49 protein-coding genes and 1 other RNA gene (1 of these 50 cut by a window edge) are annotated in these 53531 nt (G+C 41.1%); 36 read left to right on the top strand and 14 right to left on the bottom strand.

The features are described 5' to 3' along the window. The first annotated feature begins 331 nt into the window (after positions 1–331). From Q0064_RS10210 to Q0064_RS10065, 30 genes are all read left to right on the top strand, one after another. Entirely contained in the window at positions 332–1177 is an 846-nt protein-coding gene (locus tag Q0064_RS10210; RefSeq protein WP_298148039.1) for an ABC transporter permease, read from the top strand. After that, positions 1174–2481: an ABC transporter ATP-binding protein gene (locus tag Q0064_RS10205; RefSeq protein ID WP_298148037.1), complete on the top strand. Its 1308-nt coding sequence runs from the start codon at positions 1174–1176 to the stop codon at positions 2479–2481. Before Q0064_RS10210 ends, Q0064_RS10205 begins: the two co-directional genes overlap by 4 nt. 2 nt (positions 2482–2483) lie before the next feature. Next, on the top strand, positions 2484–3335 hold the full coding sequence (locus tag Q0064_RS10200; protein ID WP_298148035.1) for an FkbM family methyltransferase: 852 nt from the start codon (positions 2484–2486) through the stop codon (positions 3333–3335). Then, positions 3335–4246, top strand: coding sequence for a hypothetical protein (locus tag Q0064_RS10195; protein ID WP_298148033.1), 912 nt, complete (start codon positions 3335–3337; stop codon positions 4244–4246). The genes Q0064_RS10200 and Q0064_RS10195 overlap by 1 nt, the downstream gene beginning before the upstream one ends. Beyond that, positions 4243–5031 (top strand): glycosyltransferase family 2 protein, encoded by a 789-nt coding sequence (locus Q0064_RS10190; protein ID WP_298148031.1) that lies wholly within the window; start codon positions 4243–4245, stop codon positions 5029–5031. Before Q0064_RS10195 ends, Q0064_RS10190 begins: the two co-directional genes overlap by 4 nt. 53 nt (positions 5032–5084) lie before the next feature. Then, positions 5085–6176 carry a GDP-mannose 4,6-dehydratase gene (gene gmd, locus Q0064_RS10185; RefSeq protein ID WP_298148029.1) on the top strand — a complete coding sequence of 364 codons (1092 nt, stop codon included), beginning with the start codon at positions 5085–5087 and terminating at the stop codon, positions 6174–6176. Continuing rightward, complete coding sequence (locus Q0064_RS10180; protein ID WP_298148027.1) at positions 6173–7093, top strand: GDP-L-fucose synthase; 921 nt, start codon at positions 6173–6175, stop codon at positions 7091–7093. The genes gmd and Q0064_RS10180 overlap by 4 nt, the downstream gene beginning before the upstream one ends. After that, entirely contained in the window at positions 7090–7863 is a 774-nt protein-coding gene (locus tag Q0064_RS10175) for a glycosyltransferase family 2 protein (RefSeq protein WP_298148025.1), read from the top strand. Before Q0064_RS10180 ends, Q0064_RS10175 begins: the two co-directional genes overlap by 4 nt. Continuing rightward, positions 7860–9119: a UDP-glycosyltransferase gene (locus Q0064_RS10170; RefSeq protein WP_298148022.1), complete on the top strand. Its 1260-nt coding sequence runs from the start codon at positions 7860–7862 to the stop codon at positions 9117–9119. Before Q0064_RS10175 ends, Q0064_RS10170 begins: the two co-directional genes overlap by 4 nt. Next, positions 9101–10006 carry a glycosyltransferase gene (locus tag Q0064_RS10165; protein ID WP_298148019.1) on the top strand — a complete coding sequence of 302 codons (906 nt, stop codon included), beginning with the start codon at positions 9101–9103 and terminating at the stop codon, positions 10004–10006. The genes Q0064_RS10170 and Q0064_RS10165 overlap by 19 nt, the downstream gene beginning before the upstream one ends. Positions 10007–10815: 809 nt before the next feature. Beyond that, positions 10816–11835: an N-acetylneuraminate synthase family protein gene (locus tag Q0064_RS10160; protein ID WP_298148016.1), complete on the top strand. Its 1020-nt coding sequence runs from the start codon at positions 10816–10818 to the stop codon at positions 11833–11835. Continuing rightward, positions 11832–12986, top strand: coding sequence for a UDP-N-acetylglucosamine 2-epimerase (gene neuC / locus Q0064_RS10155; RefSeq protein ID WP_298148013.1), 1155 nt, complete (start codon positions 11832–11834; stop codon positions 12984–12986). Before Q0064_RS10160 ends, neuC begins: the two co-directional genes overlap by 4 nt. Next, positions 12986–13672 (top strand): acylneuraminate cytidylyltransferase family protein, encoded by a 687-nt coding sequence (locus tag Q0064_RS10150; protein WP_298148010.1) that lies wholly within the window; start codon positions 12986–12988, stop codon positions 13670–13672. The genes neuC and Q0064_RS10150 overlap by 1 nt, the downstream gene beginning before the upstream one ends. Then, positions 13673–15370: an asparagine synthase (glutamine-hydrolyzing) gene (gene asnB, locus Q0064_RS10145; protein ID WP_298148007.1), complete on the top strand. Its 1698-nt coding sequence runs from the start codon at positions 13673–13675 to the stop codon at positions 15368–15370. After that, positions 15370–16233, top strand: a complete 864-nt coding sequence (locus tag Q0064_RS10140) for an FkbM family methyltransferase (RefSeq protein ID WP_298148005.1) — start codon at positions 15370–15372, stop codon at positions 16231–16233. The genes asnB and Q0064_RS10140 overlap by 1 nt, the downstream gene beginning before the upstream one ends. Further along, positions 16230–17093: a class I SAM-dependent methyltransferase gene (locus tag Q0064_RS10135; protein ID WP_298148002.1), complete on the top strand. Its 864-nt coding sequence runs from the start codon at positions 16230–16232 to the stop codon at positions 17091–17093. Before Q0064_RS10140 ends, Q0064_RS10135 begins: the two co-directional genes overlap by 4 nt. Positions 17094–17095: 2 nt before the next feature. Next, positions 17096–18073 (top strand): glycosyltransferase family 10, encoded by a 978-nt coding sequence (locus Q0064_RS10130; RefSeq protein WP_298147999.1) that lies wholly within the window; start codon positions 17096–17098, stop codon positions 18071–18073. Continuing rightward, entirely contained in the window at positions 18070–18774 is a 705-nt protein-coding gene (locus Q0064_RS10125; RefSeq protein ID WP_298147996.1) for an FkbM family methyltransferase, read from the top strand. Before Q0064_RS10130 ends, Q0064_RS10125 begins: the two co-directional genes overlap by 4 nt. Before the next feature lie 234 nt (positions 18775–19008). Then, the gene (locus Q0064_RS10120) at positions 19009–20403 is read left to right on the top strand and encodes a hypothetical protein (RefSeq protein WP_298147993.1); all 1395 of its coding nucleotides are present in this window, start codon (positions 19009–19011) and stop codon (positions 20401–20403) included. 49 nt (positions 20404–20452) lie between these two features. Next, entirely contained in the window at positions 20453–21862 is a 1410-nt protein-coding gene (locus tag Q0064_RS10115; RefSeq protein ID WP_298147990.1) for a hypothetical protein, read from the top strand. After that, positions 21859–22923 carry a glycosyltransferase family 4 protein gene (locus tag Q0064_RS10110; protein ID WP_298147987.1) on the top strand — a complete coding sequence of 355 codons (1065 nt, stop codon included), beginning with the start codon at positions 21859–21861 and terminating at the stop codon, positions 22921–22923. The genes Q0064_RS10115 and Q0064_RS10110 overlap by 4 nt, the downstream gene beginning before the upstream one ends. A gap of 335 nt (positions 22924–23258) precedes the next feature. Continuing rightward, positions 23259–24239, top strand: a complete 981-nt coding sequence (locus Q0064_RS10105) for a class I SAM-dependent methyltransferase (protein ID WP_298147985.1) — start codon at positions 23259–23261, stop codon at positions 24237–24239. After that, positions 24221–25387 (top strand): glycosyltransferase family 4 protein, encoded by a 1167-nt coding sequence (locus Q0064_RS10100; RefSeq protein WP_298147983.1) that lies wholly within the window; start codon positions 24221–24223, stop codon positions 25385–25387. Before Q0064_RS10105 ends, Q0064_RS10100 begins: the two co-directional genes overlap by 19 nt. Further along, complete coding sequence (locus tag Q0064_RS10095) at positions 25368–26903, top strand: glycosyltransferase (RefSeq protein ID WP_298147980.1); 1536 nt, start codon at positions 25368–25370, stop codon at positions 26901–26903. The genes Q0064_RS10100 and Q0064_RS10095 overlap by 20 nt, the downstream gene beginning before the upstream one ends. A gap of 35 nt (positions 26904–26938) precedes the next feature. Then, positions 26939–28174 carry a hypothetical protein gene (locus Q0064_RS10090; protein WP_298147977.1) on the top strand — a complete coding sequence of 412 codons (1236 nt, stop codon included), beginning with the start codon at positions 26939–26941 and terminating at the stop codon, positions 28172–28174. A 26-nt stretch (positions 28175–28200) separates the two neighbouring features. Continuing rightward, positions 28201–29253, top strand: coding sequence for a glycosyltransferase family 2 protein (locus tag Q0064_RS10085; protein WP_298147975.1), 1053 nt, complete (start codon positions 28201–28203; stop codon positions 29251–29253). 5 nt (positions 29254–29258) lie between these two features. Next, on the top strand, positions 29259–30389 hold the full coding sequence (locus Q0064_RS10080; RefSeq protein ID WP_298147972.1) for a glycosyltransferase family 4 protein: 1131 nt from the start codon (positions 29259–29261) through the stop codon (positions 30387–30389). Next, a complete protein-coding gene (locus Q0064_RS10075) occupies positions 30367–31434 on the top strand; it encodes a glycosyltransferase (RefSeq protein ID WP_298147969.1) in 1068 nt (355 codons plus the stop codon). The genes Q0064_RS10080 and Q0064_RS10075 overlap by 23 nt, the downstream gene beginning before the upstream one ends. Next, on the top strand, positions 31424–32761 hold the full coding sequence (locus Q0064_RS10070) for an O-antigen ligase family protein (RefSeq protein WP_298147967.1): 1338 nt from the start codon (positions 31424–31426) through the stop codon (positions 32759–32761). Before Q0064_RS10075 ends, Q0064_RS10070 begins: the two co-directional genes overlap by 11 nt. Before the next feature lie 64 nt (positions 32762–32825). After that, positions 32826–34220 (top strand): exopolysaccharide biosynthesis polyprenyl glycosylphosphotransferase, encoded by a 1395-nt coding sequence (locus tag Q0064_RS10065; RefSeq protein ID WP_298147965.1) that lies wholly within the window; start codon positions 32826–32828, stop codon positions 34218–34220. Here Q0064_RS10065 and Q0064_RS10060 read toward each other — a convergent pair. Both Q0064_RS10060 and Q0064_RS10055 read right to left on the bottom strand, forming a co-directional pair. Beyond that, the gene (locus Q0064_RS10060) at positions 34167–35291 is read right to left on the bottom strand and encodes a DUF4105 domain-containing protein (RefSeq protein WP_298147962.1); all 1125 of its coding nucleotides are present in this window, start codon (positions 35289–35291) and stop codon (positions 34167–34169) included. The genes Q0064_RS10065 and Q0064_RS10060 overlap by 54 nt on opposite strands. Next, on the bottom strand, positions 35288–36274 hold the full coding sequence (locus tag Q0064_RS10055; RefSeq protein WP_298147959.1) for a PorV/PorQ family protein: 987 nt from the start codon (positions 36272–36274) through the stop codon (positions 35288–35290). Before Q0064_RS10055 ends, Q0064_RS10060 begins: the two co-directional genes overlap by 4 nt. Before the next feature lie 251 nt (positions 36275–36525). Between Q0064_RS10055 and Q0064_RS10050 the strand changes: the two genes are divergently transcribed. Together Q0064_RS10050 and Q0064_RS10045 are read left to right on the top strand one after the other, a co-directional pair. Further along, complete coding sequence (locus Q0064_RS10050; RefSeq protein WP_298147956.1) at positions 36526–37245, top strand: CDP-alcohol phosphatidyltransferase family protein; 720 nt, start codon at positions 36526–36528, stop codon at positions 37243–37245. Positions 37246–37291: 46 nt separating this feature from the next. After that, positions 37292–38056, top strand: coding sequence for a GH25 family lysozyme (locus Q0064_RS10045; protein WP_298147954.1), 765 nt, complete (start codon positions 37292–37294; stop codon positions 38054–38056). Here the strand turns inward: Q0064_RS10045 and lptB are convergent. Genes lptB through Q0064_RS10025 form a run of 4 tightly spaced genes read right to left on the bottom strand, consistent with a single transcriptional unit; the run spans position 38043 to position 40918 of the window. Next, positions 38043–38792 (bottom strand): LPS export ABC transporter ATP-binding protein, encoded by a 750-nt coding sequence (gene lptB / locus Q0064_RS10040; RefSeq protein ID WP_298147951.1) that lies wholly within the window; start codon positions 38790–38792, stop codon positions 38043–38045. The two genes, Q0064_RS10045 and lptB, sit on opposite strands and share 14 nt — an antisense overlap. A 2-nt stretch (positions 38793–38794) precedes the next feature. Further along, a complete protein-coding gene (locus Q0064_RS10035; RefSeq protein WP_094486238.1) occupies positions 38795–39148 on the bottom strand; it encodes a carboxymuconolactone decarboxylase family protein in 354 nt (117 codons plus the stop codon). Further along, entirely contained in the window at positions 39123–39956 is an 834-nt protein-coding gene (tatC, locus tag Q0064_RS10030) for a twin-arginine translocase subunit TatC (RefSeq protein ID WP_298147946.1), read from the bottom strand. The genes Q0064_RS10035 and tatC overlap by 26 nt, the downstream gene beginning before the upstream one ends. Further along, positions 39956–40918 (bottom strand): KpsF/GutQ family sugar-phosphate isomerase, encoded by a 963-nt coding sequence (locus tag Q0064_RS10025; protein ID WP_298147943.1) that lies wholly within the window; start codon positions 40916–40918, stop codon positions 39956–39958. Before Q0064_RS10025 ends, tatC begins: the two co-directional genes overlap by 1 nt. 89 nt (positions 40919–41007) lie before the next feature. Here Q0064_RS10025 and recQ point away from each other — a divergent pair, with 89 nt between their 5' ends. Further along, positions 41008–43203 carry a DNA helicase RecQ gene (gene recQ, locus Q0064_RS10020; RefSeq protein ID WP_298147940.1) on the top strand — a complete coding sequence of 732 codons (2196 nt, stop codon included), beginning with the start codon at positions 41008–41010 and terminating at the stop codon, positions 43201–43203. A 1-nt stretch (position 43204) separates the two neighbouring features. Here recQ and Q0064_RS10015 read toward each other — a convergent pair whose 3' ends face one another. The 5 genes from Q0064_RS10015 to Q0064_RS09995 form a co-directional block, all read right to left on the bottom strand. Next, a complete protein-coding gene (locus tag Q0064_RS10015; protein WP_298147937.1) occupies positions 43205–43438 on the bottom strand; it encodes a hypothetical protein in 234 nt (77 codons plus the stop codon). Between the two features lie 499 nt (positions 43439–43937). Further along, entirely contained in the window at positions 43938–45497 is a 1560-nt protein-coding gene (gene rny / locus Q0064_RS10010; protein ID WP_298147934.1) for a ribonuclease Y, read from the bottom strand. A gap of 44 nt (positions 45498–45541) precedes the next feature. Continuing rightward, positions 45542–45649, bottom strand: a non-coding RNA gene (ssrS, locus tag Q0064_RS10005) — 6S RNA. Between the two features lie 48 nt (positions 45650–45697). Then, the gene (locus Q0064_RS10000) at positions 45698–45991 is read right to left on the bottom strand and encodes a cell division protein ZapA (protein ID WP_094486232.1); all 294 of its coding nucleotides are present in this window, start codon (positions 45989–45991) and stop codon (positions 45698–45700) included. After that, the gene (locus Q0064_RS09995) at positions 45992–46282 is read right to left on the bottom strand and encodes a hypothetical protein (protein ID WP_298147928.1); all 291 of its coding nucleotides are present in this window, start codon (positions 46280–46282) and stop codon (positions 45992–45994) included. It lies immediately after the preceding gene. Positions 46283–46431: 149 nt separating this feature from the next. On the opposite strand from Q0064_RS09995, the gene Q0064_RS09990 reads away from it, so the two are divergent. The 3 genes from Q0064_RS09990 to Q0064_RS09980 are packed head-to-tail and all read left to right on the top strand — an operon-like array spanning position 46432 to position 51404. Beyond that, positions 46432–48132, top strand: coding sequence for a M23 family metallopeptidase (locus tag Q0064_RS09990; RefSeq protein WP_298147925.1), 1701 nt, complete (start codon positions 46432–46434; stop codon positions 48130–48132). A 10-nt stretch (positions 48133–48142) separates the two neighbouring features. Continuing rightward, positions 48143–50632 carry a carboxypeptidase-like regulatory domain-containing protein gene (locus Q0064_RS09985; RefSeq protein ID WP_298147922.1) on the top strand — a complete coding sequence of 830 codons (2490 nt, stop codon included), beginning with the start codon at positions 48143–48145 and terminating at the stop codon, positions 50630–50632. Between the two features lie 43 nt (positions 50633–50675). Continuing rightward, complete coding sequence (locus Q0064_RS09980) at positions 50676–51404, top strand: hypothetical protein (protein WP_298147920.1); 729 nt, start codon at positions 50676–50678, stop codon at positions 51402–51404. A gap of 1 nt (position 51405) precedes the next feature. Here Q0064_RS09980 and Q0064_RS09975 read toward each other — a convergent pair whose 3' ends face one another. The 3 genes from Q0064_RS09975 to Q0064_RS09965 all read right to left on the bottom strand — a co-directional run. Beyond that, the gene (locus Q0064_RS09975; RefSeq protein ID WP_298147918.1) at positions 51406–52173 is read right to left on the bottom strand and encodes a DUF3667 domain-containing protein; all 768 of its coding nucleotides are present in this window, start codon (positions 52171–52173) and stop codon (positions 51406–51408) included. Positions 52174–52248: 75 nt separating this feature from the next. Next, positions 52249–52950, bottom strand: a complete 702-nt coding sequence (locus Q0064_RS09970) for a hypothetical protein (protein ID WP_298147915.1) — start codon at positions 52948–52950, stop codon at positions 52249–52251. A 34-nt stretch (positions 52951–52984) separates the two neighbouring features. Continuing rightward, positions 52985–53531, bottom strand: the 3' end of a protein-coding gene (locus Q0064_RS09965; protein WP_298147913.1) for an ABC transporter ATP-binding protein. The gene runs 1283 nt beyond the window's last position; the window shows 547 of its 1830 coding nt (coding positions 1284–1830); the start codon falls outside the window, past its right edge — the gene reads right to left on this strand; its stop codon occupies positions 52985–52987.

Below are 53531 nucleotides of genomic sequence, written 5' to 3'. Positions count from 1 at the left end.
GGTTACTAAGACAAGGTTCTGATAAAGCAAAGAAGCGCGGTCGAAAGGCCGCGCTTTTTTTATGCACGTTTTTCTGGAAAAGTTTTTAGATGACGTTGAAATGCGGGAACGATTTTCTGTGTGAGCGGGCGCAATGACATCCTTTTTGCCTTACGGAATTTCCAAGACTGTTTTGGCAAAAAGATACAGTGGAGCACGCGACGGCGCCACAACACTTCGGCGAAGCCACCACAGCGCCGGCACACCCAAATAAAAGCAAGAATCTATTTTTTAGTAGGGCAATCGCTCGATTCTTTTATCTTTGGTTCGAAAATAAGCACAGAAAAATTTAATGCGATTTGAGAATCAGATAGGGCCACAGAGCAAGCTACTGTATTTTCCGTTAGCCGAAATATGGCGCTATCGGGATTTGTTAGTTTTGTTGGTACGCAGAGATGTGGTAACTGTTTATAAACAAACCATTTTGGGTCCGCTGTGGTATTTCATACAGCCCTTGTTTACGTCGCTAATATTCACTTTGTTGTTCAATAATTTAGCGGGAATTGAAACGGGTTCGGTGCCTCCATTTTTATTTAACCTGGCAAGCATTACCGTTTGGAACTACTTTTCCACTTGTTTAACAACTACTTCGGATGTTTTCAAGACGAATGCCTCATTGTTTGGCAAAGTTTATTTTCCGAGAATCATAATGCCGTTGTCGATTGTGGTATCGAACTTATTTAAGTTCTTGCTTCAATTCGCAATTTTTGTAGGGTTTTACCTGTATTACATCGCGCAAGGAAGTTCAGTAAGTGTTAGTGTTTACGCGATTCTTTTACCTATAGTTTTGTTGAACATGGCCTTGCTTTCGCTCGGATTGGGAATGTTTATTTCGGCTCTTGTTACCAAATACCGCGATTTAAGTTTTTTAATCAGTTTTGGTGTTCAGCTTTTAATGTATGTTTCCGCCGTTACCTTCCCGCTGGCGATGATACGCGAAAAACTCCCTAATTATGCGTGGATTGTTGATTACAATCCGCTGGCGTATATCATCGAGCACGCTCGTTATATGTTGCTGAGTACCGGAACTTTTTCTTGGATTAGCTTTTTAGGATGTACACTTTGTTCTTTGCTGGTTTTTATCTTCGGAAGTATAATTTTTAATGCTACAGAACGCAGCTTTATTGATACGGTATGATAGCAAGCGAAGTAATTTTGAAAGTAGAAAACCTATCCAAGCAATATCGTTTGGGTGAAGTAGGAACGGGGACGTTAAGTCACGATTTAAATCGCTGGTGGCATCGAGTTCGAGGTTTACCCGATCCGTACTTAAAAGTAGGCGAAGCTAACGACCGCAGTGCTAAAGGTAACAGTGCTTACGTTTGGGCCTTAAAAGACATAAATTTTGAAGTGCAACGAGGCGAAGTTGTAGGAATTATTGGTAAGAACGGCGCAGGGAAATCGACTTTGCTTAAAATTTTATCTAAAGTTACCGCACCTACCGCTGGAACAGTAAAGTATACTGGCAGAATCGCCTCTTTATTAGAAGTGGGAACCGGATTTCATCCCGAGTTGACCGGACGTGAAAACATATTTCTCAACGGCGCAATTCTGGGTATGACAAAAAAAGAAATCGCCTCTAAGCTCAACGATATCATCTCGTTTTCGGGCTGCGAGCGCTATATTGATACACCCGTTAAGCGGTACAGTTCAGGGATGACTGTGCGTTTAGCCTTTGCCGTAGCAGCTTTTTTGGAACCCGATATTCTGATTGTTGATGAAGTCTTAGCTGTTGGCGATGCCGAGTTCCAAAAGAAAGCACTGGGAAAAATGCAAGATATATCTCGTGGCGAAGGAAGAACTGTACTCTTTGTGAGCCACAATTTAACCGCGGTGCAAACCTTGTGTTCGCGTTCATTCTTACTAAAAAATGGCGAATTAATATACAGTGGAGCGACCGCCGATGTTATCAGCAAGTATTTGAGTGCCGATGCTGAGCAACTGGAAAGCATTAATCTACAGGATCGCCTGGCTTCATTAAACGACGAAACAGTTTCCATCAATCAAATACTAGTGCAAGTTTCCGAACAAGGAAATTTAGCTTTTGATACTATTGAACAGGTGGAAATTTTATTTGATGTGACCGTTAAACAAGCGTGTTCCGGATTGCGAATTGGTTTCGATTTGTTAGAGGAAAAGTCGGCTACCGTTTTATTTCGAGGTTTTCACGACGACGACGCCACCGAACTATCGTACTTTCCAGAAGGCAATTACCGTTTCTCAGCTCGAATTCCCGAGAAGTTGCTAGCGCCAGGTGCGTACAAAATTCAGCCCGCTATCGGAATTCATAACAATCGTTGGGTACTTCACGACGACGATTTAGCCATACCAATTGAAATCATTAACATAAACGGTTTGAATCGCGCTTACGCAGATACACGTCCGGGAAGTATCATGCCGCGTCTTTTGTGGAATTCCATTCGCTCTAATTCTAATTCCTGAAGATGATAACAACACTACTTTTTTGGGTACGGAAGTTTAAAGCCGTTTTCCAAGTGGCCGAAGCTAAGTTGGTTGCCATTCAAAAAAAGAATCAAATAAAGGAATGGAACAGACTTTTTGAATCGACCGACTCGGTTATTTTCCCCTTATCGCCTACAATAAAGATCAAACTGTTTAAACAGTCGGCTATCTCAGAACTCATTTACAGAGGTTTTGAAGAGTCGGAAATTCAATTTTTGAAAGAAACGCTCACAGAAGGCGACTATTTCTTAGACATCGGAGCCAATATCGGGCTCTTTAGTTTATTCGCCGCCGAGAAAGTTGGGTCAAGTGGAAAAGTTATTGCCTTTGAGCCTGCGCCAGATACATTCCAAAAACTTACTGAGAATATACAAATCAACAACTTTACAAATGTAGAGTTACACAACTTAGGGGTATCCGATCAAGTTGCAAAAATTCCCTTTTTTGTCTCGCAAAATGGGTATGATGCCTGGAATAGCTTCGGAAAACTCACCAATAAAAGCCAAACCATATCAACTGAGGTTGAAGTAAAGCCGCTCGACAGTCTTTTGCAAGAAACCGATATTTCGAAAATTAAGTTGGTGAAAATCGATGTCGAGGGCTGGGAAAAATTTGTGCTACAAGGAGGCGCGCATTTTTTTAAAACGCAGCAACCTATTGTAATGATGGAGTTTACCGAATCAACCTGCTTTGAAGTAGGTTATATGGTTCAGGAGTTGTATGATATTATGGAAACCTATGGTTACCGTTGGTACGAACTTAAAAATCAGCAGTTAATTCCACATAAAAAGCAGTTGTATTATCCTTATAATAACCTGATTGCCAAGAAATAATGTCGAAAAAATTCCTATATCTGGTTCAAGGCAGGAAGGTAAATGTACTTAAATATCATTCCTTGCAAAATGAGGAAAGCGATTTAGTGGTTGCAACGTTCGACGAAGAAGTTTCAATGGACGAAATGGCCTTGTTTAAGTCGTTTTTTATTCCAAAAACTACTTGGGCTGAAGGAAGAAATATCCAATACGAGTTTGCAAAGTCTATTTCAAATTCCTACGAGTATTATATTTTTTTGGATGATGATGTGGTTTTCGAATCGGGTTCTTTTCCTGAATTTCAAAAATTATTGTTGAAGTACAAACCTACTGTAGGTTTTCCGCTGATGGATGTAGCCTACAATAGAGGTTTGTACGATACGCAGTCGGAAGTTCAACATATTCAAGTGATCGATCAGCAATTTCAAGCCTATAGCGCATCGGCATTTAGTAATTCAATTACAATGCCTTTAGTAACTGATTTTGATTCCGAAAGCTGGTGGTACGCTTGTGAAATCAATTCGTACCTGCTTTTTATGGAAAATGTTGGACACTTGGCGCAATTCAATCAAATGCGAGTCGCAAATGTCGGTCATGTTTGGAATGCAGAAGCTGCCGAAACATACGAGTCCGACAGTATTTATCGTGGAGGCGTTACAGAACATGGGCTGGAAAAAGTACGCAAGTATATTCGTGCTAGGCATAAAAATATACAAGCATTCAAATATTCGCTGTTTCACCTAAAAGGAAAACCAAAAATTAGTAAGCAGCAGCTTGCCGCGAACAATTTCGGAACCCTTGTAAAATACCTGTTTTCCTTTCAGTTAAAAAAAGCGTGGAAAGCCCTAAATTTGCAGTTACGAGCGAGAATCTGTCGCTATCCCAGTCACTTAATTGTCCGAAAAACTGCTTTTAAAGCAAAAAAGCTGTGAAGAAACTGCCTATTTCTGCAATTATTGCCTCACGAAACGAAGGACATCTTTTAGAAGAATGTCTGAACTCCATACAGTTTTGCTCGGAAATTATCATAATAGATTTGAATTCGACAGATCATACGCAAGAAATTGCCCAAAGTTTGGGTGCCCGAGTAATACGCGAAACAAATCCCGCTTTGGTGGAGGAACTTCACGTTAAATATTGCACAGCAGCTTCTAACGATTGGCTTCTTACCTACGATCCCGACGAAGTTGTTTCCGAAGCATTAGCTGCTGAGATTTGCGAACTTTTTGAAAGTGAAATCGCCGATTCCAAAAGTCATGTCATGGCTCCAATTCGTTACTACTTTAAAAACCGAATGTTAAAAGGTACTTCTTGGGGTGGTTTAAAATATCGGACCTTTTTGGTCAATCGAAATAGGTACACTTTTTCAGGGAAAGTGCATTTAGGAGGTGCTGCTCTAGGCGATTGGATCGCATTGTATATTCCATACCGAGGCAATAATCACATTCACCATTACTGGATGCAGTCGTGGAACCAACTGCTGGAAAAGCATTGTCGATATCTCGAAAAGGAAGGTGAAGCGAGATTCAGCGCTGGAGAAAGAACTACTTTTTTAAAAATCGTAAAAACACCTTTTACAACTTTTTTCAAATCATTTGTAAAAGCCCGGGGTGTCAAAGACGGTGTAACCGGTTTTTTATTATCACTTTTTCGTGCATGGTATTTTACTACTGCGCAAATACGACTTCTTAAATACCAAAACAATCGCAGAAAATAAATCGCTTGAGCATTTTAGGTATTAACTTATCTTTGAGACATTAGCAGTATAAAATGAAAACAGCCCTAATTACTGGAATTACAGGTCAAGATGGCGCCTACTTAGCCGAATTTTTGTTAGCGAAAGGCTACAAAGTTCATGGCTTGAAACGACGATCATCTCTGTTCAATACCCAACGTATAGATCACATCTACGAAGATCCACATATTGAAAATCAAAACTTTATTCTTCATTACGGCGATTTAACCGACGCCACCAATCTCATTCGAATTATTCAGCAAGTGCAACCCGATGAGATTTACAACCTCGGCGCCATGAGTCACGTACGAGTGAGTTTCGATATACCTGAATATACCGCAAATACCGATGCTTTAGGATCACTTCGACTGCTCGAGGCCGTTCGTTTACTTAATCTAACGCACAAAACCAAGGTCTATCAAGCGTCTACATCCGAACTCTACGGCTTGGTGCAAGAAGTTCCACAATCCGAAAAAACGCCTTTCTATCCAAGATCGCCCTACGGAGTAGCCAAATTATACGGCTACTGGATTACCGTAAATTACCGCGAAGCCTACAATATGTTTGCCTGCAACGGTATATTGTTCAATCACGAAAGTCCGTTACGAGGCGAGACCTTTGTCACTCGAAAAATTACACGAGCCGTGTCGCAAATGGCACATAACTTAGAATCGTGTTTGTATTTAGGAAACCTCGATGCACAACGAGATTGGGGACACGCAAAAGACTACGTCGAAGCCATGTGGCTCATGTTGCAACACGACGAGCCAACCGATTTTGTCATCGCAACCGGCGTAACCACTCGAATAAGAACCTTTGTCGAAAAATGTTTCCAAAAAGTAGGTGTTACACTTACGTGGAAGGGAAGCGGAGTCGATGAAATCGGAATCGTTAGTCAGTACAACGGAACGAGTCCGAAACTGCAAGAAGGTTCCGTGGTGGTTCGTATCGATCCGGAGTATTTCCGCCCTACGGAAGTCGACTTACTCATAGGCGATGCCACCAAAGCGAGAACACTACTCGGCTGGAAACCCAAATACGATCTCGACGCATTAATCGACGAAATGATGAATGCTGATTTGGAGTTAATGCGAAAGCAAGCGCAAATGAATCAACTGGATAAATGAATAAAGACGCCAAAATATTTGTAGCAGGCCATCGCGGAATGGTAGGAAGTGCCATTTTGGAAAATTTGCGGCATAAAGGTTATACCAATTTTGTGCTGCGAACCTCTTCCGAACTCGATTTGCGTGATCAGTTGGCGGTGGCACACTTTTTTGAAACCGAAAAACCGGAATATGTTTTTCTGGCCGCAGCTAAAGTAGGAGGTATCGTTGCGAACAATACGTATCGCGCCGATTTCCTCTACGAAAACCTAATGATTCAAAACAACGTCATTCACCAAAGTCATTTACATGGAGTGAAAAAACTGTTGTTTTTAGGTTCAACGTGCATCTATCCCAAATTCGCACCACAACCGCTGGTCGAAGATGCTTTGTTAACAGGCACTTTAGAGCCCACAAACGAACCCTACGCCATCGCAAAAATCGCCGGAATTAAAATGTGCGACGCCTATCGCGCGCAATACGGCAGGAACTTTATCTCGGCCATGCCCACCAATTTGTACGGCCTAAACGATAATTACGACCTGCAAAACTCGCATGTATTGCCAGCGCTATTGCGAAAAATGCACGAAGCAAAGCAAAATCAAACCGCAAGTGTCGAAATTTGGGGCACAGGAACGCCGCTTCGAGAGTTTATGCACGCAACCGATATGGCCGATGCCTGCGTATTCCTAATGGAAAATTACAACGAAGGCGGATTTGTAAACATCGGAACCGGCAGCGAAATTTCTATCAAAGAACTCGCCGAACTCATAAAAAAGATTGTTGGATATTCCGGCGAACTCATTTTCGACGCTTCTAAACCCGACGGAACTCCGCGAAAACTTACCGATACCTCAAAATTGAATGGTTTAGGTTGGTTTCCTAAAATTGAGCTAGAAGAAGGAATTCGAAACGTGTATCAATCTAAATTCCTATGAAGCTCCTCTCGGTCATTACAATCAATTACAACAATCTGTCGGGTTTGAAAAAAACCGTGCCATCTGTTGTAAATCAGAAAAATATTCGCTTTGAGTATATTGTAATCGACGGAGGTTCAACCGACGGTAGTGCCGAATTCATTTCCGAAAACGCCAGTCTCTTTCACTATACTTGTTCAGAAAAAGACCGCGGAATTTACAACGCAATGAACAAGGGAATTGCACAGGCTACAGGCGATTATCTCTTGTTTATGAATAGTGGAGACGAACTAATCGACGATCCATTCATTCTCGAAAAATGCCTACCATACCTGCAACAAGACGTTGTATCGTTTTCGTGCCAATTAAGAAAAAACGGAAGTTTGCAAGGTATTCGAACACATGCAGCAAGTCCGAGCTTATTTCAGTTATGGATGAGTGGACTCAAACACCAAAGCACGTTTATTAAACGAAGTTTGTTCGAAAAATACGGTAATTACGACGAATCCTTTCGAATTGCAGGCGATTACGAATTCTGGATTCGAATTGGCATTCATCCACATGTGCGTTTTCAAGGCGTAAACCAAGTAATAGCTATTTTTGAACTCGACGGCGTTTCGCAACAAGCAACTTGGGGCGAGGAGCACGAACGCATCGAACAAATATGGTTGCCACATCTAATTGCCGATTTTAAAAGGCTTCGCGAACTAAACTTCTTCGATAAGCCCAAGGTTTTAGCCGTTGGAAAAGCAATCGCAAAAAGTGTTAAACGCTTACGTAGAAGAAAATGAGTGCGCCGAGAATTCTTATCGCTGTAGATTCTATCAACGTTAACGACAGCAGCGGATCGCGAGCCAATGTGGCCATCATTCAAAATTTACGAGATACCGGATTTCAGCTTACGGTAATTCATAGCAGTTACCGAGAATTCGAAATCCCTGGCGTCGAAACCCGAAATATCGGAGAACTAAAATCAGATATAAACTATTGGCTTAGTCGAGCGCAACGTGTAGCACAACGGTGGTCTAACTGGCCTTTACACCGATATCAAGAAGGGCGATTTGGTTTTTCGTTCACTTTTTTCAATGATGTAAATCGATTTAGAAATGAACTGAAAAACTATGATCCAGCGAAATTCGATTTGATTATTACGCTCAGTAAAGGCGGTAGTTTTCGTCCACACGGAGCCGTTTTACACAGTCAAGTTTGGCATAATAAGTGGTTGGCGTACATACACGATCCCTATCCTTCGCATTTGTATCCCGAACCTTACACCTGGACCGAAAGCGGCCACCTATTAAAGGAAGCTTTTATGAGGCGTATCATCCATAAAGCAACATTTGTTGGTTTTCCTTCGCAACTGCTGCTCGAACATATGTCTGCGTTTTTTCCTGAAGTCAAAGAAAAATCGGTTGTTATTCCACATCAAAACGAAAGCGCACAAAATTCGTTAAACGACGTTCCCAATTATTTCGATGCCCGTTTATTCAACCTGGTACACGCCGGCAATTTGATGAAACAACGCGATCCCGCAGGTTTAATTCAGGGATTTAAAGATTTTTTAAACGAAAATCCGCAGGTCCAAAACAACGCTCGCTTGTATCTAATCGGACCTGCATCCTACCATCAAAAAGCAATCGAAGCCGCAATCGCAAACGTTCCTCAAATCGTATTCTTACCCCAAGGCGAGCCGTATTATACCGTTATGGGTATTCAAAATAATGCATCGGTAAATATCATTCTCGAAGCCGATGCACCCGATAGTCCGTTTCTTCCCGCTAAAATGGTGAATTGCACGGCTGCAGAAAAGCCGATCGTGCATTTGGGGCCAGCTCGTTCAGAAACCATGCGTCTTCTCGGAGCAGATTATCCGTGGCATGCAACGATTTCCGATTCAAAAACCATTACCAACGTGCTTACACAGCTCTTTAAGCGCCATCAGGAGCAAACCTTGAAAGCCGATTATCCCGTGAGCGAACTTAAAACCTATTTCGAAGCGACACATCTCAAACAGCTAATCGTTGAAAAATGTCTGAATCGCAGTTAGAAATACATATCACTACCAAAAATCGCTGGCAAGAATTGCAGTTTACTCTTACGCAACTGCGCCTGCAAGAAGGTTACGAACACGCACGAATAGTGGTTTTCGACGACGGTTCTACCGACAATACCTCAAATTTGTTAGCAGTGCATTTTCCGGAAGTCGAGCGCCTTCGCAATGAAAAGTCACGCGGACTCATACACTGCCGAAATTACATGCTTAACAACTGTCGCGCGGAGTTTGCTATTTCCTTAGACGACGATGCACATTTTGTCGACAAGAGTGTCTTTAAATACATTCAAAAATCGTTTGAAAACGAGCAAGTTGGCGTTTTGGCATTTCGCATCTTTTGGGGTAAACAACTACCGGAAAATACAGCGCATGCGCAATCGTCTGAACGCGTGCAGAGCTTTGTAGGTTGTGGGCATGCGTGGCGTTTATCGGTGTGGCGTCAGATTGAAAATTACCCGGCGTGGTGGAAATTTTACGGCGAAGAAGATTTTGCTGCTTACCAGTTGTATAAACGAAATATTTACATACTGTATCAGCCAAATGTATTTGTGCAGCACCGCGTAGAGGTGAAATCTCGTAAAAACGACAGCGATTATCAGCAGCGCCTCCGAAGAGCTTGGCGCGCTGGCTGGTTCTTAATGTTATTGTTTTATCCGCTAAACGTATTTTTTCGCAGTTTTGCTTATTCTGTTTTCACGCAGTTTAAAAATCGCATTTTTAAGTCAGAACCACAAGCAATCAAGCCCATGCTTCTGGCAATAATCGATTTCCTGCTCGCAATTCCGCGATTGCTCAAAAATCGAAAATCACTCACTAAAAAAGAGTTTTACGAGTTTCAACGTTTACCGAGCGCAAAAATCTACTGGACGCCTAATTCCTAATTATTTAATTTAATCGAATTCATTTTTTTTGGGCGCGCCGGCAAACGAGTCGTCGCTGCGCAAAAATTGTTCAGGCCGTCACGTGTTCCGCTGTATCTTTTGGGCAAAACTGTAGTGGAAATTCGTAACGCCCAAAAGTATGCCGCTGCACCCGTTCGCGCGGAAAAGCTACGAAAGGGAAAAAGCTAAAAAAGGGAAAGAATGTAAAGAATGGAAAAATAGAAAAAAGGGGGAAAGCGAAAATTGAAAAAAACATTTGCTATTAGCTCCCCTAATTGCTCTAGAACCAACTAATTTTGGGTTAGTATAGGGAAGATGATACGTAAAATGGTGAACGTTGCGATCCCGATAGCTATCGGGACTAACTTCTAAAAAAGCCTTCGACAAGCTCAGGCAGCGACTTTCGGCAAGTTCAGGTATCAAAGGAGCACATTGTTTCTCAAAGTTTTTCGCAATGTACACCACGCCGCTCTCGACACGCTCAAGCAATCAGTTTATAGGTAACGATTTTCGCAGCCCGGATAGAGGCGATATCCTTTTTATGAAGCAAGGCGGAATAAAAAGATACAGCCGAAAGCCGGAAATGCTGCCCAGATAAAACCAATCAGAAAGCCAACTTTAACGCGCGCCAACTCTCGCAATACGAATTCTTGCCCATTTTTTTCCATAAAATCACCTAACAACGGCAGCAAATAAGTACCATTTTTGCGGCATAAAATCCCAGTCTTTTACATTTGTGCAGAATTACATCTAATTGCCCTCAAATTACCGCTAGTTTTTGTGAGGTATTTTAAATTTACGCTACTTTTATGCAGATGTTTTTGAGACAATTTCCTTACTATATCGCCGAGATTGCGCAAGCGCACGAAGGCAGCCTCGGAATTTTACATTCCTATATCGATGCCGTTGCAAAAACGGGCGCGCATGCCATCAAATTTCAGCTGCATATCGCTGAAGCTGAAAGTAGCGAAGCCGAAACTTTTCGCACGAAGTTCTCCTACGAAGATGCTACACGTTTCGATTACTGGAAACGCATGGAGTTTACTTTCGAGCAATGGCAAGGCATTAAAGCTCATGTGGAGGGCGTCGGACTCGATTTTATCGTGTCGCCTTTTAGTGTCGCCGCCGTAAAAATGCTCGAAAAACTAGGACTTACAGCCTATAAAATTGGTTCCGGAGAATTGAGCAATTTGTTGATGCTCGAAGCCATTGCAAAAACCGGAACGCCCGTAATTCTATCTTCTGGGATGAGCGATTTTACCGAGCTCGACACCGCAGTTTCGTTGTTTAAAAGTCGCAATACACCGCTGGCTATGCTGCAATGTACCACAGCGTATCCGACGAAACCAATCGAATACGGCTTCAATGTGCTTGCCGAAATGAAGTCGCGGTACCAAATCCCGATTGGCTTTTCCGATCATTCTGCAAAATCGAGTACCGGTATCGCTGCCGTTGCTCTTGGTGCCGAGATACTCGAATTTCATGTGGTTTTCGACAAAGAACTTTTCGGACCAGATGCTAAAGCTTCGTTAACTTTTCCAGAAGTAAAGCAGCTAATAGACGGCGCGAATGATGTGTACGAAGCTTTGCAAAATCCGGTAGTCAAGAACCATACGGCTGATTTCAATAGTTTAAAAACACTCTTTGGCAAAAGCTTGGCGGTAAATCGCGATTTAGAACAAGGAGCTGTGATACAAGAATCCGATTTAGAAAGTAAAAAACCAGCAAATTGCGGTATTCCCGCCGCCGATTATAAACAGGTTATTGGCAAAAAACTGCTTCGCCCGTTAAAACAATGGGATTTTCTAACTGAGAATGATATTGCATGAAACGTAAAATAGCTGTTGTTATCACCGCACGGCCATCCTATAGTCGGGTAAAAACCGTACTTACGGCTCTTAAAAACGCACCCGATGTTGAGCTGCAGCTTATCGTAGCTGCATCGGCTTTACTCGATCGCTACGGAAATGCCGTTGAACGTATCGAAGCCGACGGTTTTCAGGTTACAGCTCGTGTTTTCAATGTGTTGGAAGGCGAAAATCTTACTGCAGCAGCAAAAACTACAGGAATCGGAATTTTAGAATTAAGTACAGTTTTCGATAATCTGAAACCCGATATCGTTGTCTCGATCGCCGATCGTTTCGAGACAATCGCTACAGCTATTTCTGCTTCCTATATGAATATTCCTTTGGCGCATATACAAGGAGGCGAAGTTACAGGAAACATCGACGAGAAAGTGCGTCACGCAATCACTAAATTAGCTGATTATCATTTTGTTGCGTCGGAAGGCGCAAAGGAACGTGTGATTAAATTGGGCGAAAATCCGGATTTTGTATTTAATACGGGCTGTCCGTCGATCGATATTGCCGCTAAAGTCTTGGAGAATCCACAACTCGATTTTGATCCATACCAAAAATACGGTGGAGTAGGAGCTAAACCCGATTTGTTAAACGGCTATTTGGTGGTTATGCAACATCCTGTAACAACCGAATATAAAGAGTCGCGCCGACACGTAGAACAAACCTTGTTGGCAATTAAACAAATCAATAAGCCAACGCTCTGGTTTTGGCCAAATATAGATGCTGGTGCCGACGGTACGTCGACCGGTATTCGTGCATTCCGGGAGCATCATACACTCGAAAACGTGCACTTTTTTAAGAACATGGACGGAACCGACTTCCTCCGTCTGCTCGCCAATGCACAAGTACTCATCGGAAATTCAAGCGTAGGTATTCGCGAAGCTTCGTTTTTAGGCGTGCCCGTGGTAAATATTGGAACCCGTCAGAACCGTCGTGATCGCGCAGCAAACGTTCTCGATATCGATTACCAAGAAGAAGAAATCGTTCGAGCCATCAATCAACAAATAGCAAATAAGTCGCTCGAGTCATCGCATTTATACGGCGACGGAAATGCGGGAATACAAATTGCAAATTTATTGCGAACAGTAGATTTGCGTTTCCATAAAACAATAACCTATTAATGGAAATCCTTGCACTAATACCGGCACGCGGTGGTTCGAAAGGAATTCCACGCAAGAACGTAAAGTTGCTTCAAGGCAAGCCATTAATAGCCTACAGCATTGAAGCAGCCTTACAAGCCAATTGCTTTTCAGAAGTTATGGTAAGCACGGAAGACGAATCGATTGCCGAAGTTGCAAAGAAATACGGCGCACAGATTCCATTTTTACGTCCGGCGGCACAAGCAACAGATTCGGCGTGTTCCATAGCCGTTGTGCAACATGTGCTGGAAGCTTACGCCGAACAAAATCGTTTTTTTGACGCCGTGTGTTTGCTGCAGCCCACAGCTCCGTTGCGCTCCGTTGGATTGATTCAAGCCGCAGTCGCCAAATTTAAAGAAGTTGGTTGTGATACGCTACTTTCTGTAAGAAGTGTACCACACGAATTTCATCCCGATTGGGTTTTGTTTCCAACCGAAAACGGTGCAAAAATAGCCACTGGAATTTCCGAATTTCCGAAACAGCGACAGCTACTTCGTCCGGCGTTTCACCGCGATGGAGCGATATATCTTACCAAAACCGCAGTTTTAAAATCGGGTACTTTTTACGGCGATAAGATTGAACTCGTAGCGACCGATGGTTTACCGCACGTTAATCTCGATACTCCTGCCGATTGGGAACTGGCCGAACAACTACTTAAATCGCTTTAAATGTGCGGAATAGCTGGCATATTCGGATCGGCGGCGCAACAACCTACCTTAGAACGGATGTTGGAAGCACAAAAACACCGCGGACCAGATTTTACCGCCGTAAAGCAGGTTGCTGAAAACGGATTTCTCGGTCACAATCGGCTGAGCATTCTCGATTTGTCCGATGCAGCCAATCAGCCGTTTGAAAGTTCGTGCGGTAGATATACGCTCGTTTTTAACGGAGAGATTTACAACTATGTTGAGCTTAAACAGCAATTGGCGCACGAGTTTTCGTTTCGAACGCAGAGCGATACCGAAGTGCTACTTGCCGCTTACCAAAAATTTGGCACTGAAGTAACCGAACACCTCAATGGCATGTTCGCTTTTGCTATTTACGATCGAGAAACGAAAAGTCTTTTTGCTGCGCGCGATCGATTCGGAGTAAAACCATTTTATTATTTTTTGGCTGCTGATTTGTTTCTTTTTGCTTCGGAAATAAAACCGATTTTTGAAGCGGGTGTTCCAAAACAAGCCAATAATTCCGTTTGGAGTGCTTACTTGATGTACGGCTCTTACGGTGCGCCCGACGAAACTTTTTGGGCGGATATCAGGCAATTACCGGCTGGCAGTAGGTTACTATATCAAAATCAGAAGCTAGAAGTTACGCGCTGGTATGATTTTACCGCTCGAATTTCAGAGATAAAACTTAAGGCTGAAGCTGAGGTCAGCGAAATTGTGGAACAACTTTTACTGGATGCCACGCGTTTGCGATTTCGAGCCGATGTGGCTGTTGGTTTTAATTTAAGCGGAGGCGTTGATTCGAGCACATTACTCGGATTAATCAAAGCGCAGGATTTTAACCAGAGTCAGATAAATGCTTTTACGTTTATCTGCAACGATACACGTTACGATGAGTTGCAGTGGGTTAGGGCTATGTTGGCAAAAACCGATTTTCCACTGCATGTCGTCCCGATTACGCATCAAGAAGTTCCGGATTTATTTGAGAAGATTTCTGCACATCAGTTAGAACCTTTTGGCGGATTGCCAACCTTAGCTTACGCCAAAATTTTCGATTACGCCCGTTCGCTTGATGTGAAAGTACTGCTCGATGGGCAAGGAGCCGACGAAGCTTGGGCGGGATATGATTATTACTTAAAGTCGGAGAATTCGGTAGTTCAGGGAACAACAGTCAATCCGTTTAAAAAGCGAGCACTAAATGCCGAATTTAGTAAGTTAGGAATTGAATCCGAGCTGGAATTGAAATTTGAATCGCGACTAAAAAACGTGCAGTATCGCGATCTGTTTTCGACAAAATTGCCACGCGCGCTGCGCTTCAACGATCGAGTTTCGATGTTATACGGCACTGAACTGCGTGAACCTTTTTTGGATTACCGACTCGTTGAGTACGTGTTTGCGCAACCCGATAATTTTAAAATTAAAGACGGAACACAAAAGTGGTTACTCCGACAAATTGCTACAAAATACTTGAATAGCGAGATCGTGTCTGCACCAAAAAGACCGTTACAAACGCCACAGCGCGAATGGCTTAGCGGAGAATTGAAATCGTGGGTTTTGGATAAAACTGCGGTTTTGAAAAAGCATGATTTTTTTGAATCCAAAGCGCTTGAAACCGAGCTCGAACTTTTTTTCAAAGGCCAAAATCAAAGTAGTTTTCATATTTGGCAGTATATTAGCTCGGCAGAATTGTTATTCCCCTAATGAAGAGATTTTCAAATTTTATTTTTCTCCCGTTTACATTCCAGTTTGAGATTTGTAATTATTTCGTTCGACGACTTTTTGGTGCAGCGATAACTAAAAGTCAGAAGCAGCTTTATACGTTATTTTGTGATTTAGAACGCTATTCGGGTAAGGTTTTAAGATATGATTCTGAAGCAATTACCATTCAATTTCAATCGAAGAACGCCGTTGTTAGCTTACGACATTTTCCGTCGAGCGATTACAAAGTTTTCACTCAAGTATTTAAAGACGAGCAATATAAGTCGACGTTAGAGGCTTATCGTAAGAATTTTAATCAAGAGCCGGAATGCTTCCTCGATTGCGGGGGAAATATTGGATTAACATCGATTTTTTTTAAGGCGGCTGTTCCCAATGTAAAAATCTGTATCGTTGAGCCGGATACTGAAAATTTTAAGTTTATTGAACAGAATTTTTGCGAAAATAATCTGACCGACGCACATTTGTTTAAGAGCGGCATTTGGAGTAGCGATACTTTTTTAGAGGTAAATAGTTCTTACGGCGATGGAAATCATTGGGCTAAGAGTGTTCAGGAAACTACCACCGATACAGGTTTGCATGGTATCAGCATTTCGGATCTTCAAAACCGATTGAAGTGGCCAATAATCGATATCCTTAAAATTGATATTGAAGGTGCAGAAGCAGAGGTGTTTAATACACAGAAATCAGATCTCACCTTTCTTGCAAAAACTAAAGTACTCGCTATCGAAATACATGAAGATGTGATCGAAAAACAAACTATTCTCGATGTTTTAGATCAATACAATTTCGGATATTTCAGCGACGGCGAGTTAACCATTGCCTACAACCAGCAGCTTATTTTATGAAATCGGAAGATTCGACCAACAGCGAGAAAACGCTAGAGAAAAATAAATCGCAATACGATGCGCTGTACAGCAGTACATCGGGCGCAAAAATGGTAAAAGTACTTCAGCGATTTGAAGCATTTTTAGACGATACTACCCAAACCGACACGAGTTGGAAAGGTTTCTATCTCAACGATTTTAGAAAACAATTGAAAGGAAAACGCGTGCTTGAAATGGGTTGTGGCGATTGTTTAAACGCTGCAATTATGACCATGCTTGGCGCTGAAGTAGTTGCAAACGATATTTCCGATGAACCGGGGCGCATTATTGCCGAACTCAATGCATCGGGAGTGCTTCCAAAACCTATAACTTACGTTTTTGGCGATTTTTTACAATACGACACAAAAGAAGAAGCTTCGTTTGATTTTGTAGTCGGAAAGGCGTTTTTGCACCATTTGACCTTAGATTTAGAACGACAATTTCTCGAAAAAACGGCTCAGTTGTTAAAACCAGGTGGACAAGCGCGCTTTTTCGAGCCGGCCATTAATAGTTTGTGGCTCGATAAGTTACGTTTTATGATACCTGTTTCCGGACGGCCGTCGAGTTTACAGCGAAAAGCCTTCAAAGCATGGGAGGAAGCCGATCCGCATCCTGAGCGTCCAAACTCCTCGGAACATTACCGCAATGTAGGCTTGCAGTATTTTTCAAAAGTTGATATTTATTGTATTGGAGCCATTCAGAAATTTCACAGGCTCTTGCCTTCCGGTTCGTTTGATCGAAAATTCAGACGTTTCGCATTTCGCTTAGAACGGTATTTATCAAAGTACTTAAATGATACTTTTGCGAGAAGTCAGCTTATTGTACTTACTAAAGCTTCTTAAAGATGTTGGTTCGGATTTCGAGATATTTCACCTACCCAGACATTAAGAGACAAACGCCCAATGAAGCATTTTGTTGGGGCAGGTTTATCTTTACAGAAGACGAGGTAAACCCCTGCGATTTTTTAGTAATTCTCGATCAGCCCAATACACCTATTAGCACCGATGTGCCGCCCAATCGGATAATTCATATATCTCAGGAACCACCAAATGAAATAGCCGGATATCGACAATTCGGAAACAAAAAAGTTGCGCATAGGTTCGGACAAATTAAGCATTCGCAAATTACGTTTTCGCACGGTGCTTTGCCTTGGCACATTGATGTCAATTACGATACCTTACAGAAAACTAAACCCGAAGATTTGCACAAGACAAACGAGGTGGTTTGGGTAACGAGCAGCTTAAACTTGTCGAGTGGTCATTATTTGCGCATGAAAGTCGTGGCACAATTGCAAAACAGTTTTGTGAAGATTTACGGAAGGGGAATTCAACCTATAGACGATAAGTACACGGTGTTTAAGTCGGCTAAATACGTGATTGCTTTTGAAAATTACGCACATAGCGGCTACTGGACCGAGAAAATTGCCGATGCTTTTTTGAGTTACTGTTTACCTATTTACTTTGGCGCAACTGATATAGATGCCTATTTTCATCCGTTATCGTATGTGCGTTTGGATCCGCGATCTAAAACGTTATTGTCGGATTTGCAATCGATTGTTGATGATCATACCTGGGAAAAGCGATTGCCGTACATTATCGAGGCGCGGACTGATGTTTTAAACAAGCACCAACTATTTCCGTTTTTAGTAGATAAAATGGAAGCTATTTTGGCGTCAGAAAAGCAGCCGAATGTTCCGCAGCGTGTAGAAATTCCCGGCGGCTCGGCGTATTTCGACAATATTCCGCTGAGCATCAGGTTGCAGAAAATTTGGGTACGCATGCAGTACAAATGGTATGCAATAACTAAAAGTAGAAAGTTATGACCTATCATTCTCAATTTGAGCAAGATCGGTTTCTAGATGAGGTTGTTTTTGCCAAACAGAAAGGCGGTTTTTTCGTTGATGTAGGAGCTCACGACGGTTTAACCTACAGCAATAGCGCTTTTTTTGAGTTTTACAGGAGTTGGGACGGTATTTGCGTGGAACCGAATCCGCAGGTGTTCGACAAGTTGAAGACGGCACGACAAGTTCGCTGCGAAAATTGCGGTTTAGGTGCTGTCGAGGGTATTTTGCGTTTTACCGCCATATCGGGATATGCAGAAATGTTAAGTGGTTTCACCGATTTTTATGCGGCAAAGCACAAAGAACGAATTGCGCGCGAATTAGAGAAACGCGGCGGGTCGGCTATCGAACTAGAAATTGCAATAAAGCCACTTTCTAGTTTAGTAGACAGTCATAAAACTGTCGATTTTATGAGCATTGATACGGAAGGAAACGAACTTGAAGTACTAAAAGGAATTGCTTTTGAGAAACAGCATATTCGTGTTTTAGTGATTGAGAACAACTACCAAGATAATCGGGTTTTGGAGTTTTTGAAAGAATATAATTATCTGAAAGTATTTACTTTAGATACCGACAACGTTTATGTTTTGCAGTCCGAGTGGAATGCAGCTATGAAGTTTCGTTTGTTCAAATGGAAGTTTCGTATGAAAAAAGCTTCGATTTTGAGACGACTTTTTGGGTAACGATTTTTTGCGTTAAGGACAGTAGCGACATCCTTTTGCCGGAGGTACGAAGGCAAAAGATACAGCGGATGGCCTGACGGTGCCCAGAAGATTTTTCAATGAAGAACGATTGTTTGGCACCGGAACGCCCAAAAACAAAACAGCATATTTATCGATTTAAATCCGTTTAAATTTCGAGCCTAGGCATACAGCGCGGCAGATTTTGCATTTTCTTTGCGGTGAAAACACTTTACGATGCGCGAGCGACTTGGAATTGTGATTACCGACGGTGTTGGCTTTCGAAATTTTATCATTAACGATTTTATTTCGGAAGCTGTTGCCTCTTTTAAAGAAATTGTGATTTTTAGTTTCCTCCCTGCTGAGGTGTATCCGAAATTTCCTGCTAATGTTCGTGTCGTTCCCCTAGATATCATGCCCGAGCGCACCATTTCTTGGTTTTTTAGAAAGTTTAAGGAAGTGGCTCATATGCAGAAATTTGCAGCGGGAAACTTTGGTATAAACGACAATTTACAACTGATGCGCGCTTTGGAGTGGAATGTGCAAGGCTTGCTAAATCCGCTGATTTATCATCTCACGCGTTTTTTGCATAGCGAGCGGATTATTCTACTGGCCGAGCGTTTGCAATACGCTACTTTTTACGGGCAGTCGGCTATGGCGTTTTACCGCAAGTTGTTGCTAGATAATCCGGTTGATGTATTGTTTTTCACACACCAGCGTCCGCCGTTTATTGCTCCGATAATAAAATGTGCTAAAGATCTGAACATCATAACATCAACGTTTATTTTTTCGTGGGATAATTTGGCGTCTAAGGGTCGAATGGCGGGTAGTTTTGATCGGTATTTAGTTTGGAGTAATTTGATGAAATCCGATTTGTTGGAATTTTACGATTCGGTTTCAAATGCGCATGTGCACGTGGTTGGAACGCCGCAGTTTGTTCCTTTTGTGACCGATTCGTTTGATCAGGAACGGGCAGATTTTTATAAGAAATTCGATTTGAATCCGGATTTGCCTTTGGTCGTTTTTACGTGTAACGATTCGAGTAGCCGCAACGATCCGCATTACTTGGATGTTTTGGCACAGTTTATTGAGAATAAGCAATTAACGCAAGAAGTTTCGGTTTTAGTTCGCACCTCGCCGGCTGAAGATCCGTTGCGTTTTGCGGCGATACGGGAAAAATATCCGTTTTTAAAATGGAACGATCCGAAATGGATAGTAGCTTCAAATTCGGGCACTGAAACCTGGGCACAGCGCACACCCACGCAAGAAGATATATCCGATTTGAAGTCGATGTTGCAGTATGCGGCATTTACGATCAATGTACTTTCGACTATCACCATCGATTCGTTTATTTTTGATAAGCCCGTTATAAATCCGGTTTTTGGAACGGGAAGTAATGGTTTGTGGAATGATCAGAAGTTCTTAAGGTTTAGACATTTAGAAGTTCTCGAACGTGCAAATGCGAGTTTGATTGTTAAAGATGCCAACCAATACTTAACGGCTATCAATTTTTTACTTTCTGGCGGCGATGATAAGGCGGCAGCGCGAAAGTCTTTTGTAGACTTACAGATAAGCGTACCGTTAAGCGCTGTCAATAAAACGATTGTAAAGACTTTGCACGAATTGGAATAAGTTCAAATCGTTTTGCATTTACAACGAAAATGAACGTATATTCGTTTTGATGCAAAACTACTACAACCGCACTCTTGGATTAGTAATTACTGATGGCGTAGGCTTCCGCAATTTCATTATTAATGATTTTGTCTCCGAAGCATTACAGGTATTTGACCGCGTGGTGATTTTAAGTTTTTTGCCCCTCGAGGTTTATCCCACAGTTCCGGATCGAGTTGAAATTGTTCCTTTGCGCCCATCGGACGAGCGGTTTCTAACGTGGATGTTTCGCAAGTTTAAGGAAGTAGCGCACATGCAGCGGCACGCCAAACACAATTTTGGTATTCGCAACAGTTTGCAGCGCACACGATCAACGGCTTGGAGTCCGAAAGGAATCGTTAATCGTTGTATTTATGTGATTTCTAAGATTTTTCATAGTGAAGGAGTTGTGTTGGGTGCCGAGCGTTTGCAGTACAATAGTTTTATTGGGCAGCCTATCTTGGAGGAATATCGCGAGATTTTACTGCGCACCCGCCCGGATGTTTTATTTTTTACGCATCAGCGACCGCCGATCATTGCACCTTTATTAAAAGTTGCGGAATCACTTGGTTTGCCCACTGCAACTTTTGTTTTTTCGTGGGATAACTTGGCGTCAAAAGGCAGGATGGCTGGCTCGTTCTCGCATTATCTGGTTTGGAGTTCGTTGATGAAGGCCGAATTATTGGAATTTTATCCTCGAATTACCGAGCAGCAAATTTCTATTGTGGGAACGCCGCAATTTGTTCCTTTTATAGACAGTCGATTTACGAACGAGCGAGAGGCGTTATTTCGAAAGTTCGATTTAAATCCGGATTTACCACTAATTGTGTATACCTGTAACGACTCGACCATCAAAAACGATCCGGTTTACCTAGATTTTCTGGGTTCGTTTATTGAAGCAGCTAAGCTTGTTCGAGCAGTAAATGTTTTGGTGCGTACTTCTCCGGCAGAAGTTCCGGGACGTTTTGCAGCGGTTGCCGAGAAATATCCGTTCTTTAAGTGGAACTATCCCGACTGGAAAGTGGCAAAAACGCCTTTCACTGAAAGTTGGTCGCAGCGCGTGCCGAGTTTTCAAGATTTGTGTGATTTAAAATCGATTTTAACCCACGCAGCGTTCACGATAAATGTTTTATCAACCATTACTATTGATTCGTTTTTGTTTGACAAGCCGGTTATAAATCCGGTTTTTGGGAATGGAACCAACGGCTATTGGGACGATCAAAAATATTTGAAGTTTCGACATTTGATTCCATTGGTCGAGTTGAAAGCGAGTCATATTGTCACCGATGAAAAGCAGTTCTTAGAAGCAATTAATCGGCTGTTGTTGCATGGAGACGACAAGTCGGCGCAGCGGAAATCGTTTGTTGATATGCAAATAGGAGTCAGTTTAAAAAAAGTTAATCAGGAAATCAACGCTAGTTTAATACGATTAAAGAAATGAAAAGCAAAAAATTAGCGATTCTCTGTGCGTACCGTTTGCTCCCCGATCGGGTGGGGGGGATGGACTATTTTTTTTGGAAGTTCGACTATGAAGCGAAGAAATTAGGCTGGAATCCGGTGTGGTTCTTTCCGAACAACAGCGAGCACGGACAATACGGTGACTTGCATATTGTTTCGAGCGAAGGCTTATCGGTTGAAGACAGCTTTTTGAGCTACAACCAACAGTTTGATTACGTTTTTACACACTTTCTCGAGTTATGTACGCCTTTTTTTAAGATGGCGCGACCACTGGTTAGAAAGAATTTCATTGCCGTAGATCACAATCCGAGACCGCTTGGTGGTTATCCGTTTAAAAAGCGAATTGAAAAGCGTGTAAAAGGCTTGTTGTATGGTCGTTATATAGATCGATTCGTTGGAGTTTCTAACTATACAGTTAAAGAACTGATTGCCGATTTTGGCTGTGTGATACGAGATCGTACAAGCTGTATCTATAACGGAATCATCGCAGCAGATATTCAGGTTAGAACAGAGCGCAATACCGTAAAACCTAAATTTGTTGTGGTTTCGCACTTGCGTGAAACAAAGGGCATTCAAGATCTTATTGCCGCAGTTTCATTATTGGAAGAGGAAATAAAAAAAGAACTTCAAATTGATGTTTTTGGATCCGGACCGTACGAAGAAGTGCTGTTTCAACTTTGCGATCGATTTGAAGTAAGACAAAATTTCAATTTTCGAGGTAATTCTCCAACCATCAAACAACAATTAGCGAATTACGATTACTTGCTTCAACCTACTCACATGGAGTGTTTTAGCTTGAGTATATTAGAAAGTTTAGCCGCGAATGTACCCGTTATTACAACGCCGGTTGGAGGTAATAAAGAAGCGGTACATCACGGAAAAAACGGATTAATTCTTCCCGCGAAGAACGTCAATGCTTGGGTAATTGCTTTGCAGAAGTTATGGCGCGGATCTGTTGTTTTAGATTCGAATGTAAGCGATACGATTCGCAAGCATTTTTCTTTAGAAAATATGGTTCAAAATTATTTGAAGTTATTGCAATAAGTGGTCGCGAGCTTGGTCCGCATAAATAAATTTATTGTGGCCATGTAATTGCTCGTCTCATAATTGGCTTGCACATTCATTTTTATGATCAATTCGAAAAAAATGCTTTTTCTTTTGTAGAACTTTAGACAACTAACATTTCCCATAAAAATTATCTCGATGATAGAGACGTAACAATGCTGCAACACTTATGAACACCGCAGTAGATTTTTCGGCTGAACCAAATCCATAGAAAAAAACACAAATTCATCGGATTTGCTCCTTCATAAAGTTTTACTTTAGCAGTTCAAAAGTTTATAAGCAAAATTCAAAGATTTTTTATATGTGTGAACGATATGGATGAACTTAATCCAATTTTACCAATTTATAAGAAAGTACAGAGTCTTCTGAGTCTACAAGAATTCCACAAAAGAGTTAATGTTATTTTTCATGATCACGAAGCAGTTCATTATGATGAATTGCATGCGGATATGCTAGAGAGTTTGCAAGAACAATTTGATTTTTTAGCAAGCGATACCGAGCTTAAAATGAGAGACAATAAGATTGTATCGCTGCTCGATTTTGGCTGCGGAACTGCGCTGGCTACGCAAATGTTTTTAAAAACAAGCCTATCACAAAACTGCCAAGAAATTACGTTGTTCGATACTTCTGCGCAAATGCTAGAGAGAGCCAAAGCGAAAAGTAAAAATTGGTCGCAGCAAGTTCAAATAATCCACGAGCAACTGCCCGATTTTACCGGAAAGTTTGATGCTGTCATGCTTTCGAGCGTTCTGCACCATATTCCTAATCTTCATACTTTTTTGAAGAATATTGAATCGCTGCTGCGACCTGGAGGTATTTTTATTCATTTACAAGACCCAAACAAAGATAGCGACAGCGACCCGGAGCGAATCGAGCGTGAGCTATTACTCAAATCTCGAATGCAGCAACAAGCGGTGCACTCAAGTTCCATAAAACACTTTCTACCCAAAAAATGGCGGAACCAATTGAATAGACTGCTGGGTAGAAAAACGTACATTGATCGAATTAACGATGATTTATTGAGAGAAAAGGTAATTAGAAAACGACTAACCGCCGATGATTTATGGAAGGTTACCGACATACAAATATCAGAAAGTGGTTATGGTGGCATTTCTATGAAGGAATTGAAGACCGTGTTAACAAACTTTCAACTCATTACACATCGAAGCTATGCTTTTTACGGTGTATTAAAACATGATTTGCCGGCAGATTTAATTCCAATGGAAGACGAATGGGCCGCTAAAGGAAGTCTCAATGGTCGAAATGTAGCTGCGATATGGCAGAAAATCAAGTAAAAGTTGCGTTTTTAACTCCAGAGTTTCCGTTGCCAGAATTCGGAAAATGCGGCGGCTTAGGGAGCAGTATTAAAAACCTAGGTTTGGCTTTAAAAGAGCAAGGCATTGCAGTTACAGTAGTAATTTACGGCCAGTATGAAGATTCTGAGCGCGATTATTTAGGAATGCGACTAGTGGTTGTAAAGCATTTACGGCTGCCGGGACTTTCTTATTTTTTCCGACAAATAAAATTACAACGGGTTCTGCAACGATTAATTTCTTCAAATGAAATCAATATAATTGAAGCTCCAGATTGGACAGGCCCGTCGGCGTTTTTACCTGTTTCCTGTCCAGTTGTGGTAAAAATTCACGGTTCTGATACGTACTTTTGCGCACTTGATAAAAGAAAACCTAAAGTGTTCAACACTTACCGCGAAAAAAGAGCGCTGCTTTCGGCAAACAGTATCGTAGCGGTAAGTCGATTTTGTGGAGAATTCACACAAAAGGTGTTTCATTGTTCTTTTACCTTTACCAGAATTTTTAACGGCGCTGTTCCTTTGCAAGTTAGTCGAAGCAATCCGCAGCGATCGGTAGTTTTTTACTTCGGATCTCTGATTAGAAAAAAGGGAGTTTTAGAACTGCCACAGATTTTCAAACAGGTTCAAAGTCGGATACCTAATGCCGAACTTTGGTTGGCAGGAAACGATAGCATTGATGTTTTTGAAGGAATTTCTACCAAATCAATACTCCAGTCTGCTTTTGAACGGGAAGCCGTTCCGAATGTGGTTTTTCGAGGAACTTTAAATCCAAATGAAATTACCGAGGCACTTGCGCAATCGAGCGTTTGCGTTTTCCCTTCTTTTGCCGAAGCACTTCCCATGGCTTGGATGGAAGCAATGTTTCAAGAAAAAGCAATTGTCGCCTCGAATATCGGTTGGGCTGCTGAAATGATTAGTGATGGAGTGGAAGGCTACTTAGTACATCCAAAAAATCACTCCGAATTTGCCAATCGAATTTGTGATTTACTTGAAAATCCAGACCTTCGGACGCGTTTTGGTACCGCGGCACGAGCAGCAGCTCTTAAAAAATTTGACATTCAAGATATTGCCAAACAAAATTTAGATCATTATCGGATTGTTATTCAAAACTATGCAGCTAAAACTAAATGAGTATATCACGGTGAACGGCGAAGTGCTGTTGTATTGCGGACAGCCCGATTTGTCGCGTTTCGAAGATTTATCCAAATCGGAAGGCGATTTATGGCACAGCGGACTTCAGCAAGGTTTGCGTAATGCATTCCCAGAAGTTATCTATCAATCTTCAGTACAGTTTTGGTATATCAAAGATTTTGATAATCTTTCAGATTGCATTTCTTGGCGCTGTAATCCCGAGGCATTTCTCGTGCGCAAAGCCGTATGGGAACAATTAGGTGGCTTCGATTCTGAATACACTAATCCGTTGGTTGCAGCATTCGATTTTTCCTATCGTTTATTGCGCTATTTGGGCGGAATACCTAAGCATATAGACGATCTGTTTCCTGCGAATTTGTACCGCCAACCAACCCTTTCAGCCTACGATCGGTACCAATTTTTTAAAAAGAATTTTAAAACATCGCACAGTGTTTTTATGCTTTTTCGTTGCGGTTTTTGGAATCCAAAAGAGGTTTATGCTTTTTGGAAAACACGTAACTTCAAGGTGAAGTCAATCAGGCAAGGAATTCCAGCGCGACCTTTAGCAAAGCTTAACGAGTATCCATCGGTTAGTTATATCATTCCGACGATGATGCGACAAGATTTTACGCGGAATTTACTCGACGATTTAAGCAAGCAAAGCGTGTTGCCAACCGAAGTGATCGTGATTGATGCTACCCCAAATCTAGATGTGGCTGTGGCTTATCCCCAAGAAAATTATCCGTTTAAGCTGATTGCAAAACAGCAGCAATCAAAAGGAAGTTGTAGGGCTCGCAACGAAGCTATTGATTTGTGTACCGGCGAGTATATCATTTTTGGCGACGATGATATTCGCATTCCGAACACTTTCATAGAATCTCATTTGCGCTTTCTTAAAACGTATGGCGCCGAAGCCTGCAATGGTTTAGATATCAGAGCCGATCACCAGCAGCAGGATTTACATGATCTAGAGCAGAAATTACAGAAGTACGAGCAAGAAAATGGAGTGCGCGCCGGGGCCACATCGTGTTTTAGTAATGCTAATTCATGTGTATTGCGAGCGGTAGTAAATCGATTGGGTGGAAACGACGTGAACTTTGATGGCGGTTACGGCGAAGACAGCGATTTTGGTTTTTCGATAACCAAGTTGGGAATTTCGGTTTTACATAATCCGTTTGCTGTAAATTTACACTTAAAACCCCCTCAAGGCGGTTATCGCTATTGGGGATTGCAAGCAAAAAAATCCGGAAAAGCACGAAAAGCTCAACCTTGGGAATTAGGAAAACCTGTGGGCAGAATAAAACCAGTGCCAAGTCCGACAATAATGTACGGTATCGTCAAACAATTTTCGGCTGCCGAATTGCGGGAATATAAGATCAAGTATATGGTACATTATCTCATTTCTGGCAATAAACTAAAATTTCCCCTACGGATATTAAATTTGCCGTATAAATTCCTTCAGTTTAATGAGTCGTTGTACTATGCAAACCGATTGGCAGAAAGAAAAACAAACTGAGTCACTTTCATAATTTTCTACTCAAACTCCTTTCTATGGTCAATTCAGCAGAGCACATACTAAAAAACAAGTGGTTTAAATGTGCAGTTGCTGCTACAGTCGCTAGCTATGCGTTATTTCGACTCTATTACTACAGTCAACTGCCACTACAATCTGGAGATTCTGGACTTTTCGCACAGAATGCCGAACAACTTTTGAACGGCGAAATTACACTAACACAAAACAACGGATTTAGCGTCTTTTATCATATTCTTAGTTTACCCTTCGCTTATCTTTTCGGAACCTTTGAAGGTAATCGCGTTTTTAATGCCGTATTAGCAGTAGTATTTATTGCCTATGTTTTTGCAAATTACCGATCGTTTTACAGCCGCGTTTTTTGGTTGCTCCCTTTCTTTACAGCTGCAACACTCGACGTGGGTACCAACGACTTACTATTTCAGTTTTTCTTATTTATCGGATTACACCGGCTGTACATGGCCATCGATAGCAAACAGAAACTCTCGGGTTTTGGTTTAACTGCATTGGCGACAGCAATTTGTATTCGACCACTTTTTGTCATGTATCTACCTGTACTCGCAGTTTTATTCGGTTTTTTCTTTTGGAATCGCTTAAAATTTTCGAGGAACGACGTTTTTGCAGCTACAGGTTTACTTTTAATTTTTTTGACATTGAATGCTGTTAGTATTTTCAATAATGGGAAAGTACTTTACGATAATAAAGAGCCTGATCCAAAATTGGGCGTAAATTGGATTGAACGTCAGTATTTGAGTCAGTTAGCAGTAAATTCAGGTAAAATTCCGAACTATACTCATGTTAGTTGGGAGGAAGTAACTGCCTACAAAGCGAAAAACGGCGAAAATTCATTACCAAAAACTTTGATTCAAGCGGTAACGTTCGATTTTAAATTAACGCTGATCGAAGCGGTTAAAGATTTTCTGTATATCGTGAAAGATGGTACGCGTCAGACTGGTTTGACATTGCTACTGGTACTTGTGCTGCCCATTTTTTCATTTCGTAAATCCAGTTATTTACAGACGAATGCACTCTCAATAACTGTTTTTATAGGAGTGCTAACATTTGCTGTTGTAATTATCAGTTTTGTTGAAATGCGTTGGCTAGTGCCTCTGATGCTATTAGCTGCGTTACATATAGAGTCGGTTTTTCGAAAACAATTTCACAAACAAGCTGCGGTGCTTATTTTATCGAATGTACTTTTCAATGTACTTATAGCTTTATACGGAAATTGGAATATCATAAGACAATTTTTATAGGCTTTATTTTTTAGGACTTGCGAATAATGAAGCACATTGAGCCTTTCATCGGAATAGAAAATCAAAAGGAAAGCGATTCGGTTCCGTTTAGCCTGATTGTTTGCACTTATATGCGAAGCAAGGCTTTGAAAACGCTGTTACAGTCTGTAGAAAAACAAACGCGCTTACCTTCTGAAATATTGATCATAGACGGATCTACCAATACAGAAACGACCAAGATGATCAATAATTTCTCACTTAAAACGCGCTATTTTTTAGTCGACCAGAATAATCGCGGTTTAACGAAGCAGCGAAATTTTGGAATAGAAAGAGTTGCGGCAAATAGTGAAATTGTATGCTTCTTAGACGACGATACTGTTTTAGCACCAACCTATTTCGAATCACTTTTAAACACATATGCGCAGTTTCCTGAGGCATTGGGAGTTGGCGGTTTTATTACCAACGAAATCTCATGTTGGCCTGCCGAAAATAAATCGTATTCCAAAACAAATTATTTTGAGTACGGCGGTTATGTACGTTCGGAAAGTTTACGCTTTAAAGCCAGAAAGTGGCTAGGGCTCGACAGCAATTTACCGCCTGGCTTTATGCCCGAGTTTGGTCACGGGCGTTCTATATCGTTTTTACCTCCCGACGGTAAAATTTATGAAGTCACTTTTTTTATGGGAGGTGTAGCTTCTTATCGAAAAGAGATTTTTAAAAAACTGCAATTTTCACAGTATTTTGAAGGCTACGGACTTTACGAAGACGCACATTTTTGCCTTCAATTATCAAATTTGGGAAAGCTGTTTGTCAATACTGCAGCCCAATTAGAGCATCATCACGACGTACAAGGCCGACCAAATCAGTATAAATACGGCAAAATGGTAGTGCGAAACGGCTGGTTTGTTTGGCGAACCAAGTACCCGGATCCATCGTTCAAAAACAGATTCAAATGGCATGTTATCACACTGTTATTGATGTATATCCGATTAACAAACGTGATCAATACCAAACAACGCACAGCAGCATTCACTGAATTTTTAGGGCGTAAAATTTCTTGGATTAACTTACTTTTGGGGAACAAACCCAAGTTAGAGTAGCTCGCATGAGATTCACGGTTTTTACGCATGTGGCACATGTGAAACACAACGATAAACTATATGCCTATCGACCGTACGTAACCGAAATGAATATTTGGTTTAAGTATTTCGATGAAATTCGTGTTGTTGCTCCGCTTTCAAAGGCTCATTTTACAGCTATCGAAGCACCATACGAACACACCAAAATCACTTTCGTAGAATTAAAAGCGTTTGATTTTACTTCATGGACAAATTTGTTAGCAGCACTCTTTTTTCTGCCGTTTAATTTGTTCATCATTGCACGCGAATTTCAAAAAAAAGCGCATTTTCATTTGCGTTGCCCGGGAAATATCGGCTTTCTGGCATGTATCGTACAAGTTTTCTTTCCGCGAAAGCAAAAAACTGCTAAATATGCCGGAAATTGGGATCCAAACAGCAACCAACCCAAGAGTTACCAATGGCAACGGGCTATCTTAAACAGTACATTTTGGTCGAAGAATATGTGTGTTTTGGTATATGGCGATTGGCCAGATAATTCCACCAACATTCAACCATTTTTTACAGCTACATACAGTGAACAAGAGCTGTTCGAAACCACCACAAATCGAGAAGATTCTCCGATTCAATTTTCGTTTGTAGGAGGTATCACGGCAGGTAAAAATCCGTTTTATGCTTTAGAATTAATCGAAAACGTGCAGCAACAAGGACTCGCTTGTCGACTGAATTTCTTCGGATCTGGAGATTTAGAAAATGCGTTGAAACAGCGAATTTCAGAAAAGCAACTGTCTTTTTGTAAACTTTTCGGCGCCGTTTCGAAGCAGGATTTAAAAGTAGCTTACCAAAAGTCGCATTTTATGATTCTGCCTTCGCTGAGTGAGGGCTGGCCAAAAGCCGCTGCCGAGGCAATGTTTTGGGGTTGTATTCCTGTTATAACCTCCGTTTCTTGCGTGCCACAAATGCTCGACTTCGGAAAGCGAGGAATTTTATTAACCGGCGATGTAATCCGAGATACTGAGCAATTGCTTACTTTGTTGCAATCGGGCGAAATGGCTGCCATCAGCAAAGCAGCTCAGCAGTGGTCGATTTCCTATACTTTAGAGTCGTTTGAAAATGCTATTAAAGCCGTCATACACCATGCGAATACTACAAATAATTGATTCTTTGGATATTGGTGGTGCTGAGAAAATGGCTGTTTTATACGCCAACGAATTAGCGCAGCTTATAGATAAATCGGTTTTAGTTAGTACACGAAAAGAAGGTGGTTTAAAGAAAAGTATCGCTCCAAATGTAAGCTACCACTTTTTAAACCGTCAGGGTGTTTTCGATTTTAACGCCTTAAAACGCTTGGTTCAGATATGTAAAAAAGAGCAAGTTACCCACATCCATGCACACGGAACCTCGATTTTTTTCGGAAGTCTTGCTAAAATGTTCCTTCCAAAGGTACAACTCATTTTTCACGATCATTTTGGTTCTTTGCAAAAGCGACAAGTCTGGAAATATCGACTAACCACTTTTAAAGCGAACTTCTGTATCGCGGTAAATGAGGATATTGCATCATGGAATCAAAAAAACTTGAAATTACTATCGTTTTACCTTCCCAACTTTTCTATCGTTACAAATTCGGTTCGTTCCGATGAGCAGGAATCAAATTTCTCTTTCAAAATCTTAGCTCTGGCAAATTTTAGGAAAGAGAAAGGTCACGAATTTCTATTTCAGATTGCCCAAGAGTTGAAACTTCGCGGCATTGATGTAGTTTGGCAATTGTACGGACGAGTTTCGGATCTCGAATACTATCAGCATTTAAGAGCTTTACGTGAACAGCTTGAATTAACCGAGGTAGTTGAGTTTTTTGAAAATGAGTCGGATGTCACGCGGGCATTACAACAAGCCGATGTGGCAGTTTTAACTTCGTCGTTTGAAGGTTTGCCCTTAGCAGTAATTGAGTATGGATTAGCGGGAAAAGCGGTTGTGCTTACCAAAGTAGGCGCTTGCGAAACCCTAGTGCAGTCGGAGGTGAACGGGTTTGTAGTGCCTTACGGAGATGCGAAGGAATTCGCGGATAAAATTGAATATTTGTATCGTAATCCAGATAAAAGAGGCATTTTTGGAGAACGATTGCACGATGAGGTAAGTCGAACATTCTCTGCGAAAGCAGTCATGTCTTCTTATCTACAGCTATTGGAAAAAATGAATGACAGATAACAGATATTATAGCTTAATCGGAATTCACATCGCTATGGCTTTTGCTATTTGGCTCTTTTTACCATTAGCAAAGTTGGCGGCGCTCGCGGTCTTACTGGGAAGCGCATATTACGTTATCAAACACCAAAATCGGAACAACGAAGCCTTACTCGCAGCGGCCTATATCACCGGGATAGAGGTTTTTTTGAGAGCTACGGAAGGTGTACCTATTTATGAGTTTGGAAAGTATGGTGTTATTGGCGTGATTCTGATTGGAATGTTCTATCGAGGCTTTTCTAAAAGTGCTTTTCCGATGTGGATTTACTTACTCGCATTGCTGCCGTCACTAATTCTCGCATTTGTTGTATTAAATCCAGATACAGAACAACGAAAAATCATTTCCTTTGTAATAAGTGGTCCCATTTGTTTAGGTCTGTGCGGATTGTATACTTACCAAAGAAAAGTAAGTTATGAGCAATTTCAAAACATTTTACTTGCCTTATTGTTGCCAATTATCAGCCTCACTACCTACGTAATTCTATTCAATCCGAGTGTGCGCGACATCGTTTCAGGAACCGATTCCGACGGCCGACTCAGTGGAGGTTTCGGACCCAACCAAGTTTCTACCGTATTTGGCTTAGGAACTTTTATTCTCATTAATCGCGCCCTGTTGAAATCACCGAGTTTACAAGTAATGCTGGTAAATATCGGTCTAGCAGCAATTGTCATTTTTAGAGCCATCGTAACATTTTCGCGAGGAGGAGTTTTTACTGCCATTGCCATGATTTTAGCAGTAATGCTTATCCTATTTATACGTTTGAATGTTAATGCACGAGTAAAGATAAGCAGGCTATTGTTTTGGATGATTATTGGAAGTATTGGAATTTGGGGTTATTCGTTGCTGCAAACAAAGGGTTTGATTGGGAATCGTTACGCCAACAAAGATGCTCTTGGCCGAGTTAAAGAAAGTAAATTCACTGGACGTGAAGAATTGGCGCAGTCGGAATTAAAAGCATTTTATGAAAATCCGATATTAGGCGTTGGTGTTGGGAAATCTATCGAAATTCGAAAGGAAGAAACCGGAAACGACGCAGCCTCGCACAATGAAATAACACGCTTATTGGCAGAACATGGTTCCCTTGGTATTCTCATTCTAATTCTACTAGCAGTAACTCCAATTGTACTTCATCTGGGAAATAGGCAGAATTTTTTCATGGTTCCGCTGCTCTTGTTTTGGGCACTAACCATTAATCACGCAGCAATGCGTATCGCCGCACCCGCTTTTGTTTATTCGCTAGCCTTACTTTATGTCGATATTCCGTTCATCAGGAAGAAAAACGTGTCGTAAAAAAACTACATTAACCTAAAGTTTACCTGTTGTTTTGTAATTTCGACGACCCTAAGACAACAGAATGAAAATTGACACCCGAATACACTTTGAAGTAAGTGAACGCAAGATTTTGCTTCGCTTATTCGATACGGTATTTGTCATTTTGGCGCTATTTCTGTTGGATAGTTTTGTTGATTTTCAATATATCGATGTGTCGCTAGACAATCTTTGGTGGATTGTGATCTTAGGTTTATACGTAAATGTCATTGGAACTATTTTCGAAATGTACAATTTACAAGTCGCTAGTAACCAATTTCAGGTAGTTCGAAGTATACTGCTTACCGCTTCTACTACAGTTTTATTCTATCTACTTACTCCTTTTTTGACGCCTTTTTTACCGAGTAACCGACTTCAAATCATCTACTTTTTTGGCGCAATTTTCATCGGATTGCTGATTTGGCGTATTTTTTATCAGGCTTTTCTAGCTTCTCACAGATTCGAGAAAAAAGCAGTTTTGATTTGTGATAAAGAAGAAATTGTAGAGTTGGTTGGCGATTTACAAGCGGCTGATCCGCATTACCGCGTTATTGGTTACATCGATACTGGAAAATCAGAAAGCTATGTTTTTAATTACGGCGGAGTAGATGCCGTTCAGACGGAAAACTTAGTACAGTTTATTCAGGAACAAACAGTTTCTGAGCTCGTTATTGCAGGAGCAAAAGCCGATATCATCACCGTACCGCTATACAACGAATTATTGCGATTGCTGGAGTTTGGGTTCCCGATTAAAGAATATACGCAAGTTTACGAAACGCTCACACAGCGCATTCCTATTCATTACTTAGATCGCGATTTTTATCGATACTTTCCCTTCAGTCGAAGCAATCAAAACAAATTGTATTTGATTTTTGTTCGGGCCGTAGAGATTATTCTTGCCATTGTGGGTTTGCTTGCCGGATGTGTAATTTTACCGCTGATTTTGTTGGGAAACCTACTCGGAAATCGCGGACCGTTATTCTACAAACAAATTCGCGTTGGCAAGTTCGGAAAGCCTTTTAAAATCTACAAATTTAGAACCATGGTGAAGAATGCTGAAGCAGGTTCCGCTGTTTTCGCTACATCTAATGACGTACGTGTAACCACTTTCGGAAAATTTTTACGAAAAACTCGCCTGGACGAAATTCCGCAGTTTATCAATATCTTAATTGGCAATATGGGTTTTATCGGTCCGCGACCCGAACGCCCCGAGTTTGTGCAAGAATTATCCGAGATTATGCCTTTCTACGAAACAAGACATATTATAAAACCGGGATTAACGGGCTGGGCACAAGTAAATTACTCCTACGGACAAAGCTTTGAAGACAGCTTAATTAAATTGCAGTACGATTTGTACTACATTAAACACCGCAGTATCTTCCTCGATTTAAATATTGTGATTAAGACCTTTAGTACGATTCTGTTTTATCGCGGTCAATAGGTTAGAATCAAGTAAAAGCAATAAAAATACGGCTGCATAGATAGGCGCAAAAAGTAAAAGCTGAGGTTTGTTTAGCACATAAATCAGGTGAACCAAAACAGAAACTACTGCCAATACTTGAAACGTTTTTCTGCGAACGGATTTCTTTTCCGCGAAAGCGAAATACAGAAATAAAGGATTGAATAATAAAATGTTATAGTTCCAGAGCACTTCAACATGGTCGCTATACAAGCCTGCTGCCGCGAGAAAAATTCCGAGAAAACCTAAAACTACAAATAAGAATCGGCGCGTAAATTCATGTACGAAAACCAATGTCAGTAAGATAGCAAATAATGTGAAAACGGAGTTCCACCAAGGCACATCAAGTACGAGCGAAGTTTTGTTTAATACATTTGTTTTGGAAACAACTTCCTGACCTTGAATTTCATACGCGGTAAAAAGCTGTTCCGGTAAGAATACAGCATCTGCCTTGCTGTCGGTGTAGTAGCCAAACATGATGTTGATTCCCAAATTCTCGAAGTATAATGGCGACTGGTATTCGCTAACAATTTCTCGAAAGCTCTTTTCTTTTATCTCGTTTATAACCGCTGGCGTGATCGAACTGTGCTTTGCGATAAGATCGGCAACCATCGTTGTGCAATTTCGATGGAAAAATTTGTAAGTGTAAAATTTCCCGTCTGAATTTACGATAGTGGCCAAATCATTTATAATCAATTGAATTTCAGCTGATTTTAAATTTAAAACCTGCTCTTTGATACCTCGTTGTTCAAAAACGTAATTGGCGTAAAAATCTTCGTAACGATCGATTCCTACAAAGTACTTCAAATCGCCTTTCACGAATTTTAAATAGAAATTCGGTGTCGAAAAATCGAAGTATCCAAAATTCACTACAAAGTCAAAACCTTGCTGCTTGTCGTAAAATCGGAGTCCGGTGTGGCCGTACAACGAATACAATTGGCTTCCTGCACTAACGGTTAATAAACTGCACTTAGTATTCGCAGAAGCTGTAGGAATTTGGGCTTTCGCCGAAAAGAAGCAAAACGAAAAAACAATAAGTAAATAACGAATCATCGTCTAAATATATCAAGATCAACTTTTACAGAGAAAACATTGCTGTACAAGGCGGCACTTTGGTCGCCTAAATCGGTTAATGCATAGTCGATTTGAATGCCGCGGTATTTGAATCCTAGTCCAATATTTGGCTGAAACCCCAGTCGTTTAGAACCGTCAATTTCTTCAATGTTCTGAAAATTTCCAACGCCTGCTCGAACAAAAATTAAATCGGTGTAGCCGTATTCAAAACCAAGTGCCGGATCAATGGAGTAGACGCTGCCCGAAATTAAATCGTTAGTTTGTTCAAAACGCATGTTTAGATTGGTACTAGCTAAAAGACTGGTTTCGTTGTGAAATTCAAATAATTTTGCTAAACCAAATTGCAGTTTCGGCAAAGTAATCTCGGTACTTTCTGGTAATTCGGCATTTTGTCCTGGTACAGCTTCCGAGATGGTTTTAAATTCTTCTTCATCAATCGTCCAAATGTTGTACGTTGTGGTAATGTCACGAGCCATTAAACCTAATTTCCAGCCGGAACGCTCGAACTGAAATCCTAAGTCGAAACCAACGCCCCACGATGAGGCAAAATCGCCAATTACCCGACGGATAATCTTCGCTGAAATACCGTATTGAAATCCAGGTACTTGCAAACTTCGAGCATAGGAAAAGGTAAGTCCGTAATCGGCGGTTGAGAAAAGAGAAATGCGGTTATAATCGATATTTCCTTCGGAATCAATAAGTTGTGTGGTATTCAAGATGTCGTCAACGCCAAATCGAATTAACGAAAATCCAAAAGCACTTCGATCGTCGATGTTTTTTGCATAGCCAATGTAGTCGTATTGCGCAATATTCGCAAAATAATTAGCATGCATTAAGGCAACCTGATCGCGTTCAACGCCAAGTAATCCAGCCGGATTCCAATAGCCTGCCGTAACGTCGGAAACATGTGCGGTCACGGCATTCGACATTCCCAGCGCACGTGAGTCGACACCGATGTTCATAAATTCGTTTGAGTATTTACGCACTGCCTGCGCGCTAGCAAATAGCGAGAAAACAAGGCTTAACAGAACGAAGTTATATTTTTTTTGATTCACAATTTTTTTCGGCAATCAGCTCGCAAAAGTATCGATTTCACAGTAAAGCATCGGACTATTTCGCAATTAAAATGCGCCGAAATCACCGAAATCTTCTTCAACAAAACGAATTTCGGTTCAGCTTATTGCCTTACATTTGCTTGCTTACATTTTATAGCATGACAAAGCATATTCCGAATACTATTACGATACTGAACTTGTTTTGCGGTTGCGTAGCCGTAATCCAACTGTTCGAAAAACACTACGATTGGGCCTTTTTCTTTGTCGCACTCGGCATTTTCTTCGATTTTTTCGACGGTATGGCGGCACGAATTTTTAACGCTGCTAGTCCACTTGGCTTACAACTCGACAGTTTGGCCGATATGGTGACCAGTGGAGTAACGCCGGGCTTGACTTTGTTTTTTATGCTACAAAATTCAAGCGGAATGCCGGCCGACTCCTTAATTCCGTATCTCGGATTTCTTCCCACTTTAGGTTCTTGCTACCGCTTAGCAAACTTTAACATCGATACGCGTCAGACCGATTCTTTTATCGGCATGCCAACGCCGGGCAATGCGCTTTTTATCGTGAGTTTACCCGTAGTTTTAGCTTCAACTACAAGCTTAATTGCCATTGAGTTACTTACAAATCACTTTTTTTTAATTGTGCTTGCTGCCTTGAGTGCGTTTTTATTGAATGCACCAATTCCGTTGTTTTCACTGAAATTTAAGTCGTTTCGTTTGTCTAAAATGAAGTTCCAACTGGTTTTAGTGTTATTTTCGGTAATAAGTTTGGTCGTTCTTCAAGTTGCGGCTGTACCTCTGATTATTTTTCTGTACGTAGTTTTGTCAATGCTAAAAAATGCCACGGAACGTAAATCCCAGAAAACGAGCGCCTAGGCGAAAATCGAATCCGAAAAATCAGCTTCGCAATCGAATTTTTCTCATGCTATTCTTGTGTGGAACTGTTGCACTTTTGATAGTGTTGAATAAAGCCACATTGTTGCGGTATTTAGGCTTTGTAACAGATCGTTACGAACAACGAGCCAGCAACGCAACAAACACCAACCAGCGTACCAAAGAAGTTTTTACGAGTTTTCCGAAGAGCACATTCGGTATCGATGTCTCCGAATATCAAGGTCGGATTCGTTGGCAGGAAGTTGACTCTGCATACGGAAAGCCGATTGAGTTTGTGGTATTGCGCGCCACAGCTGGAACGAATTATGTCGATAAACAATTTAAAAGCAACTGGAAAGCCATTCGTAAATTAGCGGTTATTCGAGGCGCATATCATTACTTTCGTCCGGACGAGAATTCTTCTGCGCAAGCGGAAAACTTCATAAAAACAGTGCAGTTAAAGCCCGGCGATTTACCTCCAATATTAGATATCGAGCGCGTTTCTTCAGTACAAAGCTTGCATAATCTGCGTAAAGGTTTGCGCAATTGGCTGAGCCTTGTGGAAGCGCATTACGGCGTTAAACCAATTATTTATTCGGGAAAGAAATTTAAAGAAGCGTTTTTAGAAGAAGAATTCTCTGGATATCGTTTTTGGATTGCGGCGTATACGGTTACGCAAAGGGAGTTTCCTGCGCAGCAACTTTTTTGGCAATTTTCTGAATCTGGATCAATTCCTGGCATTCGCGGATCGGTAGATTTGAATATTTACCGAGGAAATAGCGCGGCGTTAAACCGATTAACTATTGGGCGGTAAAGTCTAATTTCTTTTTACGCAATTCGAAATTCTGACCGAGATATACGCGGCGAACAACTTCGTCTTGAACCAATTCTTCGGGAACACCTGCTTTCAAGATGCCGCCTTCAAACATCAGATAGGTTTTATCGGTAATGGCAAGCGTTTCCTGAACATTGTGATCGGTAATTAAAATTCCGATGTTTTTGTTTTTGAGTTGCGCTACGATTCGTTGAATATCTTCAACAGCAACAGGATCAACACCAGCGAAAGGTTCGTCTAGAAGAATAAATTTCGGATCGGTAGCCAAACAACGCGCAATTTCAGTACGTCGACGTTCACCTCCGGAGAGTAAATCGCCGCGATTGGTACGGATGTGTTGCAGTGAAAATTCGTCTAAAAGCGACTCCATTTTCGCAACTTGCTGTTCTTTACTAAGATTCGTAAGTTGTAAAACGCTTAAAATATTGTCTTCAATACTCAGTTTGCGAAAAACCGATGCTTCTTGCGCTAAATAGCCAATACCTTGCTGCGCCCGTTTGTACATCGGGTAGTCGGTAATTTCTAAATCGTCGAGATAGATGTTGCCTGCGTTGGGCTTCACCAATCCAACAATCATGTAAAATGAAGTTGTTTTCCCAGCACCATTCGGGCCGAGCAATCCTACGATTTCACCCTGATTTACTTCCACCGAAACGCCTTTTACGACACTTCTTCCTTTATAGGTTTTAACTAAATTATCTGCGCGTAAAATCATTATTATTGGTTTGATTGTTCTTCTAAAGCTTCCCAAAACTCGTATGCCCGACGCAAATGCGGAATAACTATGGTTCCGCCAACCAGCGTAGCAATTCCCATGGCTTCCATCATTTCTTCTTTGGTTACGCCGTGTTTGTAGCTGGTTTCTAAGTGGTATTTAACGCAATCGTCGCAACGCAAAACAGTCGACGCTACCAAGCCCAAAAGCTCTTTTGTTTTCACGTCGAGTGCACCTTCTTGATAGGCATTGGTATCTAGATTGAAAATGCGTTTCACAACCTTGTTCGGGTCGGAAAGCAGTTTTTCATTCATTTTAGAACGGTATTCGTTAAATTCGGTTACTAGATTGCTCATTTTTCAAACGATTATTTACTACTACTTTAGCGATAAAAATACTGCATTCATACAGCACCAGTATCGGAATACTTACCAATAATTGCGAGGTTACATCGGGTGGCGTAACAATTGCTGCGATAATTAATATGATTACGATGGCAAATCTTCGATATTTTCTTAGAAATTCGGCCGTTACCAGACCAAGTTTGGCTAAGAAATAGATAATTACCGGCAATTCAAAAACCAAGCCAGAGGCAATTAGCGAAGTTTTTACCATCGATATGTACGAATCAACGTTAAATTGGTTCACTATCGTATCGCTCACTACAAAAGTGGCGAAGAAATTTACCGATAAAGGCACGACCAAGTAAAATCCGAACAAGACGCCGAGGAAAAAAAGTAAAGAAGTTACGAATACAAATGCGATTGCCATTTTTCGTTCCTTCTCGTATAATGCCGGCTTGATGAATTTCCAAATTTCAAACAGGATGTAAGGAAATCCGAGGATAAAACCTGCGGCAATGCACGTCCAAATGAAAATGGAAAATTGTCCGCCAACATTCGTATTTTGTATGATGAAACTAAAATCCTTTACACAGGTCGATTCGTCGTCGAGACCTAAGTACTTGGTGGTTTCACAAAAGAATTCATAGGTGATAAAATCGGGTCGTGTTGCGGCAAAGATGATATCCGAAAAGATAAAATCAATGAAAAAATACGCCACTACAGCACATATTAAAATGGCAACAGTGCTGCGAATCAACATCCAGCGAAGTGCTTCAAGATGATCTAAAAAAGTCATCTCTTTCATGCTTTTTTCAGCCATTATACTATTCCTTCTTTTAAAATATCGTGTAAATGAAGTACACCTTTATACTCTTCGTTGTCTACAACAACCAGCTGTGTAATCGAAAAATCTTCCAAAATATTCAAAGCATCAACAACCATGGTATTCGACGTGATGGTTTTCGGATGCACCGTCATGATATCTTTAGCCGTTAAACCACTAATACTGTCTGTCTTATTAAGCATTCTACGAATATCGCCGTCGGTAATGATACCAACTACCTTACCTTGATCGACCACAGCAGCCACGCCTAAACGCTTTTCAGAAATTTCGAAAATCGTTGCTTTTATTGAAGTGTCTGGACTCACTTGCGGTTTAAATGTATTGGCGAGCATATCTTTTACGCGAAGCAGCAATTTCTTGCCCAATGCGCCGCCCGGATGATACTTCGCAAAATCCTCGGCAGTAAACTGTTTCATTTCCATTAAAGTCACCGCCAAAGCATCGCCCATAACCAGCTGAGCTGTCGTCGAGGAAGTTGGTGCTAAATTAAGCGGGCAAGCCTCCTCGGTTACGGTTGTGTCGAGAACTAAATCGGATTGCTGTGCTAAAAACGAATGCGTGTTGCCTGTCATTCCGATCAAAATATTTCCAAAGCGTTTAATAATCGGCGCAAGTACTTTAATTTCCGGACTGTTGCCGCTTTTGCTGATGCAAATAACAACATCGCCAGCTTGCACCATACCTAAATCGCCGTGAATGGCTTCGGAAGCATGAAGAAATAAAGAAGGCGTTCCAGTACTGTTTAAAGTAGCTACAATTTTTTGGGCAATGATGGCACTTTTTCCAATTCCGGTAACCACTAAACGACCTTTCATCGAAAGTATCGCTTCCACTGCCGAAACAAAATCGAGAGTTAATAAGTCTGCCAACTTTTCAATCGCCTTACTTTCAGATAAAATCGTTCGTTTGGCGGTATCAAGGATGTTTATTTGCGTCATGAAAAGTGTACTTGAGAAGTATTTGTAGATTCAGAGGAATGTTGTACTTTTAGTATTGCAAAATTAAGTAAAATCCCCTTTTTTATCGCATGAATAATAAGGAAATCGACATTCATAATGAGCTCAAGAAACACTTTGGTTTTGACAGCTTTAAAGGGCTTCAAGAACAAGTAATTCGGAGTATTCTCGCCAATCAAAATACTTTTGTAATAATGCCAACCGGCGGCGGTAAGTCGCTCTGCTACCAGCTTCCAGCGCTTGTTTTAGAAGGAACAGCTATCGTTGTTTCGCCGCTAATTGCCCTGATGAAAAATCAGGTCGATGCCATTCGAAGCCTTTCCGACAAAGAAGGAGTTGCTCATGTTTTAAACTCTTCGCTGAATAAAACGGAAATCAATCAGGTTAAAAAAGACATCACAAATGGTGTCACCAAACTCCTATATGTTGCGCCCGAATCGCTTACAAAAGAGGAATATGTTCAGTTTCTACGATCTGTTCCCATTTCTTTTGTTGCCATAGACGAAGCGCACTGTATTTCGGAATGGGGTCACGACTTCCGTCCGGAATACCGCAATTTGCGACATATCATCAAACAGTTGGGCGAAGTTCCCGTAATCGGGTTAACCGCAACCGCAACGCCAAAAGTTCAAGAAGATATCTTGAAAAATTTGGATATGACCGATGCAAAAACTTTTAAAGCGTCGTTTAATCGTCCGAATTTATTCTACGATGTACGTCCGAAAACTAAAAATGTCGAGGCGGATATCATCCGATTCATACGTCAATACAAAGGAAAGTCGGGAATTATCTACTGTTTAAGTCGCAAGAAAGTAGAAGCCATCGCCCAAGTTTTGCAAGTTAACGGCATCAGCGCTGTGCCGTATCACGCCGGCCTCGATGCAAAAACACGTGCCAAACATCAAGATATGTTCCTGATGGAAGATGTTGATGTTGTTGTGGCTACCATTGCCTTTGGTATGGGAATCGATAAACCCGACGTGCGTTTCGTTATTCATCACGACATTCCTAAGAGTTTAGAAAGTTATTATCAAGAAACGGGTCGTGCAGGTCGCGACGGTGGCGAAGGCTACTGCTTGGCTTACTACTCCTATAAAGATGTCGAGAAACTCGAAAAGTTCATGTCGGGGAAACCCGTTGCTGAACAAGAAATCGGATTCGCACTCTTGCAGGAAGTCGTTGCTTACGCAGAAACTTCGATGTCGCGACGAAAATTCCTGCTTCATTATTTTGGAGAAGAGTTCGATAGCGAAAACGGCGAAGGCGCCGATATGGACGACAACGTGCGCAATCCAAAATCAAAGGTAGAAGCGCAAGATCAAGTCGTAAAATTGTTGAAAGTAGTTCGCGATACCAAGCATTTATACAAAGCCAAAGAAGTAATTTACACCTTAATAGGTAAAGTAAATGCGGTGATCAAAGCGCACAGAACCGATTCGCAGACGTTTTTTGGTTCGGGCGAAAAACACGACGAGCGCTATTGGATGGCGCTCATCCGCCAAGTTTTGGTGGAAGGTTTGCTGACGAAAGACATTGAAACCTACGGAATTTTAAAAGTTACCGAAAAAGGTTTGGATTACATCGATAATCCAACTTCGTTTATGATGTCGGAAGACCACGAATACGATGAAAATGAAGACGATTCGATCGTAACGGCAAGTAAATCTTCGGGAACAGCCGACGAAGCGTTGATGGCGATTCTCCGCGATTTACGCAAGAAAGTTGCCAAGAAAGCGGGCGTTCCACCGTTTGTGGTTTTTCAAGATCCGTCGCTCGAAGATATGGCACTCAAGTATCCAACAACGCTCGAAGAATTGAGCAATGTGCATGGAGTAGGAGAGGGCAAGGCCAAAAAATACGGCAAGGAATTCGTGGAAATGATTAATCGTTACGTGGAAGAGAACGATATCATTCGTCCGGACGATTTGGTGGTGAAGTCAACTGGGGCAAATTCGGCTAATAAATTGTACATCATTCAAAACATCGATCGCAAGCTTTCACTCGACGATATCGCATCGGCAAAAGGCTTAACGATGGATGCCTTGCTGAAAGAAATGGAGCAAATTGTTTACGCCGGAACCAAACTAAATATCAAATATTGGATCGACGATATTCTCGACGAAGATCAGCAGGAAGAAATTCACGATTACTTTATGGAGTCGGAAACCGATCGCATTGAAGATGCATTAAAGGAGTTCGACGGCGAATACGATATTGATGAATTGCGATTGATGCGCATCAAATTTATCAGCGAAGTAGCAAACTAAGTTAATCAGCCAATACAGCGCGATGCGGTTTTAGAATATCTCGGTATTTTAAAATTTCATCGCGCTGCACGATTACAAAGGCCAGGGAATGAAATTCAGAAACGTTTTCTGAGCCAATCTCGTAAAAATTTGCGTGCTCGGCGGCGGCAAATTCCGTTAAATGTTTTGCGTGATGTACCGCGGTTTGCGATGCTGCTGCGCCGCGAAAATCCCAAATGAGCTTCACTTTTTCCATGGTTCAAAAGTAGTTATTTCGACGAACACATTTTCATTGGAAACGATTGCCCGCGGCCGCGATTGAAACGGAAAGCACGCAAAGCAAATGAGCAAGAGCCCTTGGAAGTTTTGTGCGACCAACGGAAGCGCAAAAATGCCGTAGGGATGTGCGAATTTTGCTGCGTACTTGTAGTGAAAAGCGCGAAATGCCGCCCAAAAAAAGGAGTAAATCTTTTTAGAATTCGACTTCAAAGCAGGAGATTTTACAATTGTAGGTAGCATTTTTATTTGGGCAGCTGCCGGCAAAATTCGTTTTCATCAATAACTGTTGCTCCAGCCGGCACCGCGCTATCCGCTGTATCTGCTGCTCGGCAAACGCCGCTCGCAGCAGGATGCCGCTACTATCGCTGCTGCAAAATCCGTGCTCGAAAATCGTTCTCTCGTTTATTACAAGTCATAAAAAAACGAGATTCCAACCAAAGTCGAAATCTCGTTACCTTATTAAAAAGTTCTTTTCGCTACTTCGCGATATTTACCGCACGTGTTTCACGAATAACCGTAATTTTTACCTGCCCAGGATACGTCATTTCTGTTTGAATTTTCTGCGAAATATCAAAACTTAAACTGGCAGCGTGGTCATCGCTAACTTTTTCACTTTCAACGATTACGCGCAATTCGCGACCCGCTTGAATTGCATACGCATTTTTCACGCCGTTAAAGCCGTAAGCAATATCTTCCAAATCTTTCAAACGCTGAATGTACGAATCGAGCACTTGGCGGCGCGCACCTGGTCGTGCACCTGAAATAGCATCGCAAACTTGAACAATTGGCGACAACAACGATTTCATTTCGATTTCGTCGTGGTGCGCACCAATGGCATTACAAACTTCTTCTTTTTCGCCGTATTTCTCGGCCCACTGCATACCAAGTAAGGCGTGTGGTAAATCGCTTTCCGTTTCCGGAACTTTACCAATATCGTGGAGTAGTCCGGCGCGTTTAGCAAGTTTTACATTAAGTCCTAATTCCGCAGCCATCAATCCACATAACTTCGAAACTTCTCTACTGTGTTGAAGTAAGTTTTGTCCGTAAGACGAGCGGTATTTCATACGTCCAACCACCTTAATCAGCTCTGGATGTAAACCGTGAATTCCCAAATCAATAACAGTACGTTTACCCACTTCAACAATTTCTTCCTCGATTTGTTTGGTTGTTTTGGCAACAACTTCTTCGATACGAGCCGGGTGAATACGTCCGTCGGTTACTAATTTGTGTAAAGCAAGTCGTGCAATTTCGCGACGTACAGGGTCGAAGCACGATAAAATAATGGCTTCCGGCGTGTCGTCTACAATAATTTCAACACCAGTTGCGGCTTCAATCGCGCGGATGTTTCTACCTTCTCGCCCGATTATACGACCTTTAACATCATCCGATTCAATGTTGAATACCGAAACGCAGTTTTCAACGGCTTCTTCAGTTCCCACACGTTGAATGGTATTGATGATGATCTTTTTCGCTTCTTGATGTGCGGTAAGTTTCGCTTCTTCAACCGTTTCCTGAATGTACGCCATGGCGTTAGAGCGCGCTTCTGCTTTCAATCCTTCTATAAGCTGATTTTTAGCTTCCTCGGTTGATAATCCTGAAATCACCTCGAGTTGCTCTAACTGACTCTTGTGCATGCGATCAACTTCTTGTTGTTTGCGTTCGAGTACTTCGATTTTAGCCGACAATTCCTTGGTTTTAGCCTCGTAATCGTCGTTAATTTTCTTGGCCTTAGCGAGTTCACCTGAAACTTGCGATTCTTTATCGCGAATGCGTTTTTCTACTTCGGCAACTTTCTTATCGCGCGATAAGATTACTTGCTCGTGTTCGGCTTTCATTTCAAGAAACTTCTCTTTTGCTTGAAGAATCTTATCTTTCTTTATGTTTTCAGCTTCTAAGGCTGCATCTTTTAAGATCGATGCGGCTTCCTTTTTTGCGTTCTTTATCAGGTTTGAGACGTTTTTCTTTTCCAAGAATTTAGCGATTAGAAATCCGCCTACAATTCCGATAATCGCTGCAATAATTGCAATTGTGTTCATATTTTGGGTTAAGTTTAAAAAAAAGCCTGCATTAATCTGTGAATAAACTCGTAAAGACAAGTTTTGAGCTAGCGTATTGTTCCAGGATCTGCGACAAAGGCAGCATGCTGTAGTAATACCGATTTGCTCATTCTAATTTGTTAGTGTTGAGTTTACCAATAATGAATTAATGCAGGCAGTATCGATGTATGTTAAGAACGTTATTTTTCGAGCACTTGTCCTAAAATAGCATTCATATTCTTGAGCTTTTCGAGCGTTTGCACATCAATATTTTGCTTATCAATTTGCTGTTGCTCCAACTGAGAAGCAAACTGTAAGGCGCACATAGCCAAAACATCTTGCTTGTCTCTAACGGCATAGTTTTCTTCAAATTGCTTGATCATGGCATCAATTTTCTTCGAGGCAAGTCGTAACGCTTCCTCTTGCGAAAAATCTACAGTGAGCGGATAAACTCGGTCTGCAATTGATATTTTGATCTTTAATTTGTCGTCCATCTAGTCTGCTAATTGCGCTATGCAATAGTCAATTTCTCGAATCAATGAATTTATTTTAAGCTTCGTATCTCTTTTATATTCGTCACTGCCAAGTAAAGAATTGGCCATTTTCTGAGCTTCTAGCGCCTGCGCAAGTTCTTGAATCTTCAAATTTAACTGCTCTTCTCTTGCTTTTGAGTCGGTTAACGCCGTTGTTAACTGACTGTTATGTAGCTCAATTTGCTGCAAACGAGCCAATAACGCGTTTATCCGATTCTCAAGCGTCGTTACTATGGCAGCTATTTCACTCATAAATGCTCCGTTCCTTACTTATTTCACAAAGTTAAAATTAGTTTTCGTTGTGGCAATATATTTGTTGACTTTTGAATAACGTTATTTTTACGGTTTTTCCGTAACAGCAATTCAATCTGTTTATGCAACTTTGTACCTATACGCCAGTTATGAGTAAAATATTAGCATTTCTCTGCCTCTTTTTTTCTTTACAAATAGTTGCACAATCCGCATATCCAGAGGATTATTTTCAATCGCCACTCGGAATTCCCCTTCAATTATCGGGTTCTTTCGGCGAACTTCGAAACAATCATTTCCATACCGGAATCGATTTTCGAACACAGCAAAAGGAAGGTTTGCCTATTTACGCTTGCGCGGAAGGATACGTGTCCCGAATAAAAGTGTCTACCGCAGGAAATGGAAAGACCATTTACATTGATCATCCTAACGGATATACTACGGTTTACGCACATCTTCAGAAGTTCGACTCTGCGATTGCCGCCTATGTGAAACAAGCGCAGTATCAAGCGCAATTGTTTGAAATAGAGTTATTCCCAAAACCTAATGAATTGCCGGTGTCGCGAGGTCAGCAAATCGCTTTTTCGGGTAATTCGGGAAGTTCGTCCGGTCCGCATTTGCATTTCGAAATTCGTGAAACGGTGTCCGAATTGAGTGTGAATCCACTTTTTTTTGGATTCGACACACTTATTGCCGATACGAAACGTCCGGCTATTTCGAGTATTTTGGTGTATCCCCTGAGCGAAAATGCTTGTGTTAATGGAACACGCGAGGCAATTAGCGTCAATTTGAGTTTGCAAGAAAACGGAAATTACATCGCCGATCCCGTTAAAGCGAAAGGAAAAATTGGTTTTTCAATCGCTGCTACCGATGCCTTCGACTACGCTTTTGGTAAAAACGGTCCGTTCACCATTGAAACATGCCTAAACGGCAATCGGAACTTTATGTTCACCGCCGATAAATTTTCTTTTGATGAAGTGAGGTACATTAATGCTTACATTGATTATTCGCGACTAAAAAAAACAGGCGTGCGTTATCAAAGATTGTTTATGAATCCGCCGTATCCCTTGCGCAATCTTCAAACCGATATTCAGGCTGGAATAGTTGATGTACAGACAAATCTTGCTGCCACTTATCGCATCGAAGTTGCCGATTACGCCGGAAACAAAACGGCAGTAGATATTCCGATTATCTACGATCCTAAAGAAGTGATAACAGCAGCAAAGCCTAAAAGTGAACTTCCAATCTTAAAATACGATATCGAAAATTTGTATGAAGAAGGTCGTTTTGCAGTTTCGGTAAAGCCACTCACATTTTATGCAAACTTTCCAATACTTTTTAAAGCTACTGAAAACGAACTCGAATTCGCAGCAGATGACATTCCGGCACATCAAAACGTTACCATTTCTTACGAAGCCGATCATTTAGATCCCGAAATTTTTGAAAAAAGTTTTATTGGTTCCGTCGACGGGAATCGCTTAAAATTCATTCCTACCAAAAAGCAAAACAACAAGTTAATTGCTTACACGCGGAATTTAGGACAGTTCCGAATTGGTTTGGATACCATCGCTCCAAGCATCAAAGCTTTCAACATAAAAGAAGGAAAATGGATTTCTAAACAACAAACCATCATTTTTATCGTTTCAGATAACGGAAGCGGAATTTCTAAATACGAAGGATTTATCAATGGAAAGTGGGTCTTGTTTGAGTATGAACCCAAAGACAAGTCGCTTACTTACTTCATTGACGACTCCCAGTTAGTTGACGGTAAAAACGACTTGCGCGTAATTGTTACCGATGAGCTCGGAAATTCTGCTATATTTGAAACATTCTTCCACAGGAAAATAAATTAAACGGGTACCATTGACAACTTTCTCACGATTAACCATTGCCTTTTTATTGTGTTTTACGGCACAAGTTTTTTCACAAACAGCACGTATTCAAGGTATTATTCTCAATGAAAATAATGAGCCAATTGAAGGAGTGACCGTTATTGCCGATACCGACAAAACCAGTTCAAATTCTAACGGTTACTATTTGTTGAAAATACCAGCCAATCAGGAAATTACAGTTCGTTTTACACATATTACCAAAAAAGTATATCAAATAAAAGTAAAGTTGAATCCAAATGAAGTTTTTGAATTTAACCCGGTTTTAAAATCCGACGAAGAGCAGCTTTCAGAAGTAATTCTTAATTCGAGATCCCGAAAACGACTCGAAGGCGCCATTGCTATTGATCCGGTGGTTATTCGAAAAATTCCGGGTGCGAATGCCGGTGTCGAAAACATTATAAAATCGTTTGGTAGCGTTTCTTCGAATAACGAATTAAGTACACAATATTCGGTGCGTGGTGGTAGTTACGACGAGAACTTGGTTTATGTAAATGAAATTGAGGTGTATCGACCGTTCCTTGTGAGATCGGGCCAGCAAGAAGGTTTGTCGTTTACAAATAGCGACATGGTACAAAATGTCGAGTTTTATGCAGGAGGTTTTCAAAGCAAATACGGTGATAAAATGTCGTCGGTGTTGGATATTTCCTATCGTACACCAACGAAATTTGGCGCTTCCGCAGAAGGTAGTTTTCTCGGTGGAAGTGCTTCGGTTGAAGCTGTTTCTCCGAATCAAAAATGGTCGGTTTTAACAGGAGTTCGGTATCGCGACAACAGTTTGTTCGTGAATTCCCAGGAAACTGAAACCAATTTCCGTCCGACATTTGCAGATGTTCAAACGTATGTTGTTTTTCGTCCGTCTTCAAAATGGGAACACAGCTTTCTCGGAAATATTGCGCAAAACCAATACCGAAACGAACCAATTTTTAGGCAAACCAACTTTGGAACCATCGATGATCCAATTGCCCTTGTGATCGACTATGAAGGAAATGAAAATGTGCAGTACAATACCACGTTTGGTGCCTTTAAATCGATTTTCAAACCTACAGAAAATTTGAATTTCCGCTTCATTGCTTCGGCGTATCATGCTGTAGAACAAGAGTATTTCGACATTTTGGCGGGATACGGTTACGGCGATGTAAACACGAATATCGGAAGCAACAACTTAGGCGAAGTAGAGTATGTAACGCGTATCGGAAATCAGCTTACACATGCCCGTAACGATTTAGATGGTTTGATTTTTAACTTCGAAACCAAAGCGACTTATCGAATTCTCGACAAGGAAGGTAAAGGGAATAAGCACCTTTTTGACTTTGGAATTAAGTACACACGAGAAGATTTTCGGGATCGTTTAGTAGAATATGAGGTGATTGATTCCGCAGGTTTTTCGATGGCGCCGCCGAATTTAGACATTATTCGCAACGACCAACCGTACACAAGTTTTGAAGGACCTCTAGTTCCGTTTCAAAGCGTGAGAGCAACCAATTTCGTTCAAGTAGATCGGTATTCGGGGTATCTTCAATACGGTAATCGCATGAAGTGGGGAAGTACCGACGTAACGTTTAATATAGGAGCACGCTTTCATCAATGGAGCGTTTCTGGAGAGAACATCAATTCCTCAACACAGCAAACAGTTAGTCCACGTGCCCAGTTTTCCTTTAAACCCGCTTGGAAACGCGATATGTTGTTTCGACTTTCAGGAGGTTTTTACCACCAGCCGCCTTTTTATCGTGAAATGCGTGCACCAAACGGTCAGGTAAATCCCGACGTAAAAGCGCAAGAATCCATCCATTTAGTGGCTAGTCACGATTATAGTTTTAAAATGTGGCAACGACCGTTTCGACTAACATCGGAAGTGTTTTACAAATGGATTTCGGATGTGAATACGTTTACTGTTGATAATGTTCGTATTCGCTACGCCGCAAATAATAATGCTGAGGCGTATGCCAAAGGCTTCGATATGCGTTTGAATGGAGAATTTGTTCCCGGCACCGAAAGCTGGTTTACCTTTGGCTATTTGAAAACTGAAGAAAATATTAATAATCGTGGATTTATTGCGCGTCCGACCGATCAACGATTGAAGTTCGGAATTCTGTTTCAGGATTATATGGAAAAGATTCCCAACGTAAAAGTTTACATCAATTTGGTTTACAGTACAGGATTGCCGGGCGGAAGTCCATCGTACGCTGATCCTTACGTGTTTCAAAACCGACTTAACGATTATCGTCGTGCCGATGTTGGATTTTCGTACGTTTTCACAGAAGGAAATCAAAATCGTCCGGATGGTCATTGGTTGAAACGATTTAAAGATTTATCTGCGGGCTTAGAGATTTTTAATTTGTTCAACAACCAAAACTCGATCACCAATACTTGGGTGAGAGATACTTTTACCAGCCGACAGTTTGGGGTGCCGAATTACTTGACGACACGTGTTTTTAACTTGAAATTTACAGCTCGTATTTAGGCAGACATCGAAATAATCTCGTATTTTTGATAAAAGCCTTTGTATGAAACTTAAAGCATTTATTTTATTTGCTCTTGTAGCGACTGTAGCAATTTCTTGTAAAAAAGAGGAAGAAACGCCTAAGGTTATTTACGATGCGAGTACACAAAAAGGTTCAGAAGTTCCCAAAATTGACACCGTTTCTATTGAAGTTGCCGACTTACCTGTACACATACCGGGTACGCAGTACTTGATTCATCCGGTTGGGAAATTGAGTTTGCGCAGCGACTATAAATCTTCCAATACGTATTCTGGAGAAGTTGGATCTAACGCTCCGAGCAACATCTCTAATTACAGAGATTTTGAAATTACGGGTATGCTCAGCAATTTGAAGTTTCAAAAAATAGGTCAAGACAGTATTTATGCACTGAGTGAAAAGCCTGTTTACATACAGACGGCAACTTTTTTAAAATCGGTTGCCGACAAAACCAAGCAGCAATTTTTGGTTTACACCTTGGAAGATGAAGATACCAATCGCGACGGTCAGTTGAATGAAAAAGACATCAAGGCGTTGTATATCAGTAATTCTGATGGTTCTAATTTCGAGAAACTCACCGCTCCATTTCACGAATTAATCGATTGGAAACTCATCGAAGAAACAAATACGATCTATTTCAGAACTGCTGAAGATTCTAACAAAAACGGCAAGTTTGATGTTGAAGACAAAATTCATTACAATTCGCTGAAACTTCCAGGAAAAGCTGCCGACGTTAAAAACTACAAAATACAGTAAGTTACTTCGCCGTGATAAAACCGCTAAAATAGCCGATTAGGGAGATGGCCAAGGTTAAAATCACAAAAAACACAAAGAACAAGAACAGTAATAATAGCATTCTTAAAATTACAAAGCTAAGCTTCTGTTTATTGTACAATTGAATATATAACCAAGCTGGTAAAAAATAGGATGGGAAATCAAGTAGCGTAGCGAGTAAGGGCGATACGCCATTGATAATTAATGCGTATTTAACTGGTGTTAATACGATGGTGTAAACGAGTATTTGAGCGCCAATAAAGCAGTTAATTACGATATTTTCAATGTAATTATATCCGTATTTTTTGAAGGAAAGCCAAGAACAAAAGGCAAAAATCGGAATCAGTAAAATATTGAAAATGGCGTAATGATCGATCATCCATTGAATAGCCGATTTTACACTGTTTACTTGTTTTTTGGAGCCGCCAACTATTGTTAAATTTTGCTCTACGTAATCAAAATAATGCATGGTTAAACCCGCAATACCTCCCAAAACGAAAACCAATAAAACAGGTTTGTAGTGGTTTATTCGTTTTCCTTCCAAAAACTCTCTAACGGTATGTCCGGGTCGAGTAAATAATTCTTTTATGGTAAAGCTGAGTCCTTTGTTAAGGTGTAGAAACGTGTATTTACTCTCGTCTATTAGGTATTGTCGATCTAGTCTAACAGTAGCGGTTTTTTGTCCGCAGTTCGAGCAGTATTTTCCTGAGGTTTCGCTTTCACAATTCTTGCAAGGTAGCACAGCTTCCATAGTTAATTTGTTTGAGATTTAGACTCGTAAATTCTTCCGTGAATGTACTCGATTTTTTAAAAAAGTTAAAAAAATCTAAATCAAAATATCACTCTCCAAATCTGATTTTTCAATACGGAAATCAAATCCCAAGCGACGTACCAGCTCTATAACCAAATTCTTATACCAATTTTCGGACTTGGGATGAATGTAAATGCAGTCGATCAAAGTATCAATGTCGATTTCTATCTTCAAGCCGTTGTCGATTTCCAAACCGTAAGGCGAGACATCGGTAATCACACGGATTTCGCGCTCGTACTGAAAACTCTTTCGTTTAAATAAGAAGGGAAAATACGGATTCTCAAACGGTATGTGTTCTTTTTTGTAGTCGATGTAATTAACTTCTCCGATGTGTTGCACATATTCTTCGTTTGCGGCGAGCGCCTGTTGTAAGCGTCCTAAAGTAGTTTGAATAGCCAAACCTTCGTTGCGTTGTGTGAAAATTTGCCACATGGCAAACGATTCGTATTCGTTGATGTGCCAACTACTAATCACCACTTTTTTGCGCTGCGCTTTGTAGTAGTCGAGAAATCCGGGTTTGTATTCGGCTAGTTTTTTAATTTCTTCGTAGGTCGGTTCGCTAAAAGTACCTTCGTATTGATCTTCGAATTTATCCGAGCGCGACATAAACAACTTTCTGTACAGCAGCAAGTCAACGAATTTGGATAAATCGAGATACTTCCAAATAATCATATTTGGGTCCGATGTCAGCGCAATTTCAGCATTTTCAACAAACATGTGTAAACCATTTATTGATTGCTAAAGTTATGTCTTATCGTTCAAACGATTGCATGTTCACTAACTTAAAATACGTTCCTTTTTCCGCTAGTAAACTGTCGTGCGTGCCTTGTTCTACAATTTCACCTTGATTCAAAACTACAATCAAATCGGCGTTTTGGATGGTCGATAAACGGTGCGCAATGACAACCGACGTTCGGTTTTGCATCATATTTTCTAAAGCCACTTGCACGAATTTTTCACTTTCGGTATCTAAAGCTGAGGTCGCTTCATCCAAAATCATAATCGGTGGATTCTTCAAAACCGCTCGTGCAATCGATAATCGCTGTTTCTGACCACCCGATAACTTATTCCCACTGTCGCCAATATTTGTTTCAATACCGTTTGGAAGTAGGCGAACAAACTCGGTAGCGTTTGCAATATCCAAAGCGGCTTGCAATTCGTCGTCGGTGGCGTCGGGTTTTCCCAACAGCAAATTTTCGCGAATACTGGCATTAAACAAAATACTGTCTTGGGTAACCATTCCAACTAAATTGCGCAACGACTCTAAAGTCATTTTCTTTATTGGTGTTCCGTCAATG

The sequence above is a fragment of the Flavobacterium sp. genome (assembly GCF_027490375.1).
In the GTDB taxonomy this organism is placed as follows: domain Bacteria; phylum Bacteroidota; class Bacteroidia; order Flavobacteriales; family Flavobacteriaceae; genus Flavobacterium.
This window is presented reverse-complemented; position numbering and strand designations above follow the sequence as displayed.

Bases quoted from the DNA above. Each gene is read 5' to 3' on its own strand.
- Q0064_RS10105 (WP_298147985.1), top strand. From the start codon at position 23,259: ATGGATGAACTTAATCCAATTTTACCAATTTATAAGAAAGTACAGAGT.
- Q0064_RS10130 (WP_298147999.1), top strand. From the start codon at position 17,096: ATGTTGGTTCGGATTTCGAGATATTTCACCTACCCAGACATTAAGAGA.
- Q0064_RS10080 (WP_298147972.1), top strand. From the start codon at position 29,259: ATGAGATTCACGGTTTTTACGCATGTGGCACATGTGAAACACAACGAT.
- Q0064_RS10055 (WP_298147959.1), bottom strand. From the start codon at position 36,274: ATGAACATCGGTGTCGACTCACGTGCGCTGGGAATGTCGAATGCCGTG.
- Q0064_RS10115 (WP_298147990.1), top strand. From the start codon at position 20,453: ATGCAAAACTACTACAACCGCACTCTTGGATTAGTAATTACTGATGGC.
- Q0064_RS10060 (WP_298147962.1), bottom strand. From the start codon at position 35,291: ATGATTCGTTATTTACTTATTGTTTTTTCGTTTTGCTTCTTTTCGGCG.
- Q0064_RS10175 (WP_298148025.1), top strand. From the start codon at position 7,090: ATGAAGCTCCTCTCGGTCATTACAATCAATTACAACAATCTGTCGGGT.
- Q0064_RS10170 (WP_298148022.1), top strand. From the start codon at position 7,860: ATGAGTGCGCCGAGAATTCTTATCGCTGTAGATTCTATCAACGTTAAC.
- Q0064_RS10135 (WP_298148002.1), top strand. From the start codon at position 16,230: ATGAAATCGGAAGATTCGACCAACAGCGAGAAAACGCTAGAGAAAAAT.
- Q0064_RS10210 (WP_298148039.1), top strand. From the start codon at position 332: ATGCGATTTGAGAATCAGATAGGGCCACAGAGCAAGCTACTGTATTTT.
- Q0064_RS09980 (WP_298147920.1), top strand. From the start codon at position 50,676: ATGAAACTTAAAGCATTTATTTTATTTGCTCTTGTAGCGACTGTAGCA.
- Q0064_RS10180 (WP_298148027.1), top strand. From the start codon at position 6,173: ATGAATAAAGACGCCAAAATATTTGTAGCAGGCCATCGCGGAATGGTA.
- Q0064_RS10000 (WP_094486232.1), bottom strand. From the start codon at position 45,991: ATGGACGACAAATTAAAGATCAAAATATCAATTGCAGACCGAGTTTAT.
- neuC (WP_298148013.1), top strand. From the start codon at position 11,832: ATGAAACGTAAAATAGCTGTTGTTATCACCGCACGGCCATCCTATAGT.
- Q0064_RS10015 (WP_298147937.1), bottom strand. From the start codon at position 43,438: ATGGAAAAAGTGAAGCTCATTTGGGATTTTCGCGGCGCAGCAGCATCG.
- Q0064_RS10110 (WP_298147987.1), top strand. From the start codon at position 21,859: ATGAAAAGCAAAAAATTAGCGATTCTCTGTGCGTACCGTTTGCTCCCC.
- Q0064_RS10160 (WP_298148016.1), top strand. From the start codon at position 10,816: ATGCAGATGTTTTTGAGACAATTTCCTTACTATATCGCCGAGATTGCG.
- Q0064_RS09975 (WP_298147918.1), bottom strand. From the start codon at position 52,173: ATGGAAGCTGTGCTACCTTGCAAGAATTGTGAAAGCGAAACCTCAGGA.
- Q0064_RS10025 (WP_298147943.1), bottom strand. From the start codon at position 40,918: ATGACGCAAATAAACATCCTTGATACCGCCAAACGAACGATTTTATCT.
- Q0064_RS10200 (WP_298148035.1), top strand. From the start codon at position 2,484: ATGATAACAACACTACTTTTTTGGGTACGGAAGTTTAAAGCCGTTTTC.
- Q0064_RS10090 (WP_298147977.1), top strand. From the start codon at position 26,939: ATGGTCAATTCAGCAGAGCACATACTAAAAAACAAGTGGTTTAAATGT.
- Q0064_RS09990 (WP_298147925.1), top strand. From the start codon at position 46,432: ATGAGTAAAATATTAGCATTTCTCTGCCTCTTTTTTTCTTTACAAATA.
- gmd (WP_298148029.1), top strand. From the start codon at position 5,085: ATGAAAACAGCCCTAATTACTGGAATTACAGGTCAAGATGGCGCCTAC.
- Q0064_RS09995 (WP_298147928.1), bottom strand. From the start codon at position 46,282: ATGAGTGAAATAGCTGCCATAGTAACGACGCTTGAGAATCGGATAAAC.
- tatC (WP_298147946.1), bottom strand. From the start codon at position 39,956: ATGGCTGAAAAAAGCATGAAAGAGATGACTTTTTTAGATCATCTTGAA.
- lptB (WP_298147951.1), bottom strand. From the start codon at position 38,792: ATGATTTTACGCGCAGATAATTTAGTTAAAACCTATAAAGGAAGAAGT.
- Q0064_RS10150 (WP_298148010.1), top strand. From the start codon at position 12,986: ATGGAAATCCTTGCACTAATACCGGCACGCGGTGGTTCGAAAGGAATT.
- Q0064_RS10120 (WP_298147993.1), top strand. From the start codon at position 19,009: ATGCGCGAGCGACTTGGAATTGTGATTACCGACGGTGTTGGCTTTCGA.
- Q0064_RS10140 (WP_298148005.1), top strand. From the start codon at position 15,370: ATGAAGAGATTTTCAAATTTTATTTTTCTCCCGTTTACATTCCAGTTT.
- Q0064_RS10075 (WP_298147969.1), top strand. From the start codon at position 30,367: ATGCGAATACTACAAATAATTGATTCTTTGGATATTGGTGGTGCTGAG.
- Q0064_RS10085 (WP_298147975.1), top strand. From the start codon at position 28,201: ATGAAGCACATTGAGCCTTTCATCGGAATAGAAAATCAAAAGGAAAGC.
- Q0064_RS10070 (WP_298147967.1), top strand. From the start codon at position 31,424: ATGACAGATAACAGATATTATAGCTTAATCGGAATTCACATCGCTATG.
- Q0064_RS10165 (WP_298148019.1), top strand. From the start codon at position 9,101: ATGTCTGAATCGCAGTTAGAAATACATATCACTACCAAAAATCGCTGG.
- rny (WP_298147934.1), bottom strand. From the start codon at position 45,497: ATGAACACAATTGCAATTATTGCAGCGATTATCGGAATTGTAGGCGGA.
- Q0064_RS10050 (WP_298147956.1), top strand. From the start codon at position 36,526: ATGACAAAGCATATTCCGAATACTATTACGATACTGAACTTGTTTTGC.
- Q0064_RS10125 (WP_298147996.1), top strand. From the start codon at position 18,070: ATGACCTATCATTCTCAATTTGAGCAAGATCGGTTTCTAGATGAGGTT.
- recQ (WP_298147940.1), top strand. From the start codon at position 41,008: ATGAATAATAAGGAAATCGACATTCATAATGAGCTCAAGAAACACTTT.
- Q0064_RS10195 (WP_298148033.1), top strand. From the start codon at position 3,335: ATGTCGAAAAAATTCCTATATCTGGTTCAAGGCAGGAAGGTAAATGTA.
- Q0064_RS10065 (WP_298147965.1), top strand. From the start codon at position 32,826: ATGAAAATTGACACCCGAATACACTTTGAAGTAAGTGAACGCAAGATT.
- Q0064_RS10100 (WP_298147983.1), top strand. From the start codon at position 24,221: ATGGCAGAAAATCAAGTAAAAGTTGCGTTTTTAACTCCAGAGTTTCCG.
- Q0064_RS10205 (WP_298148037.1), top strand. From the start codon at position 1,174: ATGATAGCAAGCGAAGTAATTTTGAAAGTAGAAAACCTATCCAAGCAA.
- Q0064_RS10095 (WP_298147980.1), top strand. From the start codon at position 25,368: ATGCAGCTAAAACTAAATGAGTATATCACGGTGAACGGCGAAGTGCTG.
- Q0064_RS09970 (WP_298147915.1), bottom strand. From the start codon at position 52,950: ATGTTTGTTGAAAATGCTGAAATTGCGCTGACATCGGACCCAAATATG.
- Q0064_RS10045 (WP_298147954.1), top strand. From the start codon at position 37,292: ATGCTATTCTTGTGTGGAACTGTTGCACTTTTGATAGTGTTGAATAAA.
- Q0064_RS10035 (WP_094486238.1), bottom strand. From the start codon at position 39,148: ATGAGCAATCTAGTAACCGAATTTAACGAATACCGTTCTAAAATGAAT.
- asnB (WP_298148007.1), top strand. From the start codon at position 13,673: ATGTGCGGAATAGCTGGCATATTCGGATCGGCGGCGCAACAACCTACC.